This is a genomic window from Pseudonocardia sp. D17, assembly GCF_036984265.1.
Classification (GTDB): domain Bacteria; phylum Actinomycetota; class Actinomycetes; order Mycobacteriales; family Pseudonocardiaceae; genus Pseudonocardia; species Pseudonocardia benzenivorans.
Map to the genome: position 1 here is coordinate 122,111 of NZ_BPRG01000168.1, position 48,199 is coordinate 170,309.

General features: G+C 74.0%; 46 protein-coding genes and 1 pseudogene (1 of these 47 only partly in view). 29 read left to right on the forward strand and 18 right to left on the reverse strand.

Annotation, left to right across the window (positions count from 1 at the left end):
- Positions 1–809: the 5' portion of a sensor histidine kinase gene (locus PSD17_RS24270; RefSeq protein ID WP_339124655.1), read on the reverse strand. The gene continues 595 nt to the left of window position 1, outside the view; only the first 809 of its 1,404 coding nucleotides appear in the window; its start codon is at positions 807–809; its stop codon lies off the left edge, out of view.
- A gap of 489 nt (positions 810–1,298) precedes the next feature.
- Between PSD17_RS24270 and PSD17_RS24275 the strand changes: the two genes are divergently transcribed.
- Both PSD17_RS24275 and PSD17_RS24280 read left to right on the forward strand, forming a co-directional pair.
- Positions 1,299–2,195, forward strand: coding sequence for a DNA-3-methyladenine glycosylase family protein (locus PSD17_RS24275; RefSeq protein ID WP_339124656.1), 897 nt, complete (start codon positions 1,299–1,301; stop codon positions 2,193–2,195).
- 161 nt (positions 2,196–2,356) lie between these two features.
- Positions 2,357–2,980 carry a hypothetical protein gene (locus tag PSD17_RS24280; protein WP_339124657.1) on the forward strand — a complete coding sequence of 208 codons (624 nt, stop codon included), beginning with the start codon at positions 2,357–2,359 and terminating at the stop codon, positions 2,978–2,980.
- Positions 2,981–3,026: 46 nt separating this feature from the next.
- Here PSD17_RS24280 and PSD17_RS24285 read toward each other — a convergent pair whose 3' ends face one another.
- Positions 3,027–3,830, reverse strand: a complete 804-nt coding sequence (locus PSD17_RS24285) for an enoyl-CoA hydratase/isomerase family protein (protein WP_339124658.1) — start codon at positions 3,828–3,830, stop codon at positions 3,027–3,029.
- Between the two features lie 30 nt (positions 3,831–3,860).
- Between PSD17_RS24285 and PSD17_RS24290 the strand changes: the two genes are divergently transcribed.
- Positions 3,861–4,520 (forward strand): O-methyltransferase, encoded by a 660-nt coding sequence (locus tag PSD17_RS24290; protein ID WP_013676606.1) that lies wholly within the window; start codon positions 3,861–3,863, stop codon positions 4,518–4,520.
- Between the two features lie 136 nt (positions 4,521–4,656).
- Here PSD17_RS24290 and PSD17_RS24295 read toward each other — a convergent pair whose 3' ends face one another.
- Positions 4,657–5,466 carry a helix-turn-helix domain-containing protein gene (locus PSD17_RS24295; protein WP_103383625.1) on the reverse strand — a complete coding sequence of 270 codons (810 nt, stop codon included), beginning with the start codon at positions 5,464–5,466 and terminating at the stop codon, positions 4,657–4,659.
- A 49-nt stretch (positions 5,467–5,515) separates the two neighbouring features.
- Here PSD17_RS24295 and PSD17_RS24300 point away from each other — a divergent pair, with 49 nt between their 5' ends.
- The 4 genes and pseudogenes from PSD17_RS24300 (at position 5,516) to PSD17_RS24315 (ending at position 7,902) form a co-directional block, all read left to right on the forward strand.
- Entirely contained in the window at positions 5,516–5,956 is a 441-nt protein-coding gene (locus PSD17_RS24300) for a DUF2000 domain-containing protein (protein ID WP_013676608.1), read from the forward strand.
- A gap of 47 nt (positions 5,957–6,003) precedes the next feature.
- On the forward strand, positions 6,004–7,161 hold the full coding sequence (locus tag PSD17_RS24305) for an acyl-CoA dehydrogenase family protein (protein WP_013676609.1): 1,158 nt from the start codon (positions 6,004–6,006) through the stop codon (positions 7,159–7,161).
- Between the two features lie 78 nt (positions 7,162–7,239).
- Positions 7,240–7,425, forward strand: a pseudogene (locus PSD17_RS24310) (FAD-dependent monooxygenase); the annotation flags it as partial.
- A gap of 12 nt (positions 7,426–7,437) precedes the next feature.
- The gene (locus PSD17_RS24315) at positions 7,438–7,902 is read left to right on the forward strand and encodes an aromatic-ring hydroxylase C-terminal domain-containing protein (protein ID WP_339124702.1); all 465 of its coding nucleotides are present in this window, start codon (positions 7,438–7,440) and stop codon (positions 7,900–7,902) included.
- Positions 7,903–8,181: 279 nt separating this feature from the next.
- Here PSD17_RS24315 and PSD17_RS24320 read toward each other — a convergent pair whose 3' ends face one another.
- Positions 8,182–8,580 (reverse strand): cytochrome c oxidase subunit 4, encoded by a 399-nt coding sequence (locus PSD17_RS24320; RefSeq protein ID WP_013676610.1) that lies wholly within the window; start codon positions 8,578–8,580, stop codon positions 8,182–8,184.
- Between the two features lie 18 nt (positions 8,581–8,598).
- Positions 8,599–9,546: an aa3-type cytochrome oxidase subunit II gene (gene ctaC, locus PSD17_RS24325; RefSeq protein ID WP_339124659.1), complete on the reverse strand. Its 948-nt coding sequence runs from the start codon at positions 9,544–9,546 to the stop codon at positions 8,599–8,601.
- A gap of 187 nt (positions 9,547–9,733) precedes the next feature.
- On the opposite strand from ctaC, the gene asnB reads away from it, so the two are divergent.
- The 3 genes from asnB to PSD17_RS24340 all read left to right on the forward strand — a co-directional run bounded on the left by asnB (position 9,734) and on the right by PSD17_RS24340 (position 13,954).
- On the forward strand, positions 9,734–11,647 hold the full coding sequence (gene asnB / locus PSD17_RS24330) for an asparagine synthase (glutamine-hydrolyzing) (RefSeq protein WP_339124660.1): 1,914 nt from the start codon (positions 9,734–9,736) through the stop codon (positions 11,645–11,647).
- Positions 11,648–11,737: 90 nt separating this feature from the next.
- Positions 11,738–12,760 (forward strand): GNAT family N-acetyltransferase, encoded by a 1,023-nt coding sequence (locus PSD17_RS24335; protein WP_339124661.1) that lies wholly within the window; start codon positions 11,738–11,740, stop codon positions 12,758–12,760.
- Between the two features lie 168 nt (positions 12,761–12,928).
- Positions 12,929–13,954, forward strand: a complete 1,026-nt coding sequence (locus PSD17_RS24340; protein WP_013676614.1) for an acyl-CoA desaturase — start codon at positions 12,929–12,931, stop codon at positions 13,952–13,954.
- Here the strand turns inward: PSD17_RS24340 and PSD17_RS24345 are convergent.
- Positions 13,870–14,736: a diacylglycerol/lipid kinase family protein gene (locus PSD17_RS24345; protein WP_339124662.1), complete on the reverse strand. Its 867-nt coding sequence runs from the start codon at positions 14,734–14,736 to the stop codon at positions 13,870–13,872. The genes PSD17_RS24340 and PSD17_RS24345 overlap by 85 nt on opposite strands.
- A complete protein-coding gene (locus PSD17_RS24350) occupies positions 14,733–16,301 on the reverse strand; it encodes an FAD-binding oxidoreductase (RefSeq protein ID WP_379653207.1) in 1,569 nt (522 codons plus the stop codon). The genes PSD17_RS24345 and PSD17_RS24350 overlap by 4 nt, the downstream gene beginning before the upstream one ends.
- 37 nt (positions 16,302–16,338) lie before the next feature.
- Between PSD17_RS24350 and PSD17_RS24355 the strand changes: the two genes are divergently transcribed.
- Positions 16,339–16,926 (forward strand): TetR/AcrR family transcriptional regulator, encoded by a 588-nt coding sequence (locus PSD17_RS24355; protein WP_199796708.1) that lies wholly within the window; start codon positions 16,339–16,341, stop codon positions 16,924–16,926.
- Complete coding sequence (locus PSD17_RS24360) at positions 16,923–18,440, forward strand: glycerol-3-phosphate dehydrogenase/oxidase (protein WP_339124664.1); 1,518 nt, start codon at positions 16,923–16,925, stop codon at positions 18,438–18,440. Before PSD17_RS24355 ends, PSD17_RS24360 begins: the two co-directional genes overlap by 4 nt.
- A 125-nt stretch (positions 18,441–18,565) precedes the next feature.
- Here the strand turns inward: PSD17_RS24360 and PSD17_RS24365 are convergent, their stop codons facing one another.
- The 3 genes from PSD17_RS24365 to PSD17_RS24375 all read right to left on the reverse strand — a co-directional run bounded on the left by PSD17_RS24365 (position 18,566) and on the right by PSD17_RS24375 (position 21,297).
- Entirely contained in the window at positions 18,566–19,501 is a 936-nt protein-coding gene (locus PSD17_RS24365) for a carbohydrate kinase family protein (RefSeq protein WP_339124703.1), read from the reverse strand.
- A gap of 157 nt (positions 19,502–19,658) precedes the next feature.
- Complete coding sequence (locus PSD17_RS24370; protein ID WP_013676620.1) at positions 19,659–20,033, reverse strand: HesB/IscA family protein; 375 nt, start codon at positions 20,031–20,033, stop codon at positions 19,659–19,661.
- Between the two features lie 142 nt (positions 20,034–20,175).
- Complete coding sequence (locus PSD17_RS24375) at positions 20,176–21,297, reverse strand: glycerate kinase family protein (protein ID WP_233899122.1); 1,122 nt, start codon at positions 21,295–21,297, stop codon at positions 20,176–20,178.
- Between the two features lie 45 nt (positions 21,298–21,342).
- On the opposite strand from PSD17_RS24375, the gene PSD17_RS24380 reads away from it, so the two are divergent.
- Genes PSD17_RS24380 through PSD17_RS24395 form a run of 4 tightly spaced genes read left to right on the forward strand, consistent with a single transcriptional unit; the run spans position 21,343 to position 24,366 of the window.
- Positions 21,343–21,999: a DUF3043 domain-containing protein gene (locus PSD17_RS24380; RefSeq protein WP_013676622.1), complete on the forward strand. Its 657-nt coding sequence runs from the start codon at positions 21,343–21,345 to the stop codon at positions 21,997–21,999.
- 2 nt (positions 22,000–22,001) lie between these two features.
- Positions 22,002–22,523 (forward strand): bifunctional adenosylcobinamide kinase/adenosylcobinamide-phosphate guanylyltransferase, encoded by a 522-nt coding sequence (locus tag PSD17_RS24385; RefSeq protein ID WP_013676623.1) that lies wholly within the window; start codon positions 22,002–22,004, stop codon positions 22,521–22,523.
- Positions 22,524–22,543: 20 nt separating this feature from the next.
- Positions 22,544–23,599 (forward strand): nicotinate-nucleotide--dimethylbenzimidazole phosphoribosyltransferase, encoded by a 1,056-nt coding sequence (locus PSD17_RS24390; protein ID WP_013676624.1) that lies wholly within the window; start codon positions 22,544–22,546, stop codon positions 23,597–23,599.
- A complete protein-coding gene (locus tag PSD17_RS24395; protein ID WP_013676625.1) occupies positions 23,596–24,366 on the forward strand; it encodes an adenosylcobinamide-GDP ribazoletransferase in 771 nt (256 codons plus the stop codon). The genes PSD17_RS24390 and PSD17_RS24395 overlap by 4 nt, the downstream gene beginning before the upstream one ends.
- Before the next feature lie 22 nt (positions 24,367–24,388).
- Here the strand turns inward: PSD17_RS24395 and PSD17_RS24400 are convergent, their stop codons facing one another.
- Complete coding sequence (locus tag PSD17_RS24400; protein WP_339124668.1) at positions 24,389–25,495, reverse strand: branched-chain amino acid aminotransferase; 1,107 nt, start codon at positions 25,493–25,495, stop codon at positions 24,389–24,391.
- Positions 25,496–25,570: 75 nt separating this feature from the next.
- Complete coding sequence (locus tag PSD17_RS24405) at positions 25,571–26,854, reverse strand: APC family permease (RefSeq protein WP_339124669.1); 1,284 nt, start codon at positions 26,852–26,854, stop codon at positions 25,571–25,573.
- A 150-nt stretch (positions 26,855–27,004) separates the two neighbouring features.
- Here PSD17_RS24405 and PSD17_RS24410 point away from each other — a divergent pair, with 150 nt between their 5' ends.
- Complete coding sequence (locus PSD17_RS24410) at positions 27,005–28,510, forward strand: leucyl aminopeptidase (RefSeq protein WP_103383446.1); 1,506 nt, start codon at positions 27,005–27,007, stop codon at positions 28,508–28,510.
- 23 nt (positions 28,511–28,533) lie between these two features.
- Here the strand turns inward: PSD17_RS24410 and PSD17_RS24415 are convergent, their stop codons facing one another.
- Positions 28,534–28,902, reverse strand: a complete 369-nt coding sequence (locus PSD17_RS24415) for a hypothetical protein (protein WP_013676629.1) — start codon at positions 28,900–28,902, stop codon at positions 28,534–28,536.
- 201 nt (positions 28,903–29,103) lie between these two features.
- On the opposite strand from PSD17_RS24415, the gene lpdA reads away from it, so the two are divergent.
- The 4 genes from lpdA (at position 29,104) to lipB (ending at position 34,161) form a co-directional block, all read left to right on the forward strand.
- Positions 29,104–30,498 (forward strand): dihydrolipoyl dehydrogenase, encoded by a 1,395-nt coding sequence (gene lpdA / locus PSD17_RS24420; RefSeq protein ID WP_103383447.1) that lies wholly within the window; start codon positions 29,104–29,106, stop codon positions 30,496–30,498.
- Between the two features lie 55 nt (positions 30,499–30,553).
- The gene (gene sucB / locus PSD17_RS24425; RefSeq protein ID WP_339124670.1) at positions 30,554–32,398 is read left to right on the forward strand and encodes a 2-oxoglutarate dehydrogenase, E2 component, dihydrolipoamide succinyltransferase; all 1,845 of its coding nucleotides are present in this window, start codon (positions 30,554–30,556) and stop codon (positions 32,396–32,398) included.
- A gap of 81 nt (positions 32,399–32,479) precedes the next feature.
- Positions 32,480–33,364, forward strand: coding sequence for a TIGR01777 family oxidoreductase (locus PSD17_RS24430; RefSeq protein WP_339124671.1), 885 nt, complete (start codon positions 32,480–32,482; stop codon positions 33,362–33,364).
- A gap of 29 nt (positions 33,365–33,393) precedes the next feature.
- On the forward strand, positions 33,394–34,161 hold the full coding sequence (lipB, locus tag PSD17_RS24435) for a lipoyl(octanoyl) transferase LipB (RefSeq protein ID WP_106096883.1): 768 nt from the start codon (positions 33,394–33,396) through the stop codon (positions 34,159–34,161).
- A 37-nt stretch (positions 34,162–34,198) separates the two neighbouring features.
- Here lipB and PSD17_RS24440 read toward each other — a convergent pair whose 3' ends face one another.
- Both PSD17_RS24440 and PSD17_RS24445 read right to left on the reverse strand, forming a co-directional pair.
- Positions 34,199–34,882, reverse strand: a complete 684-nt coding sequence (locus PSD17_RS24440; protein WP_234027969.1) for an HdeD family acid-resistance protein — start codon at positions 34,880–34,882, stop codon at positions 34,199–34,201.
- Between the two features lie 55 nt (positions 34,883–34,937).
- Complete coding sequence (locus PSD17_RS24445) at positions 34,938–35,873, reverse strand: LLM class F420-dependent oxidoreductase (RefSeq protein ID WP_339124672.1); 936 nt, start codon at positions 35,871–35,873, stop codon at positions 34,938–34,940.
- A gap of 155 nt (positions 35,874–36,028) precedes the next feature.
- Here PSD17_RS24445 and lipA point away from each other — a divergent pair, with 155 nt between their 5' ends.
- On the forward strand, positions 36,029–37,033 hold the full coding sequence (lipA, locus tag PSD17_RS24450) for a lipoyl synthase (protein ID WP_339124673.1): 1,005 nt from the start codon (positions 36,029–36,031) through the stop codon (positions 37,031–37,033).
- Positions 37,034–37,050: 17 nt separating this feature from the next.
- Positions 37,051–37,785 carry a DUF4191 domain-containing protein gene (locus tag PSD17_RS24455; protein WP_339124674.1) on the forward strand — a complete coding sequence of 245 codons (735 nt, stop codon included), beginning with the start codon at positions 37,051–37,053 and terminating at the stop codon, positions 37,783–37,785.
- 60 nt (positions 37,786–37,845) lie between these two features.
- Here PSD17_RS24455 and PSD17_RS24460 read toward each other — a convergent pair whose 3' ends face one another.
- Positions 37,846–38,319: an RDD family protein gene (locus PSD17_RS24460; protein WP_339124675.1), complete on the reverse strand. Its 474-nt coding sequence runs from the start codon at positions 38,317–38,319 to the stop codon at positions 37,846–37,848.
- 182 nt (positions 38,320–38,501) lie between these two features.
- On the opposite strand from PSD17_RS24460, the gene glnA reads away from it, so the two are divergent.
- A complete protein-coding gene (gene glnA / locus PSD17_RS24465; protein WP_013676639.1) occupies positions 38,502–39,923 on the forward strand; it encodes a type I glutamate--ammonia ligase in 1,422 nt (473 codons plus the stop codon).
- Positions 39,924–40,156: 233 nt separating this feature from the next.
- Positions 40,157–40,861, forward strand: coding sequence for a DUF4097 family beta strand repeat-containing protein (locus PSD17_RS24470; RefSeq protein WP_339124676.1), 705 nt, complete (start codon positions 40,157–40,159; stop codon positions 40,859–40,861).
- Positions 40,862–40,884: 23 nt separating this feature from the next.
- Here the strand turns inward: PSD17_RS24470 and PSD17_RS24475 are convergent, their stop codons facing one another.
- Entirely contained in the window at positions 40,885–41,541 is a 657-nt protein-coding gene (locus PSD17_RS24475) for a TetR/AcrR family transcriptional regulator C-terminal domain-containing protein (protein ID WP_243743710.1), read from the reverse strand.
- A gap of 267 nt (positions 41,542–41,808) precedes the next feature.
- On the opposite strand from PSD17_RS24475, the gene PSD17_RS24480 reads away from it, so the two are divergent.
- Together PSD17_RS24480 and PSD17_RS24485 are read left to right on the forward strand one after the other, a co-directional pair.
- A complete protein-coding gene (locus tag PSD17_RS24480) occupies positions 41,809–42,009 on the forward strand; it encodes a cold-shock protein (RefSeq protein WP_339124677.1) in 201 nt (66 codons plus the stop codon).
- 66 nt (positions 42,010–42,075) lie between these two features.
- Positions 42,076–43,023 carry an acyl-CoA desaturase gene (locus tag PSD17_RS24485; RefSeq protein ID WP_013676643.1) on the forward strand — a complete coding sequence of 316 codons (948 nt, stop codon included), beginning with the start codon at positions 42,076–42,078 and terminating at the stop codon, positions 43,021–43,023.
- A 45-nt stretch (positions 43,024–43,068) separates the two neighbouring features.
- Here the strand turns inward: PSD17_RS24485 and PSD17_RS24490 are convergent, their stop codons facing one another.
- Positions 43,069–43,728, reverse strand: coding sequence for a TMEM175 family protein (locus PSD17_RS24490; protein ID WP_013676644.1), 660 nt, complete (start codon positions 43,726–43,728; stop codon positions 43,069–43,071).
- A gap of 81 nt (positions 43,729–43,809) precedes the next feature.
- On the opposite strand from PSD17_RS24490, the gene PSD17_RS24495 reads away from it, so the two are divergent.
- The gene (locus tag PSD17_RS24495) at positions 43,810–45,243 is read left to right on the forward strand and encodes a protein adenylyltransferase SelO (protein ID WP_339124678.1); all 1,434 of its coding nucleotides are present in this window, start codon (positions 43,810–43,812) and stop codon (positions 45,241–45,243) included.
- A 145-nt stretch (positions 45,244–45,388) separates the two neighbouring features.
- The gene (gene ppdK / locus PSD17_RS24500; RefSeq protein WP_013676646.1) at positions 45,389–48,121 is read left to right on the forward strand and encodes a pyruvate, phosphate dikinase; all 2,733 of its coding nucleotides are present in this window, start codon (positions 45,389–45,391) and stop codon (positions 48,119–48,121) included.
- The last annotated feature ends 78 nt before the right edge of the window (positions 48,122–48,199 follow it).

The following is a 48,199-nucleotide window of genomic DNA, read 5'->3' on the forward strand; positions in this document are numbered from 1 at the left end:
TGGGCCTCGGCCGCGACGGCAGCCCGCCTGCTCGCCGCCAGCTGGGTGGTCCGGGCCCGCAGGGCGGCCGACTGGTTGGTGAGCAGACCGCGCGCGACGGCGGCCCGGGCGATGACGAGCACCCGCAGCACCACCGGGAGCAGCAGCAGGAGGACGATGCCGCCCGCGGTCGTGATCGCGACGTCGATGAGGCGCGAGGCCTGCCCGGCGACGACGCCGTAGAGCCCGCTGAACTCGGCGTCGTACGGCAGCGCCCACTGCCAGGTGACGTAGAGCGTGGAGCCGAGGGCGACCGCGGTCCACACGACGGCGACGATGAAGCACGTGAGCCGCAGCGGGAAGCCGACGACCGCATGCAGCAGATCGCGCCATGACTGGGGCTCGGCCAGCGACCGCAGCATCCGCCGGAGGCCACGCCCGGTCGGCTCCCGGTAGTGGTGCGGTGGCAACGGCCTGCCCAGGACCGCCTCGGTGCTGCGCCGCTCGACGGTCGCGAGACCACGTGCCGCCCGCAGTGTGAACAACAGGATCGGCAGCCCGATCCAGACGACGATGGTGGACACACCGGCGGCGAAGCCCGCGATCGCGACCACGAACGCCACGACGCCCAGCGGCAGGCCGCCGATCAGGTACCGCAGGTCACGACCGGCCCTGGCCACGACTCCGCGGCGCTGCGCCGGTCTGCCGGTGCCGACGCGGACGGGATCGGCACGGACGGGATCGGGGACGGCGCGACCACCGCGACCCGGCGACGGGCCCGCGACGCCGTCCGCGGAGGCGTCCGGGGACGGTACGGCTGTTCCGGTCATACCTCCCACCCTCGTCGTGCGCGGCGCGGTCGCCCAGCCGGTGGACCGCAGGGACGAAGGTGGGGCCAACCCGAAGCCGGGAGGGCTCCCTCCCCGGCCTGCCGACGATCACCGTCGCGTGGGAAGCGTTCGGCCTGCCGGGGAGGAAACCTCGCAGATCATCTCGGATGCGATCCCCGACGGTCACGCAGGGTGGCCTCATCGGCAGCGCATGGCCACTCGTTCGGTCCCGAACACCGGACCCGCGGCCCCCTCGACGTCGCGCGCGGTGACGCCCCCGTCCTCGCCACCGTGCCGTCCCGGGGATCCGTGGGTCCGATGCCTCCGGACCTCCGACGGTTGCCGACCGGAGATCGGTTGTCAATGCTCGCCACCGAGTTGTCCACAAGCCGGACCGTTTCTCGGCGCGTCGGGACCGTCACCGACAGTTGTCCACAGGCGGGCGGTCGCGGCGTCGAAATGTCGGCCCACCGGCGCATCCTCTGCGGCATGACGAACTTCCGGATCACCCCGCAGGGCCCGTTCTCACTCGCCGAGGCTGCGACGTTCGGCTTCGGGCACCGCGCCGAGGCGAGTTTCGACGGCACCATGCGCATGGCGTTCTGTCTCGACGACCTGAGCGGTCAGGTCGGCGTCGCCCTCACCGTCGACGGCACGGATGTCGTGGGCACGGTCTCGGGCCTACCACCGGATGCCGACGTGGCGGCCGTCCGCGCGCAGGCTGCGCGCATCGTCTCCCTCGACGTCGACGCCCGCGAGTACGAGCGGGTCGCGGCGGCCGATCCGGTGGTCGCGCCCGTGCTGGCCGCCGCACCCGGGCTTCGCCCCGTCCTGTTCCACTCCCCCTACGAGGCCGCGGCCTGGAGCGTGCTGTCGTTGCGCTGGGCCCGTCGGCAGGCCGCCGCGGTGCGCGAACGCCTGGCTCGGGCCCACGGCCGGGTGCTGGACGTGGCCGGGGTGCCGGTGGCGGCGTTCCCCACGCCGGGGCAGCTCCTCGCCGTCGAGGCCTTCCCCGGCATACCGGAGGTGAAGATGCAGCGGCTGCACGCCGTCGCGCGCGCCGCGCAGGCCGGCACGTTCGACCTGGCGACGCTGCGGGCCGCGGATCCCGACGATGCCGACGCGGCCCTGCGCGCCGTGCCCGGGATCGGGCCGTTCTCCTCGGCGCTGATCCGCGTGCGGGCCACGGGCGTCGCCGACGTGTTGGTCGACGCGGAGCACAACCTCGCCGAGATCGTCGGCGAGCGGTACGGGCTCGACGGGCCCGCCGACGCCGCCGACCTGGCGAGGATCGCCGAGGCATGGCGCCCCTTCCGGACCTGGGTGGCCGTCCTGCTGCGGGCGGCCGCGGGGCGGGTCCCCGTGGGGAACGGACGAGCGGCCTGACGGTCCCCGGCCGCCGAGGACAGGGCCACCGCAGCGAACGGCACGGGGCGGGCTCCGCGGCCCGTCGGTGGTGGGCGGTCACCGACAGATCGCCCGCGGCGGTGAGGGATGATCCGAGGGCCGTCGGTCGCGCCACGGGCGCCCCCGGCTACGGTCCCGAGATGGGTGCCCGAAGCGTCCCGCTGTCCACCCGTGTCCGGTTCTCGGTCGCGGTCGCCCTCCTGCCACTCGTCGTGCTGACCGCCTGCGTCGGCGGGGACCCGGCCTCGACGCCTGCGGACCGGGCAGCGCCACCGACACCGGTCGCTCCGTCCGCGGCGTCCTCCAGACCCGCCTCGTCGATCGCTCCTGCCGCCGACGTGACCCGCCCGGCGGGCTCGCCCCGGGCCTGCGACCTGCTCACCGCTGCCGACGTCGCCTCGGCCACGGGAGCGCCCGTCTCGGCCGGGGAGGGCACGGAGAGCGCCCGCCGCTCGGTCTGCGCGTTCACCGCGAGCCGCCCCGGCGGACCCGGGGTGACCCTCGGGGTGGAGCCCGCCGAGCGCTTCGACGCGAAGGCCGACGCCTCACGCCGGTCGGTCGGTGTCCCGGGCGAGAGCGTCGACGGCCTGGGCGCCCGCGCCGTGTTCTTCTACAGCGACGCCGATCTGCCCGAGGGTGTCGGTGGTGTACTGGTCCGGTCGGGGACGAGCACGCTCGACGTCACCCTGCAGGGCCTCGGCGACCGCGACCGCACACGGCAGGCAGCCGTCGCCGTCGCGACGACCGCGCTCGCCGGGCTCTGACGCACGCCCGGCCGGCACGGCCCGACGCCGGACAGCCGGCGCACGTTCAGGGAGTCGGACCGGTGAACTTCGGTGCGCGCTTCTCCAGGTGCGCCGCAACACCTTCACCGACGTCGGGCAACCCGAAACCGTAGAACTCCAGAGCGAGGGAGGCGTCGAACGCGGGGCCTGCGCTGCGGTACCAGTTGTTCAGCGCGAGCTTCGTCCAGCTCACCGCGCTCGGGGCGCCGACGACCAGCTTGCGGGCGACCTCCATCGCCTTGTCCTGGACCTCCTCGTCGTCCACGCACAGCGAGACGAGCCCGATCCGCTCGGCCTCCTGCCCCGTCAACGCATCGCACGTCAGGAGGTAGTACTTGGCCTTCGCCATGCCGCACAGCAGCGGCCAGCTGATGACCGCGTGGTCCCCGGCCGCGACGCCGAGCCGGGTGTGCCCGTCGACGATCTTCGCGTTCTTCCCGGCGATCGAGATGTCGGCGAGAAGCGCGACGGCCAGCCCGGCGCCGACCGCCGGACCGTGGATCGCCGACACGATCGGCTTGGAGCAGTTGATGACGTTGTAGACCAGGTCACGGGCCTCCCGCAGGACGCGCGTCCGGACGAGCGGATCGGCGACCATCTCGCTGATCATGTCGAACGCTCCGCCCGCGGAGAACGCCCGTCCGGCGCCCCTGACGACGACGGCACGCACCGAGTCGTCCCGGTCGATCACCGGCCAGATGTCGGCGAGCTGGGCGTGCGCGTCGCGGCCGACGGCGTTGAGATTCGGGCCGTCGAGGGTGATCCGCAGGACGGAATCCTCGGGCCGGTCGACCTGCACGGCGTTGAACCGATCGTAAGCATCCGACATGGACCGAAGGGTAGGTGAGAACGTGGGGACATGACTGCCGACGACCTGTGGGCTCAGGTGGACGAGTACTACACGCAGCGACTCCTCGACGACGACGAGACATTGGCGGCGGCGTTGCGCGCCAACGCCGATGCGGGTCTGCCGCCGATCGACGTCACGCCCGCGCAGGGCAAGCTGCTGCATCTGCTGGCCCGCTCGGTCGGCGCGCGTCGGGTGCTGGAGGTCGGCACTCTCGGCGGGTACAGCACGGTCTGGCTCGCCAGGGCCGTACCGGCCGACGGCGAGGTCGTCACCTGCGAGGTGTCGCCCCGGCACGCCGAGGTCGCGCGGGCCAACCTCGACGGTGCGGGGGTCGGTGACCGGGTACGGATCGTGCTGGGCCCGGCGCTCGAGACCCTGCCGAGCGTCGAGGGCCCGTTCGACATGGTCTTCGTCGACGCCGACAAGGCCTCCAACACCGAGTACCTCGAGCACGCGATCCGGCTCGCGCGGCCGGGGGCGCTGGTGGTCGTCGACAACGTCGTGCGCGAGGGCCGCGTCGTCGATCCGGACGATCCGGACCCCGCCGTCGTCGGCACCCGTCGCTTCGCCGACGCGCTGGCCGCCGATCCCCGGATCTCGGCGACGGTGGTGCAGACGGTGGGCGCCAAGGGCTACGACGGGTTCGTGCTGGGCGTCGTCGAGGGCTAGGACCGAGGGGCAACCGGCCGCGGCGCCAGCACACGTCGGGTCGCGGCGGGCCGATCGACGGCGCCCGTGCCCAACCGCGGCCACCGTCGGACGACCGCGAGACGCGTGCGGACAGTTCAGCACGGCCCCCAGCGGGTCAGGCGCGCCGGGTCCGGTAGCGGCCCGGCGTCGTGCCGACCATCCGGCGGAAGTGCCGGGTCAGGTGCGCCTGGTCGTAGAAACCCGTCGCCGTCGCGACCTCGGCGGGCGGGAGGCCGTCGAGCAGCAGCGCGCGGGCGCGGTCGATGCGCCGCCCGGTGAGGTACCGGTGCGGCGGCAGGCCGAACCGGGAGGTGAAGCTACGCACGAGGTGGGTCGGGTCGACCCCGAGGACGGCGGCCGCGTCGTCGAGGGAGAGGCCGTCGGGGACGGCGGCGTCGAGCAGGTCGCGCAACCGGGCGGCGAGCCCCGGGTCGCGCACCGGGTGCGCAGGGCCGACCCGGCCGGTGAGATGCCCACGCAGCCGGTCGCGGACCAGCGTGAGGCGGCTCTGCGCGGCGAGCTCCTCCCCCGGCACCCCGAGCACCTCGTGGAGCTGGGAGATCCGCAGCCGCAGCAGCGCGTCGTCGAGCGCGGGCCGGTCGACCGCCGCGCCGATCCGGTCCTCGCCGAGGACGTCGGGTTCGAGGTAGAGCACGCGCTTGCGAAAGCCGTCGGCGGTGGCCGCGCGGCCGTCGTGGGGCACGTGCGGCGGCAGCAGCGTGACGTGCGAGCGCAGCGCGCCGTGGGCGTGGCGGTCGAGGTCGTAGCGGACGGCGCCGTCGTCGATGATCAGCAACGTCCAGGCGTCGTGCGTGTGCGCGGGGTAGGCGTGGTCGACGAACCGGGCATGGAAAACCTCGGCGACACCCGGCACCGCCGGACGCCACGCCGTCACCTCGGACCCCCGTGGGGCCGGACCGCCCACGTCAGGAACGTACAAGACGCGGCGGGGCAGCCGGGCGCACCGTCGGGGCATGACGAACGAGTCGCCCCCCGCCGCGCCCGCCCGCTTCCCGACGAAGGTCGTCGTCCTGCTGCGCGACGACCTCGCCGGCTGGCAGGCGCTCAACGTCACCGCGTTCCTCGCGGGAGCCGTCACGGCGGCGGTGCCCGAGCTCGTCGGCGAGCCCTACGCGGACGCCGACGGCACCGGCTACCTGCCGATGCTGGGTCAGCCGGTGCTGGTCATGGCCGGTTCGAAGGAGGTGCTCACCGCCGCCCGCGAGCGCGCGGTCGGCCGTGGCATGCCGGTCGCGGTGTTCACCTCGGACCTGTTCGCGACCGGCAACGACGTCGACAACCGGGCCGCGGTGCGGGCCGTCCGTGCCGCCGACCTGGATCTCGTCGGGCTCGCCGTGCACGGGCCGCGCAACGCCGTCGACAAGGTGCTGAAGGGGGCCCGGATGCACCCGTGAGCGGCATGCGCCCCGCCGCCGGACGCGAAAGGTGTTAGAACAACCGGGTGGACGCTTCCGACCTCGACGACGTGCTGGCATCGGTACGGGAGTTCATCCGGCAGGAGGTCGTTCCGCTCGAGGAGCAGATCGACGCCGACGACGCGATTCCCGACGAGATCGTCGCCCAGTGCAAGGCGATGGGGCTCTACGGCTTCACGATCCCCGAGCAGTACGGCGGCCTGGGGCTGGCCGTCGCCGAGGAGGTCGAGCTCGCGATGGAGCTCGGCTGGACGACGCCCGCGCTGCGCTCGCTGTTCGGCACCAACAACGGCATCGCCGGGCACGTCCTGATCGAGGGCGGGACCGAGGAGCAGAAGAAGTCGTGGCTGCCACGGCTGGCGTCGGGTGAGGTCACGGCGTCGTTCGGACTGACCGAGGCGGAGGCCGGGTCCGATCCGTCGACGCTCAGCACCGTCGCGCGCCGCGACGGCGACGACTGGGTCATCAACGGCTCGAAGCGCTACATCACGAATGCGCCCGTCGCCGACGTGATCATGGTCTTCGCGCGGACCAACCCCGACGCCCCGGGCAACCGCGGCATCTCGACGTTCCTCGTACCCGCGGGGACGCCCGGCCTCTCGACCGGCCCGAAGGACCACAAGATGGGCCAGTTCGGCGCCTGGACGTCCGACGTGCACCTCGACGACGTGCGCGTCCCCGCCGAGGCCGTGGTCGGCGGCGAGGCCGGGATCGACAACGGCTTCCGGATCGCGGCGAAATGCCTGGCCCACGGGCGGGTGCACATCGCGGCGGTGTGCGTCGGGATGGCGGCGCGGCTGGTGCACGAGACCGTGGAGTACGCCAGGGCGCGGCAGGCCGGCGGCAAGCCGATCGCCGCGTTCCAGCTGGTCCAGGGCATGGTCGCCGACTCCGTGACCGACCTGCACGCCGGCCGTGCCCTCGTCCGCCAGGCCGCGCGCGCCTTCGACGACGGCAGCGACAAGGTCGCCGGACCCGCCGCGGCGAAGTACTTCTGCTCGGAGATGGTGGGCCGCGTGGCCGACCGCGCGGTGCAGGTCCACGGCGGTGCGGGCTACATGCGCGGCGTCGCCGTCGAGCGCTTCTACCGCGACGCCCGGCTGTTCCGCATCTACGAGGGCACCAGCCAGATCCAGCAGGTGATCATCGCCCGCGACGCGCTCGGGCCGGCCGCTCGCGGATGAGCACGCTCCGGTTCCGCACCGCCACGGCCGTCGACCGGCCCGCCATCTGGCCGGTGTGGCACCGCGTCGTCGCGCCGGGGGCGGGTCCTGCTCTGCGGCGACTCGGCGCACGTGCACTCCCCCGCCGGCGGCCAGGGCATGAACCTCGGCCTCGGCGACGCGACGAACCTCGGCTGGAAGCTGGCGCTCGTCGCGGCCGGCTACGCGCCGGAGTCGCTGCTGGACACCTACACCGCCGAGCGGCATCCCATCGGCGATGGGGTGCTGCGCTGGAGCATGGCCCAGACGGCGCTGTCGTCGACGAGCGGACCGCGGGCCGACGCACTGCGGGAGGTCATGGCCGACCTGCTCGACACCCCGGACGGGGCGACGTACGTCGTCTCCACGATCGGCGGCGACCGGCAGCGCTACGACCTCGGACGCGGGCACCCACTGCTCGGCACCCGCGTCCCCGACATCCCGCTGGGCGACGGCCGCACCCTCGCCGACGCGTTCCGGACCGGCCGGGCAGTACTCGTCGACCCCACCGGCGCCTCCCGCGACATCACCACCGCGTGGGCCGACCGACTCACCCTCGTCCCCGAACCGGACACGACCCCGCCCGCACACGACCCCGCCGAGACCCCGCCCGCAACCCTGGTCCGCCCCGACGGCTACGTCGCCTGGATCGCCGCCGACCCGGACGACACCGCCGGCCTCCAGGCGGCCCTCACCCGCTGGCTCGGCCCACCCCGCACCTGACCCGCCGCAGTCCTCCCACGCTCGCCCCGCCTACCGCGATAGCGATGAGGTTGCGCCCGGCCGGCGCCGCGCAACCCTGCGGCTGCCCGAACGAGGCAGGAGAGCAGTGAGGTTGCGCCCGGTTCGTCGAGCGCAACCCCAGGGCTGCGATATCCGCGCGCAGGAGCAGTGAGGTTGCGGCCGGTCGGTGCCGTCACCGCAGGAGCCGGGCCGTCGTCCCGGAAACGCGCGACGACCCGGCACCCCTGAGGGCGCCGGGCCGTCGTGAACGCGTGCGACCTAGTGGTCGGCCGGGCGGAGGTGGTACTCGAAGACGAGTCCGCCGACCATGATCAGCAGCAGCACACCGGCGATGACCAGCAGCCAGATGAACCAGAACGCCAGCGCCACGCCGACGAGGGCGGCGGCCGCGGCGAGACCGATGGGCCAGTAGCTGCCGGGCGAGAAGAAGCCGACCTCACCGGCACCGTCGGAGACCTCGGCGTCCGGGTTGTCCTCCGGACGGGTCTCCAGCCGGCGCGACACGAACCGGAAGTACGTGCCGATGATCAGCGACAGCCCCCCCGTCAGGAACAGGCAGGCGATCCCGACGGCCTCCTTCGTGACGATCGTGTAGACGATGGCCGCGATGAAGAAGAAGGCGGTGGTGATCTCGAAGATTCGGGATTCGACCTTCACGGTGTCTCCTCGCCTCCGCTAGCTGTTCTGCGGCTCCGACGCGGACCGCTGGGTCCGGTCGGTGCTGAACGGGTAGGTCGTGGTGGCCTGCGGAGCGCACAGCTGCGGGTCGCAGCCCTGGGACTGCAGCTGCTGCAGCGCCTGCGCGACGGTCATGTCCTTGTTCGCCGTGCGCATGGACATGTACGAGTCGAACAGGTTCGGCGGGAGCGCGCGCACCTCGAAGTTCATCTGCGAGTGGTAGGAGCCGCAGAGCTCGGCGCAGCGGCCGACGAAGGTGCCCGTCTTGTCGATCTTGTCGATGACGAACACGTTGTCGGTGTCGTTCTTCTCCGGCATCGGGAAGACGTCGCGCTTGAACAGGAACTCGGGCACCCAGAAGCTGTGGATGACGTCCTTCGACGTGATCGTGAACTGGATGCTCCGGTCGGTCGGCAGCACCAGGATCGGGATGGTGCTCGACGTGCCGAGCGACTCGACCGTGCTGCCCTGGTGGTTGTCGACGTCGAACTGCCAGTTCCACTGGAAGGCCGTGACCTGGACCTTCTCCTGCGGGGCGTCGTTCTTCACGTCGACGTAGTTCTGCACGTTGACCGTGAAGCCGAACAGCACCGCCACGATGATCGTCGGGACGACCGTGAAGATGATCTCGACAGGCAGGTTGTACTGGGTCTGGCGCGGGGGCGTGCCGTCGTCGCCCTTCTTCTTGCGGTGGAAGATCACCGTCCAGAACATTGCGCCCCAGGTGATGACGCCGACGATCAGCGCCGCGATGGCGGCCCACGTCCAGAGGGTGCGCATCGACTCGGCCTGCGGGGTGACGCCCTCGGGCCACCCGAACCGCACGACCTCCTCGACGGAGCAGCCCGTCGTCAGGGGAACGATGGCGATTGCGAGAACCGCCAGCTTGGCTGCGCGCCGCCAACCGGTGCGGCGACCGTCGACCCCGCGCTGTGCTCGGCCCACTGCTCGCCGCCTCCTGCCTCTCGTCCTACCTGTTGCACCGGCCCTGACCAGGCCGGATGCGCCGTCCAACGCACTCGACGCACGCGCGTTCTTCGACCAGGCGTAGAGACTAACCGAGCACCCCACCGGCACGCCCCCCGGGTGTTGCCGACGGCACCGTCGGAGGGGGTCGCCATACTGGCTCGCCATGTGCGGACTGCTGGGACTGCTGACCGCCGGAGCCGACGCGTCCGGCCGGACCGGACCGATCTCGGATGCGCTGCGCTGCATGCGCCACCGCGGCCCGGACGAGAGCGGGACCTGGAACGACGCCGACGCGGTCTTCGGCTTCAACCGGCTGTCGATCATCGACGTCGAGAACTCGCACCAGCCGCTGCACTACGCCGACGGCCGCTACACGATCGTCTTCAACGGCGAGATCTACAACTATCTGGAGCTGCGCGCCGAGCTCGCGGAGTCCCACGGTGCGACGTTCGCCACGGAGGGCGACACCGAGGCGATCGTCGCGGCCTACCACCACTGGGGCCCCGCGGCGGTGTCGCGGCTGCGCGGCATGTTCACGTTCCTGATCTGGGACGCCCGGGAGCGTGTGCTCTTCGTCGCACGCGACCCGTTCGGCATCAAGCCGCTCTACGTGGCCACGGGCCCGACGGGCACGGCGTTCGCGAGCGAGAAGAAGAGCCTGGTCCGACTGCTGGGCGAGCTCGGGCTGACCGACGACCTCGACCCCGTCGCCCTGCAGCACTACCTGACGTTGCAGTACGCCCCCGAGCCCGGCTCGCTGCACCGGGCGATCCGCCGCGTCGAGTCCGGCACGCACATGACGGTGCGCCCCGGCGCGGAACCGGAGTCCGAGCGGTACTTCACCCCGTCGTTCCACTCCGGAGCGGGCACCGGCCCGGCCCTGCACGCCCGGATCGCGGCCACGCTGCGCGACTCCGTCGCCAAGCACATGCGTGCCGACGTGACGGTGGGCGCGTTCCTGTCCGGCGGGATCGACTCGACGGCCATCGCGGCGCTGGCCAAGGAGCACAACCCCGACCTGATCACCTTCACCACGGGGTTCGAGCGCGAGGGCTACTCGGAGATCGACGTCGCCGCCGAGTCGGCGGCGGCGATCGGGGTGCGCCACGTCGTCCGGACGGTCAAGCCCGACGAGATGATGGACGCCCTGCCGCTGATCGTCTGGTATCTCGACGACCCGGTGGCCGACCCGGCGCTGGTCCCGTTGTGGTTCATCGCCCGCGAGGCGCGCCAGCACGTCAAGGTGGTCCTCTCGGGCGAGGGCGCCGACGAGCTGTTCGGCGGTTACACGATCTACCGTGAGCCGCTGTCGCTCGCGCCGTTCGAGCGGGTCCCGGGCGCGCTGCGCACCCTGCTGGGCAGGGCGTCGGCCCGGCTGCCCGAGGGCATGCGCGGCAAGGACCTGCTGCGCCGGGGTGCGCTGCCGATGGAGCGCCGCTACTACGGCAACGCCAGGATCTTCCGCGACGAGCAGCTCGCCGGGGTGCTGCGCCAGTACGACCCGCGGCGCAGCCACACCGACGTCACCGCCACGCACTACGCGGAGTCGGCGGGCTGGGACCCGGTGGCACGCATGCAGCACGTCGACCTGTTCACGTGGCTGCGCGGCGACATCCTGGTCAAGGCCGACAAGATGACCATGGCGAACTCGCTGGAGCTGCGGGTGCCGTTCCTCGATCCCGAGGTGTTCGCCCTGGCCTCGGGGCTGCCTCGCTCGGAGAAGGTCACGGGCACCGACCGCTCGGGGACGACGAAGTACGCGCTGCGCCGGGCCCTGGAGGGCATCGTGCCCGCGCACGTGCTCAACCGCCGCAAGCTGGGGTTCCCGGTGCCGATCCGGCACTGGCTGCGCGACGAGATGTACGGCTGGGCACGCGACATCGTCCGCGACTCGCAGGCCGACCACCTCGTCGACCTCGCCGCGGTCTCGGCCATGATCGACGCCCACCGCGACGGCCCGATCGACCACAGCCGTCGTATCTGGACGCTGCTGGTGTTCCTGATCTGGCACGGGATCTTCGTCGAGGACCGCATCCACCCCGAGGTCCCGGAGCCGGCCTACCCCGTGCGGCTCTGAGCAGGAGCCCGTCAGCGGGAGACCCTGAGACACCGGCCGGGGCCGGAAATCCGGTGGACGGATCGCGCGTGCCGGCAGGATCGTGACGGCATGATGACGGCCGTCACGGACGTGGAGATCACTCGCGTCGCCGACGAGCCGGGCCTGCGGACCTGGTTCGACGTCGGCGCGGCCGCCGCCGCCCACGACCGGCCCGCCGACCCGCCCCCCTCGTGGGTGGAAACCCGGGCCGAGCTGACCCGGCCGTGGCCGCGCCGGGTCGTCGAACACTGGGTCGCCCGCCGCGACGGCGAGGCGGTCGGCGCGCTCTCGCTCGCGATGCCGACCCACGACAACGTGGGGTCCGCGCTCATCGACGGGGACGTCCTGCCCGCGCACCGGCGCAGGGGCATCGGCCGGGCACTGCTCGCGCGCGCCGCCGAACGCGCCCGCGCGCACAACCGGACCCGGCTGATCCTCGAGGTCCGCCGAGGTGGCGAGGGCGAGGCGCTGATGCGCGACGTCGGTGCCCGCGCGGCGCTGCACGACCGACGTCGCAGGCTGCCGCTGCCGCCCGCCGACCCGGCCGCGCTCGCCCGGCTCGAGGCCGAGGCCGTCGCCGCCGCACCCGGCTACACCGTGGTCGGGTGGGACGGTCCGACGCCGGCCGAGCACCTCGACGACATCGCTCGGCTGAGCGGCCGGATGTCGACCGACGCCCCGTTCGACGACCTGCACTGGGAGCCCGAGGCCTACGACGCCGCCCGCATCCGCGAGATCGACGCGGCACTCGCGGCGCGCGGCGTCACCGCCCTCGTCACCGCCGCGCGGGTGGGCGCCACCGGTCCGCTCGTGGCCTTCACCGTGCTCCTCCACCGGACCGAGGTCCCGTGGCACGCGGGGCAGGGCGACACGCTCGTCGAGCCCGCCCACCGCGGCCACCGCCTGGGCGCGCGGGTCAAGCTCGCCAACCTCGCCCGGCTCGCCGCGGCCGCACCCGGGGTGCGGGCCGTCGACACGTGGAACGCCGACTCCAACCCGTGGATGGTCGCGATCAACGAGGCGATGGGCTTCCGGCCGTACGACGCGTGGACGGAATGGGAGCTCGACGTGGAACCCGCCACAGATCCGTGACCGGTCCCGGATCTCGCGGGCGACGGGCGCGCGGGCGTCCGGCAGCAGGTCGGGGCGGCGACCGGACGTTCCGGGCGCCGTGGCGGAGCGGTGACTCCGGTTATCCGGAGGCTGTGAAGTCGGGCTCCCCGGCCTGTGCGGGCGGCCCGGACAGGGTGCACTGGGCACATGACGCCTTCCGCGACGTCCACCGTCCCGCCTCCGGCACGCTCCCCGCAGCCGCTGACCGACGGCCGCAAGAGCGGCCCGGAACACGCCCTCGTCATCACGTTCGTCGTGCTCCCGCTGCTGGCCGTCGCCGCAGCCGTCCCGCTCGCGTGGGGCTGGGGGCTCTCGGTCACCGACATCGCGATCGCGCTGGCGTTCTACGTCGTCAGCGGGCTGGGGATCACCGTCGGGTTCCACCGGCACTTCACCCACGGGTCCTTCCGCGCCAACCGGGGGCTGCGGATCGCGCTCGCCGTCGCGGGGAGCCTCGCGTTCCAGGGCACCGTGACCGGGTGGGTCGCCGACCACCGCCGCCACCACGCGTTCTCCGACAAGGCCGGTGACCCGCACTCGCCCTGGCTGTTCGGCACCGGCCCGCGTGCGCTGGCCCGCGGCATGTGGCACGCGCACGTCGGCTGGCTGTTCGGCCGCGACCGCACGAACGCCGCGCGCTTCGCCCCCGACCTGCTGGCCGACCGCGACGTCGTGCGTGTCGACCGGGCGTTCCTGCCGATCGCGGTCGCCTCGCTGCTGCTGCCCGGCGTGATCGGCGGCCTGGTGACGTGGTCGCTCACCGGGGCGCTGACGGCGATCTTCTGGGCGGGGCTCGTCCGGATCGCGCTGCTGCACCACGTCACGTGGTCGATCAACTCGATCTGTCACATGTGGGGCGACCGGCCCTTCGCCGCGCGCGACCGCTCGGTCAACGTCGCGTGGCTGGCGCTGGCGTCGTTCGGCGAGTCGTGGCACAACCTGCACCACGCCGACCCGACGTGCGCACGTCACGGGGTGAAGCGCGGCCAGATCGACATCTCCGCCCGGCTGATCCGGATCTTCGAGAAGCTGGGGTGGGCGACGGCGGTGCGCTGGCCCACCGAGCGCCGGCTGAGCCGCATGCGCGCTCAGGACGGCGCGAGCACCCGCAGCGCCGCCGGCCGGACCGTCACCGTGACCGACCCGGACGTGAGCGGCTCGCCGTCGGCGTGAACCGGCAGCGGGCGGTCGGCGTCGAGCTCGACCGTCCGCGCCCGTCGCACCTCGACGTCGGGCCGGCCGACGTGCGAGCCGTCGTAGACCTGGCGCATCGACGAGATCAGCGCCCAACGTGACGAGTCGCGGATCATCAGCACGTCGAGCAGCCCGTCGTCGACGACGGCCGACGGCACGATGTGCATTCCCGCGCCGTACCAGCCCGAGTTGGCGACGACGACCGACCAGCCCCGCTCGGCCCACTCGACGCCGTCGAGGACCAGCCGGAACCCCGCCGGACGCGTCGTGAGCAGCGCGCGGACCGCCGCGTAGGGATAGACGACGCGGCCCGGCACCCGCGGCCGCGCCGCGACGATCTCCGACGCGACCGAGTCGACCCCGGCGTAGACGCTCCCGAGCACGAGCCGGCCCGCGGCGTCGATGACGTCGACGGCGCGCTCGTGCCCGTCGCGCAGTACCGCGGCCGCGCCTGCGGGGTCGGTCGGGAGCCCGAGCTGGCGGGCGAAGTCGTTGCCCCGCCCGGCGGGGACGATGCCGAGCACTCCGCCCGCGGCGGCCACCGCACCGGCCACGGCGCCCGTGTGGCCGTCGCCGCCGACGGCGACCACGACGCGTCCGTCGCCGACCGCCCGCGTCGCGACCTCACGCGCGTGGGCGCCGTCGCGGGAGCCGACGACCTCGAGCGTGCCGCGCGGCAGCAACGTGACGAGCTCCGCGGCGACCTGCGCGCCGGCGCCGTGCCCCGCGGCCGGGTTGACGACCGCGGTGTACGCGGTCACGGCACGAGGACGCCGGGGTTGAGGATGCCGGCGGGGTCGAGCCGCGCCTTGACCGCGCGCAGCATCTCCACGCCCAGGGGCCCGATCTCGCGCTCCAGCCACGGCCGGTGCTCGACGCCGACGCCGTGGTGGTGGGTGAGCGTCCCGCCGCCGTCGACGATCGCGTCGGTCGCGGCCTTCTTCGCCGCTCCCCACGCGGCGACGGCGTTCTCCCGGGCCGCGGCCACGACGGTGAAGTACAGCGACGCACCCGTCGGGTAGACGTGCGAGACGTGGCACATCACCAGCGGCGGGGTGCCCTGCGCCGACAGCGACGCCGTCAGTGCCGCGGTCACGGCCTCCTTGAGCGCCACCAGCGTCGACCAGCTCGTCGCGGTCTCCAGGGTCTCGGCGATCGCGCCGGCGTCGAGCAGCGCGTCGCGCAGGTAGGGCGCGTCGAACCGGCCGGCGGCCCACCCCTCGCCGATCGCGTCGTCGAGCCGGGTGCCACCGGCGGCCGCGAGCGCCGCGGCCCCGGCGGCGGCGAACGGCTCGACACCGGCGCTGGTGCCGTCGTAGCCCGCGACGACGAGGCAGCCCCCGGCGGCCGGGTGGCCGTGCAGGCCGGCGTCGACTCCCGTCTCGGCCTCGTCGGACAGCCGCAGGACGGTCGGCAGGGGGCCGCGCTGGGCCAGCTCGCGCACGGCGGCCACGCCCTCGGCGAACGACCCGAACCGCCACGCCTGGTAGAGCGTGCGCTCCGGTGCCGGGTGCACCCGCACCGTGAGCTCGGTGATGACGCCGAAGGCGCCCTCCGACCCGAGGATCAGCTGCCGCAGGTCGGGTCCGGCGGCCGACGAGGGCCCCCGCCCCAGCTCGATCGTTCCCTCGGGGGTGGCGACCTTCAGCGCGAGGACCATCTCGTCGAACCGCCCGTAGCCGGCCGACGCCTGGCCGGCCGAGCGCGTCGCCGCGAACCCGCCGAGGCGCGCCCACTGGAACGACTGCGGGAAGTGACCGAGGGTGAACCCCTTGGCCGCCAGCAACTCCTCCGCCTCGACCGCGGGAGTGCCGGCCTGGAACGTCGCCGTCAGGGACTCGGCGTCGAGCGAGACGAGCCCCGTCATCCTGCGGACGTCGACGGCGACCAGCCCGCTGTAGCCCGCCCGGTCGGCGGCCAGCCCCCCGACGACGGAGGTCCCGCCACCGAACGGCACGACCGCGACCCGGCGGCGCGCGCAGGCACCCAGGACGCCGAGGGTCTCGTTGTGCGTCGCGGGCAGGACGACGGCGTCGGGGGCGCCGCTCGCGTCCCCCGCGCGCAGCCGGAGCAGGTCGGTGGTCGACCGGCCGGCGGCGTGCCGGATACGAGCGTCGCGGTGGCTGTGCAGGTTCGGCGGCCCGACGAACATCGCGAGCTCGCTCGACACCGCCATGTCGAGCTTCGGCGGCGGCAGCGTCACCTCGGAGAGCGCGACCGGCGGCCGTTCGGCGGGTTGCACACCGAGGGCCTGTTCGAGCAGGGTGACCACGCCCGGGGGGAGCGTGACGGCCTTCTCCGGGTCGCCCCACCCGGACCACAGCATGTCGCGGCGTCGCGGCTTCACCGTTACACTGTGACATGTGACGTCCAGTCGTAACAAGCCGGGGGTGTCCACCGTCCGGCTGGACGACGGCGCCGTGCTCGACGCGGCCCGCGCCTGCGTGCTCGACGTCGGCGTCCGGCGCACCACTCTCGCCGACGTCGCGCGCCGCGCAGGAGTCTCCCGGATGTCGCTGTACCGCCGGTGGAGCGGGATCGACGAGCTGGTCGGCGACGTGCTCACCCGCGAGCTGCACACCCTGACCGGCGATGCCCTCGACGGCGACCGCGCGGCGCTCGTGGCCCGCGTCGTCGAGGTCTGCGAGGCGCTGCGCCGGCACGGCCTCGTCCGCAAGATCGTCGACGTCGATCCCGAGCTGCTGCTGCCCTACGTCCTGCGCCGCCGCGGCCGCAGCACCGAGGCGATCGTCGACCGGCTGACCGTCGCGATCCTCGCCGCGCAGGCCGGCGGCACCGTCCGGCAGGGCGACGCCGGGCTGCTGGCCCGGTTCGTGCTGCTCACCGCCCAGTCCTACGTGCTCTCGGCCGGCGCCGTCGCCGCCGACGCACCCGCCGCCGGACTCCCCGGCGAGCTGGCCACGCTCCTCGACGGGTACCTGCGCCCGTGAGCGACGCCGCCGCGCCACCGACGGGCCCCGCGCCCGCCGGGACGTCGCTCAACCGGGCGCGCCGCGAGCGGGAGCTCGCCGCGCTCGCGGGCGGCGAGGTCGTCGACCTGCTCGTCGTCGGGCTCGGGGTGACAGGCGCGGGCGTCGCGCTCGACGCTGCGAGCCGCGGGCTCACCGTCGCCGCGATCGACGCGCACGATCTCGCCTTCGGGACGTCGCGGTGGAGCTCGAAGCTCGTCCACGGCGGGCTGCGCTACCTCGCGTCGGGCCGGGTCGGCGTCGCGTTCGCCAGCATGCGGGAACGCCGGGTGCTGCTGGAGACCGTCGCGCCGCACCTGGTCCGGCCGCTGCCGATGCTGCTGCCGGGCGACGGCAGGCGCGCGCTGCTCACCGGCGCCGGGCTGCGCGGCGCGGAGGTGCTCTCGCGGGCGGCCGGGACCCGGCGCGCCACGCTGCCCGCGCCGCGGCGCATCGGCCCGGCGGAGGCCCGCCTGCTCGTGCCCGCGCTGCGCGACACCGGCGAGGGCGCCTGGCTGTCCTGGGACGGCCAGCTCGTCGACGACGCGCGGCTGGTCGTCGCCCTCGCCCGGACCGCAGCGGGCCTGGGCGCCCGGATCCTCACCCGGTGCCGGGCCGTCACCGTCGCGGCCGACGGTGCGCTGGTGCACGACACCGTCGCCGACGCGCCCGTCCGGCTGCGCGCCCGCGCCGTCGTCAACGCCGCCGGGGTGTGGGCGGGTGGTCTCGTCGACGGGATCACGCTGCGCCCCTCGCGCGGCAGCCACGTCGTGCTGCCCGCCTCCGCCCTCGGCGACCCGCGGGGCGCGCTGACGGTGCCGATCGGCGGCTCGATGTCGCGCTACGCCTTCGCGCTCCCCCAGCCCGGCGGGCTCGTGTACCTGGGGATCACCGACGAGCCCGTCGAGGGCTCGGTCCCCGACGTGCCCGAGCCCACCGAGACCGAGATCGGGTTCCTGCTCGACGTGCTCAACTCCGCGCTCGACACGCCCGTGCGGCGCGACCAGGTGCTCGGCGCCTACGCCGGGCTGCGCCCGCTGCTCGACGACGGGCGCCACAGCGGTGCCGACCTCTCCCGCCGGCACGCCGTGCTGACCTCGCCGTCGGGGGTGGTGACGATCGTCGGCGGCAAGCTGACGACCTACCGCGCCATGGCCGCCGACGCCGTCGACACCGCGGTGAAGGTCCGCACGCTGGCCGCCGGGCCGAGCCGGACCGCGTCGTTGCCGCTGGTCGGTGCGGGTCCGGTCCCGCCGGGTGCGCCGCCGCGGCTCGTCGCGCGGTACGGCTCGGAGGCGGCCGAGGTCCTCGCCTGCGGCGATCCCGAGCCCGTCGCCGACGGGGTGCCGGTCAGCCCGGCCGAGCTGCGGTGGGGTGTGCTGCACGAGGGCGCGCTCGACGTCGACGACCTGCTCGACCGCCGCACCCGCGTCGGCCTCGTCCCGTCCCGCCGCGCCATGGCCGAACCGGCCGCCCGCGCCGCCCTGCGCCACTGAGGCTCGTCCCGCTGGCCCCTCCGAACGCAGGAACGGCACTTTCCCGCAACTGGGTTGCGGGAAAGTGCCGTTCCTGCAGAGTGAGAGGCGACCGGCGCACACGGCCTGCGGTCGCTCCTGAGGGTCTACGCGGGGAGGACCGCGGACAGCTCGCCCGCCGCGTCGGGGCCGTAGGCGTCGCGCAGGCGCTCCAGCCCGGCGGTGCGGTCGTAGGTCCACTCCTGCGGGCCGTCGGTCTCGAGCACCCAGACGGCGACGAGCGAGCCCAGCTGGGCGGCCCGCTCCAGCGACAGCCCGGCCGCGGTCGCGGCGAGGAAACCGGCGCGGAAGGCGTCGCCGACGCCGGTCGGGTCGACCTTGCCCGTCTCGGGCACGACGCCGACCTTCAGCTCGGTCCCGTCGCGCCGGACGATCTGCACGCCGTTCTCGCCGAGCGTCGTCACCCGGATGTCGACCTGCTCGCGCACCTGCTCGGCGGTCCAGCCGGTCTTGCGCAGCAGCAGCTCGAACTCGTAGTCGTTGGTCAGCAGGTAGCGGGCACCCTCGACGAGGCGGCGGATCTCCGGGCCGTCCATGCGGGCGAGCTGCTGGGACGGGTCGGCGGCGAAGGCGTAGCCGCGCTGGCGGCACTCGTCGGTGTGGCGCAGCATCGCCGCGGGGTCGTTGGCCCCGACGAGAACGAGGTCGATCCCCGCGTTGCGCGCGACGACGGGCGCGAGCTCGATGTCACGGGCCCGCGACATGGCGCCGGCGTAGAACGACGCGATCTGGCACATGTCGTCGTCGGTGGTGCAGACGAAGCGGGCGGTGTGCAGGTCGTCGTGGACGTGGACGCCGGCGGTGTCGACACCGTGGCGCTCCAGCCACGAACGGTAGTCGCCGAAGTCGGACCCGACGGCACCGACCAGCACCGGGGACTGCCCGAGCACGCCGAGCGCGAAGGCGATGTTGCCGGCGACGCCGCCGCGGCGGACCATCAGGTCGTCGACGAGGAAGCTCAGCGAGATGCGCTGGAGCTGTTCGGCGACGAGCTGGTCGGCGAACCTCCCCGGGAAGTGCATGAGGTGGTCGGTGGCGATGGAACCGGTCACGGCGACAGTCACGACGGGTCAGCCTACCCGCTGCACCCGCCGCCGACCGGGCCCACGACGCACGACGGCCCCCGTTCCGCCGAGGCGGAGCGGGGGCCGTCGAGACCGGTCCGTGAACCCGTGCGGCTCAGTTGAACGAGTCGCCGCAGGCGCACGAGCCGCCCGCGTTGGGGTTGTCGATCGTGAAGCCCTGCTTCTCGATGGTGTCGACGAAGTCGATCACCGCGCCCTGCAGGTACGGCGCGCTCATCCGGTCGACGCCCACCTTGAGACCGTGGAAGTCGCGGAACAGGTCGCCGTCGAGGCTGCGGTCGTCGAAGAAGAGCTGGTAGCGCAGGCCCGCACAGCCACCGGGCTGGACGGCGATGCGCAGGTGCATGTCGTCGCGGCCCTCCTGCTCGAGCAGGAGGCGCGCCTTGGTGGCGGCCGCATCGGTCAGCTCGACGCCGTGCGTCTCGGTGGACGCGGGAGCGTCGGTCTGGACGGTGTTCTCGACGGTCATGTCTCTCCCAACACACGCACGGGTCCCACTCATTCCCACCGGATCGCTCCGGTCGCAACCCAGTGTAGGCCCGCACGGGTGCTGGGGCGCGATCCCGGCGCCGCAGGGTGACACGACCCACGCCCGCCCCCGTCGTCGCAGGTCAGCGACTCCACTGGGCGGCGACCCTGGCCGCCAGGGCGGCGAGCGTGCCCTCCGGGTCGGCCATCGAGGCCTCGACGCCACCCGCGTCGTCGGCCACGGAGTACGCGGCGTCGACGCCCGCGGCGGCGGCCTCGCGCCGCCCGACCGACACCTGTCCGGCCAGCACCAGGCACGGCACGCCGCGGTCGGCGGCGGCCTGCGCGACGGTCGTCACGAGCTTGCCGCGCAGCGACTGCCAGTCGAAGCTGCCCTCCCCCGTCACCGCGAGACCCGCACCGTCGCCGGCCAGGCCGTCGAGCGCGGCGTCGAGCCCGACGAGCTCACGCACCAGCCCGGCCCCCGACACCCGCCGGGCGCCCAGCGCGAGCAGCGCGGCACCCATCCCGCCGGCGGCGCCCGCGCCCTGCTCGTCGCGGACGTCGGCGCCCAGTGCGGCGGCCAGCGCCCCCGCGAAGACCGCCAGCGCGGCGTCGAGCTCGGCGACCGTCGCGTCGTCGGCCCCCTTCTGCGGCCCGAACACCGCTGCCGCGCCATGGCGGCCGAGCAGCGGGTTGTCGACGTCCGCGGCCGCGACGAGGACCGCCGCGCCGAGGTCCGGGCGGCCCTCCAGACGCGCGCACCGGGCCAGCGCCGCGCCCCCGTCGGGCAGCGGTGTGCCGTCGGCGTCGACGGCCGTGGCGCCGAGCGCCGCGAGCATGCCCGCGCCGCCGTCGGTCGTCGCCGAACCACCGAGTCCGACGACGATCTCGCGCGCGCCGGCGTCGCGGGCCGCGGCGATCAGCTCGCCCACGCCGCGCGTGGTGGCGCGCCGGGCGACGTCGGGGGTGCGGTCGGGCCGCGGCACGTGCTGCAGTCCGCAGGCCGACGCGGACTCGACGTAGGCGACGTCGTCGACCTGCAGCCACGCGCCCTCGACCGGCTCGCCGAGCGGCCCGGTCACCGTCAGCGTGTGCAGCGTCCCGCCGAGCGCGGTGTGCAGCACGTCGAGGAAGCCGGTACCGCCGTCGGCCAGCGGTAACGACAGCACCTCGTCGCCGGGGACGGCCTCGCGCCACCCCCGCGCGATCGCCGCCGCCGCGCCGGACGCGCTCAACGTCCCGCCGAATGAGTCTGGAGCCACCACCACCCGCACGTCACGCAGGCTATCGGCCGTACCCTGTGGGCCGTGAGGTTCCTGCGCCGCTCCGACGAGACCACGGGCAACGACGCCGCCGGTACGGCCGTCGACGCCGCCGACACCGCGCAGGACGTTCCGGACGATCCGCCGGCCAAGGGCCACACCCCCGGCAAGGGCCGGCCGACCCCGAAGCGCCGCGACTCCCAGTCGGCGGCCCGCCGTCCCGCGACGCCGGCGCCCCGCACCCGCAAGGAGGCGTCGGAGTACGCGAAGGCCAACCGGCCCAGCAAGGACGCGCGCCGCGCCGCCGCGGCCGAGCGCCGGGCCCGGATGGACGCGGGCGACGACCGCTACCTGCTGCCGCGCGACCGCGGCCCGGTGCGGGCCTACATCCGCGACGTCATCGACTCGCGGCCGCACCTGATCGGCATGTTCATGCCGCTCGCGGTGCTGGTGCTGGTCGCCGTCGTGCTGCCGATCCCGGCGATCCAGCAGTACCTCAGCCTGTTCTGCCTGCTCGCGCTGATCGTGATGATCGGCGAGGGGGTACTGCTGGGGATGTCGGTCACGCGCAAGGCGCGCGCGAAGTTCCCCTCCGAGGACATCCGTGCGCTGAGCACGTCCTGGTACTGCTTCACGCGCGCGAGCCAGGTGCGCAAGCTGCGGACGCCGAAGCCGCGGGTGCAGCGCGGCGCCACCGTCTGACGGTGTCCGCCACGCTGGTCCTCGGAGGCACCCGGTCGGGCAAGTCGGCGCACGCCGAGGCGCTGCTGCCCGCGGGCGTGCCCGTCCGCTACTGCGCGACGGCCCGGCGCATCCCGGGCGACGCCGACTGGGACGCGCGCATCGCCGCGCACCGCGACCGGCGGCCCGCGCACTGGACGACGGTCGAGGACCCCGACCTCGTCGCCGAGCTCTCCCGGCCCGCGACGCTGCTCGTCGACGACATGGCGACCTGGCTGACCGGTGTCCTCGACGACGCGGGGGCCTGGACCGCTCCCGCGACCCCGGGGCAGGTCGGGGCCGCGGTCGAGGCGCTGGTCGGCGCCGTCGCCACGAGCCCGGGCCGCGCGGTGCTGGTCTCGGCGGAGGTCGGGCTCGGGGTCGTCCCGGAGACCCGCGCCGGCCGACTCTTCCGCGACGAGCTCGGTGCGCTGAACTCGGCGCTCGCCGCGGTGTGCGACGACGTCGTGCTGCTCGTGGCCGGGCTGCCGCTCCGGCTGAAATGACGGCCCGGTAGGAAGACGGCGTGGTCAACTCTGCCGTCGAGGACCTGCCGACCGTGCCCGAGCCGAGCGTCGAGGCGCGCCGCGAGGCCGTCGCGCGCCACGACGCGCTCGCCGTCGCCGTCGGGGGGCTGGGCCGGCTCGCCGAGCTGGGGTGCTGGCTCGCGTCGGTGCAGGGCACCTGCCCGCCGCACGCGCCGCTGCGCCCGCGGGTCGTCGTCGTCGCCGCCGACCACGGGATCGCGGCCGCCGCCGTGTCCGCCTACCCGGCCGGGACGACGGCACTGCAGGTCACGGCCGCACGCGACCGGACGATGCCGGCGGCGGTCGTCGCGCCGGTGGCGTCGGCGTCGGTGCGGATCGTCGACGCCGGGCTCGACGACCCGGGCGCCCCGGACGCCGCCGAGCCGCGCTATCGGGTGCGCCGCGGCAGCGGGCGCATCGACGTCGAGGACGCGCTGACCGAGGACGAAACCGACGCCGCGCTGCGCATCGGCCGGGCGCTCGCCGACGAGGAGGTCGACGCGGGCGCGGACCTGCTGGTCCCGGGCTCGCTCGGGGTCGGCGCGACGACCGCCGCGTCGACGCTCGTCGCGGCCGTCACCGGGATCGAGCCGGTCGCCGTCGTCGGGCGCGGGAGCGGGATCGACGACAACACGTGGATGCGCAAGGCGGCCGCGGTGCGCGACGCGCTGCGCCGGACCCGGCCCGTGCGCCGCGACCCGGTCGGGCTGCTGCGCACCGCCGGCGGCGCGGACATCGCCGTGCTCACGGGGTTCCTGCTGCAGGCCTCGCTGCGGCGGACGCCGGTCCTGCTCGACGGGCTCGTCGTCACCACCGCCGCGCTGCTCGCCGAGCAGCTCGCGCCGGGTGCGCGCCGGTGGTGGCTGGCCGGGCAGCGCTCCCCCGAGCCCGCCGTCGGCCCGCTGCTCGAACGGCTGGCCCTCGAGCCCGTGCTCGACCTCGGGATCCGGCTGGGCGACGGCACGGGTGCGCTGGCCGTCGTCCCGATGCTGCAGATGGCCGCCAGGCTGCTGGCCGACACCGCGCCCCGGGCCTCGGCGGCGACCGGCACGTGACCGCCTGGCGCGGGCTCGCGCTCGCCCTGTCGTGGCTGACGGTGCTGCCGGTCCGCGCCGGCACCGGGAGCGCTCCCGCCGCCGGGGTCGCCGCGGCGGCGATCCGGTGGGCGCCGGTCGTCGGCGCACTGGTCGGCGCGGTGTCGGGGGCGCTCGCCTGGGGCCTGGTCGCCGCCGGGGTGCCGACGCTCGTCGCCGGCCTGCTCGGCGTGGCCGCGGGGGTGCTGGCGACGCGGGGCATGCACGTCGACGGGCTCGCCGACACCGCCGACGGACTCGGCTGCTACGGCCCGCCGGAGCGGGCGCTGGCCGTCATGCGCGACGGCGGCGCCGGCCCGTTCGCGGTGGTGACGCTGCTCGTCGCGCTCGGGGCGCAGGCCGCCGCGCTGGCCGCGGTGGCGCCGCTGGGCCCGGCCGTCGCGACGGCGGCCGGTGCGCTCGCCGCGGCGACGGGCCGGGCGGGTTTCGCCTGGTGCGCGCGCCGCGGGGTGCCGGCGGCCCGACCGGGCGGGCTGGGCGCGTCCGTCGCGGGCTCCCAGCCGTGGTGGGTGGCCGCCGCCTGGTGGGTGCTGCTCGCGGCGGCCGCGGCGCTGCTCGTCCCGGCCCGGTGGCCGGGGGTGCTGGGCGTCGCGGCGGCGGCGGTGCTCGTCGTGGGGCTCTCGGCGCACACCCGCCGGCGGTTCGGCGGCATGACCGGCGACGTGCTCGGCGCCGCGTCCGAGCTCGGCGTCACCGCCGTGCTCGTCGTGCTCTCCGCCGCGCTCTGATCGGGCTGATCGGACGGGCGTGTCAGGCGCGGTACAGCGTCGTCATCCAGGAGTGGGTGTCCGGCGCGACGCCGCGCTGGATGTCGGTGAGCAGCTTGCGCAGCTGCAGCGTGACCGGGCCCGGCTCGCCGTTGCCGACGACGACCTCGCCACCGGGGTGCTTGACCTTGCCGATCGGCGTGATCACCGCGGCGGTCCCGCAGCCGAACACCTCGGTGATCGTCCCGTCGGCGGACCCCTGCAGCCACTCGTCGCCGGAGATCCGGCGCTCGGTGACCTCGCAGCCGATCTCCTTGGCCAGCACCAGCAGCGAGTCGCGGGTGATGCCGGCGAGGATGCTCCCGGTCAGCGAGGGCGTGACGATCTCGGCGTGGTCGCCCGAGCCGATGACGAAGAACAGGTTGTTCGAGCCCATCTCGTCGACCCAGCGACGCTCCTCGGCGTCGAGGTAGGCGACCTGCGCACAGCCGTGGGCCGCGCCCTGGGCCTGCGGCAGCAGCGACGCCGCGTAGTTGCCGCCGCACTTCGCGCCACCCGTGCCGCCGAGGGCCGCGCGCGTGTAGTCGGTCGAGAGCCAGACGTCGACGGGCTTCACCCCGCCGGTGAAGTACGGGCCTGCGGGGGCGGCGATCAGCGCGTAGAGGTACTCCGCGGACGGCCGCACCCCCAGCCCGACCTCGGTGGCGAGCATGAACGGCCGCAGGTAGAGCGAGTCCTCGGTGCCGGCCTCGGGCACCCACGCGTGGTCGACGGCCATCAGCTCGCGCAACGACGCGAGGAACAGCTCGTCGGGCAGCTCGGCCATCGCCATCCGGGCCGCCGACGCGCGGAACCGGGCGGCGTTGGCCTCGGGCCGAAACGACGCGACGGACCCGTCGGGCTGGCGGTAGGCCTTGAGCCCCTCGAAGATCTCCTGGCCGTAGTGCAGCACCATCGAGGCGGGGTCGAACGAGAGCGGGCCGTAGGGGACGACGGCCGGGTCGTGCCAGCCACGGGTCTCGGTCCACCGCACGGTGACCATGTGGTCGGTGAAGAACCGGCCGAACCCGGGGTCGGCCAGGATCTCCGCCCGGCGCTCGTCGGACACCGGGGCGGGGTTCATGGTGCGGGTGAAGGCCGTCGCGCTCATGGCAGAACGGTAACCCGCCGGGCAAGCCTGCCCATCGCGTGTCCGAACACCCGGTCGCCGGACGGCGGCGCCCGGTCAGTCGCCGGACGGCCGGGGCCGCGCCGACCACTGCGCGACCATCGTGCACAGCACCCAGCCACCGGCGAGCGCCGCGGCGGTGACCAGCACCGTCGGCAGCGGCAGCAGCACCGCCAGCCCGACGCAGAGCACGAGGCCGAGCGCGGAGAGCCAGGCCGGCCAGTGCCGGCGGGCCCGCGGCAGCCGCAGCGCCGCGACGTCGATCAGCGCGTAGTGCACGAGCGTCGCGCACGCGGACAGCGTGATCGCCGCGACCGGTCCCGCGAACAGCGCCACGACGAGGGCCAGCACCGCGCCCGCGAGGTCGGCGACCCACGGCGTCGACCGGCTGCCGACCTTGGTGAACACCCGCGGCAGCTCGCCCTGCGAGGCCATCTCCCGCATCGTCCGGCCGGTCACGACCAGCACCGACAGCAGCGCGGCGCCCGACGCCACGGCCGCCCCGATCCGGACCAGCACACCGAGTGCCGGCGCCTGCCCGGTGTCGACCAGCGCGACCAGCGGCGCGTGCTCGGCCGCGACCCGGTCGGCGCCCAGCCCGACGAGCAGCGCGCCCGCCACCGCCACGTAGGTGAGCGTGAGGATCGTGAAGACGATGACCATGGAGCGGCGCAGGGAACGCTCGGGATCGCGCAGCTCCTCGCCGATCGTCGCGACGCGCGAGTACCCGGCGAACGCGAAGAAGACGAGCCCGGCGGCCGTCACGACGCCGACGGGCCCCGTGATCACCTGCACCGGGACCGGGGTGTCGCCGACCGGGGACGCGGACACGCCCGTCGACCCACCGGGGCCCAGCAGCCCGACGACGACCACCACCGCGAGCACCGCCAGGGTGCCGCCGACGAGCAGCCACGCGGTGCCCGGCGACCAGCGCACGCCCGACACCGTGAGCGCACCCACCACCGCGATCACCACGACCGCGCAGATCAACGGCTGCGCGGGCAGCACGTACGTGCCGAACACCCCCGCCGCCGCGGCGGCCGAGGACACCTTGCCGACGAGTGACGCCACCCCGGCGAGCCGGCCGACCCCCGGCGAGAGCTGCTCGCGCGTGTAGACGTGCCCGCCGCCGCTCTCCGGGTGCGCGACCGCGAGATCGGCCGCGGACGCCGCGTTGCACAGTGCGGTGACCGCTGCGAGGGCCACCGCGAGCAGCAGCCACCGCCCCGCCGCAGCCGCGGCCGGGGAGAACACCGCGAAGACACCGGCGCCCAGCATCGCCGCCAGACCGAGGGCGACCGCGTCGGCGGTTCCGAGGCGCCGGGTCAGAGACGACAACACGCCCACAGCCTTGCATCCGGGCCCGTCCGGCCGGGCCCCGTCGAGGTGTCATTAGCATTTCGAAGCGGTCTCACGTCGCCCCACGTGCGGGCCGCGGCACCGTCGCCGGCCCGGCACCCGGTCGGCCCCTCTCTCGCGACAAGGAGCCCCGTGACCACCGAACTGCGCACCAGCACCGCCTCCGCCGCCGAGGTCGAGGCCGACGCCGTCGTCGTCGGGCTGCTGCCCGGGTCCGGCGACGCCGGACCGTCGCTCGCCGCGGGTGCCGAGGCCGTCGCGGCCGCGTTCGGCGACGGCGACGAGCTCGTCACCGAGCTGGCGCTCGTCGGGGCGACGGGCAAGGCCGAGGAGGTCGTGCGGCTGGCCGCGCGCGGGGCCGTCGCCGCACCCGTCGTCGTCGGGGTCGGGCTGGGCAGGCCCGGCGCGGACGGGGCGCCCGACGCCGAGCAGGTGCGCCGGGCTGCGGGGGCGGTGAGCCGCACGCTGGCGGGCACCGGGCACGTCGCGAGCACCCTGGGCGCGATCGACCTCGCGGCCGCCGCGGAGGGCGCGCTGCTCGGGGCGTACACGTTCCAGGAGTACCGCGGCGGCGACGGCGGTACGCGTCCCGTCGGGAAGATCACGTTGCTGGCCGGTCCCGACACCGACGGCGCCGAGGAGACGGCGACGACCGCCGCGGCCGTCGCGGGCGCCGTCGCCACCGCGCGCGACCTCGTCAACACCCCGCCCAACGACCTGTTCCCCGACTCGTTCGCGCGCCGGGCCCGCGAGCTGGGCGAGGCGGCCGGGCTCGAGGTCGAGGTGCTCGACGACGCCGCGCTCGCCGAAGGCGGCTACGGCGGCATCCTCGGTGTCGGGCAGGGCTCGTCGCGCAAGCCGCGGCTGGTGCGGCTGTCCTGGGCGGGCGGCGACTCGCCCCGGGCGAAGGTCGCCCTCGTCGGCAAGGGGATCACGTTCGACACCGGCGGCATCTCGATCAAGCCCGCTGCGGGCATGGACCACATGACCTCGGACATGTCCGGCGCCGCGGCCGTCGTCGCGACGACGGTGCTCGCCGCCCGGCTCGACCTGCCCGTCGCGGTCACCGCGACCGTGCCGATGGCCGAGAACATGCCCAGCGACACCGCCTACCGCCCCGGCGACGTGCTGCGGATGTACGGCGGCAAGACCGTCGAGGTGCTCAACACCGACGCCGAGGGCCGGCTGATCCTGGCCGACGCGATCGTCCGCGCCGCCGAGGACGACCCCGACTACCTCGTCGAGACCTCGACGCTGACCGGCGCGCAGATGGTCGCGCTCGGCACCCGCACCGCCGGGATCATGGGCTCCGACGCGTTCCGCGACCGCGTCGCCGCGCACGCCCGGACCACCGGCGAGGGCGGCTGGGCGATGCCGCTGCCCGAGCACCTGCGCCCGGAACTCGACTCGCGGATCGCCGACCTCGCCAACGTCACCGGCGCCCGGTGGGGCGGCATGCTCGCGGCCGGGATCTTCCTGGGCGAGTTCGTGCCCGAAGGGCTCCAGTGGGCGCACGTCGACATCGCGGGCCCGGCGTTCAACACCGGCGGCGCGTGGGGCTACACCGGCAAGGGCGGCACCGGCGTGCCCGTCCGCACGCTGTGGGCGCTGCTCACCGACATCGCCGAGAACGGCTGAGAACGGCTGAGAACGCCCGGCGGTCACCGCTGCGGGTCGTCGCGATCCTGCAGGTCGGCACGGCGGCGACGCTCGCGCAGCACCCGCTCGCGGGCGTCGTGGTCGCGCATCCGCTGCGGGTAGCCGACGAGCTGCACGTCGTAGACCGGGATCCGCAGCGACCGCCCCAGCTTGCGGGCGGCCTGCGGGCCGGCGACCCGCCGCCGCGTCCAGGAACCGTCGGAGGCGACCATCACCACGGTCGTGTCGGTCACAGTGGTCCTCGGCTCGACGAACGCCTCGACGCCGTGGTGGGCCGCCGCCCACGCCCGCAGATGTGCTTCCTCCGCCTCCGGGATGTGCCGGCCCCCGCGCACGCGCCGCGCCCCCCGCAGCCTGTTGACCAGGCCCATCGCGTCACCTCCGCCCGACGGCCCCGGCGCCCGCCCTCGCGGGCCCGGATCACGCCGCCGCTGTGCTGCCTCACGCGTCCAACGGAGCGGGGCGGTGATTTTCTCCCGGCGGCCCTGCCCCCACCGCGGCGTCGCCGAATGACAAGATGAGCGCGCCTGTGGCGCGAGACCCGCGCCCAGCACCTCGAGGAGGAGCCGAACGTGTCCGAGCGCAACGCCGACCTGGTCGTTCTCGGAGGAGGGTCCGGCGGCTACGCCGCCGCGCTGCGCGCCGCCGAGCTGGGCATGTCCGTCGTGCTGGTCGAGAAGGACAAGCTGGGCGGCACGTGCCTGCACCGCGGCTGCATCCCGACCAAGGCCCTGCTGCACGCCGCCGAGGTCGCCGACGCCGCGGCCGAGGGCTCCAAGATCGGTGTCCGGTCCACGTTCGACGGTGTCGACATGGCCGGCGTCAACTCCTACAAGGACGGTGTCGTCGGCAGGCTCTACAAGGGACTGCAGGGGCTGGTGAAGTCCCGCAGGATCGAGCTGGTGCAGGGCACGGGCACGTTCGTCGCGCCCAACGCGGTCGACGTGGCCGTCGACGGCGCGGTGGACCGCTACGTGGGCCGCAACGTCGTGCTCGCGACGGGGTCCTACGCACGCAGCCTCCCCGACCTCGAGATCGGCGGCCGGATCATCACCTCCGACCAGGCGCTGACCCTCGAGGAGGCCCCGAAACGGGTCGTCGTGCTCGGCGGCGGCGTGATCGGGGTCGAGTTCGCCAGCGTGTGGCGGTCGTTCGGGGCGGAGGTCACCGTCGTCGAGGCGCTGCCGCGGCTGGTCCCCAACGAGGACGAGTTCTCCTCGAAGCTCCTCGAGCGCGCGTTCCGCAAGCGCAAGATCGCCTTCAAGACCGGGGTCCGGTTCACCGGCGCCAAGCAGGACGACAACGGGGTGACCGTCAGCCTCGAGTCCGGCGAGGAGATCGAGGCCGACCTGCTGCTCGTCGCCGTCGGCCGCGGCCCCAACACCACCGGCCACGGATACGAGGAGGCCGGGGTCCGGATGGAGCGCGGCTTCGTCCTCACTGACGACCGCCTGCGCACCAACCTGGACGGCGTCTACGCCGTCGGCGACATCGTCCCCGGCCTGCAGCTGGCCCACCGCGGGTTCGCGCAGGGCATCTTCGTCGCCGAGGACATCGCCGGCCTCGCTCCCGCCCCGATCGACGAGGCCGGCATCCCGCGGGTCACCTACTGCGAGCCGGAGGTCGCCTCGGTCGGGCTGACCGAGGAGCAGGCCCGCGAGCGCCACGGCGAGGTGCAGACGCTGACCTACGACCTCGGCGGCAACGGCAAGTCCCAGATCCTGCAGACGTCGGGCGCGATCAAGCTGGTCAAGGCCGGCCCCGCCGGCACCCCGGGCCCGGTCGTCGGGCTGCACATGGTCGGCGCCCGGGTGGGTGAGCTGATCGGGGAGGCGCAGCTGATCTACAACTGGGATGCTCAGGCCGAGGACGTCGCCGCGCTGATCCACGCCCACCCGACCCAGAACGAAGCACTCGGCGAGGCCCACCTCGCCCTCGCCGGCAAGCCGCTGCACACCCACGGCTGACGGCTGCCGACACCCGCACACGACGCGACACGCACAAGAGGAGCTCCGACCCGCCATGGCCTTCTCCGTCCAGATGCCCGCCCTCGGTGAGAGCGTCACCGAGGGCACGGTCACCCGCTGGCTCAAGCAGGAGGGCGACCGGGTCGAGGTCGACGAGCCACTGCTGGAGGTCTCGACCGACAAGGTCGACACCGAGATCCCGTCGCCCGCGGCCGGCGTCCTGCAGCGCATCGTCGCCGCCGAGGACGAGACCGTCGAGGTCGGCGCCGAGCTGGCTGTGATCGGTGACGCCGACGAGGCGGCCGGTGGCGGGTCCGACTCCGGCGGCGGCGCGGGCACCGCGCAGGCCGAGCCCGAGCCCGCCGCCGAGCCCGAGCCCGAGCCGGCCGCGCAGGCCGAGCCCGCCGCGACGGCCGAGCCGGAGCCGGCGGCCGCGTCGTCCGGGTCGGGCTCGGGCGGCTCCGGCGGCGGGTCCCCCGTCTCGATGCCGGAGCTGGGCGAGAGCGTCACCGAGGGCACGGTCACCCGCTGGCTCAAGCAGGTCGGCGACACCGTCGAGGTCGACGAGCCGCTCGTGGAGATCTCGACCGACAAGGTCGACACCGAGATCCCCTCGCCGCTCGCGGGAACCCTGCTGGAGATCACCGTCGGCGAGGACGAGACGGTCGAGGTGGGTGCGCAGCTCGCCCTGATCGGCGACGGCTCGGCCGCCGCTGCCGCCCCGTCCGCTCCCGCCGAGAAGCCGCAGGGGGCCCCCGCACAGGAGACGAAGGCGGAGGAGCCCGCGCAGCAGGCCCCGGCGCAGCAGGCCGCCCCGGCGGAGCCCGAGCCGGCCGCGACGCAGGACGCGCCCCGGCAGAGCGAACCGGCCGCGAGCAGCAGCAACGGGAGCGACAACGGCGATGCGGCCGGTGGCGACCGCATCCCCTACGTGACCCCACTCGTGCGCAAGCTCGCCGCGGAGAACGACGTCGACCTGGCGACGCTGCAGGGCAGCGGCGTCGGCGGCCGCATCCGCAAGCAGGACGTGCTGGCCGCCGCCGAGAAGGCCGCGGAGAAGGCCGCCCCGGCGGCTCCCGCGCCGGTCCCGGCCGCCCCCGCCGCTCCCGCACAGCCGGCCGCGAGCGGCGCGCCGCGCACCCCGACGGCGGTCCCGCAGCGTGCCGACGGCGCGCCCCAGCCGGGCACCACCGTCAAGATGCCGCGGCTGCGCCAGGTCATCGCGCAGCGGATGCGCGAGTCGCTCGCCGTCTCGGCCCAGCTGACGACGGTGCAGGAGGTCGACGTCACCCGCGTCGCCAGGCTGCGCGCCGCGGCGAAGGCCGAGTTCGAGGCCCGCGAGGGCGTCAAGCTCACGTACCTGCCGTTCTTCGCCAAGGCCACCATCGAGGCGCTGCGGGCGTTCCCGCAGGTCAACGCGTCGATCAACGAGGAGACCAAGGAGGTGACCTACCACGGCGCCGTGCACCTGGCGATCGCGGTCGACACCCCCCGCGGCCTGCTCGTCCCGGTGATCAAGAACGCCGAGGAGCTCAACATCGCGGGCCTGGCCCGGCACATCGCCGACGTGGCCGCCCGCACCCGGGCCAACAAGATCGGTCCCGACGAGCTGTCCGGCGGCACGTTCACGATCACCAACATCGGCAGCGCGGGCGCCCTGTTCGACACCCCGATCATCAACCAGCCGCAGGTCGCGATCCTGGGCACCGGGGCGATCGTCAAGGAGCCCAAGGTCGTCGCGGGCGCGGACGGCGAGGACGTCATCGCCATCCGCTCGGTCTGCTACCTGCCGCTGACCTACGACCACCGCCTCGTCGACGGTGCCGACGCCGGCCGCTTCGTCAGCGCCGTCAAGGCCCGCCTCGAGGAGGGCGCGTTCGAGTCCGACCTGGGCCTGTAGGCATCGACGGTCCGGCGGCCCCCGGCGGGCGCCGGGCCGCTCCGGTCGCGGGCCGCGGTGGGCTCGGGAAGGATCACGGGCGTGCGCGTGGTCGTCGCCGGTTCGTCCGGTCTCATCGGTACCAGCCTGGTGTCCGCGTTGCGCGCGGCCGGGCACGACGTCGTACGGCTCGTGCGGCGGGCTCCGTCGGCCCCCGACGAGCGCGGCTGGGACCCACCCGCCGGCCGCATCGACGACGGCACGTTCGACGGTGCCGACGCCGTGGTCAACCTGGGCGGGGTCGGGATCGGCGACCGCCCCTGGAGCGGTTCGCGCAAGCAGGCGATCCGCGACAGCCGCAACGTCCCGACCGAGGTGCTCGCCCGCGCCGTCGCCGAGCACGGCGTCCCGACGCTGGTCAGCGGGTCGGCCGTCGGCTACTACGGCGACGCGGGCGACCGCGCCGTCACCGAGTCCGCGCCGTCGGGTGGCGGCTTCCTCGCCGACGTCTGCCGTGACTGGGAGGCGGCCACCGCGCCCGCGTCCGAGGCGGGCGCACGCGTGGTGCTGCTGCGCACCGGGCTGGTGCTGTCGCGGTCGGGTGGGCTGCTCGCTCCGATGAAGGTGGTGTGGCGGCTCTGTCTCGGCGCCCGGCTGGGCACCGGGCGGCAGTACATGTCGTGGGTCTCCCTCGACGACGAGGTCGGCGCGATCGTGTTCGCGATCGAGCACCCGGAGCTGTCCGGGCCCGTCAACGTCACCGGGCCGACGCCCGTCACCAACCGGGAGCTGACGCGCACGCTCGCCAAGGCCCTCGGGCGCCCGGCGCCGTTCGCCGTGCCGGCCGTCGTGATCCGCTCCGTGCTCGGCGAGATGGGCGAGGAGATGCTGCTGTTCGGGCAGCGGGCCGTGCCGAAGGCACTGCTCGACGCGGGCTTCCGGCACCGCCACGAGACAGTGACCGAGGCCCTCGCCGCGGCGGTCTGACGGACCGTCCGCTGACGTACTGTGGGGCCATGTCCGACACGCTGATCTCGGTCCCCACCACCACCCGCAGCTGCCGCGCCGGCACGGGTCCCGTGCAGACCGAGGTCATCGAGCGGATCGGCTACCTCGAGGCGTGGGACCGCCAGCGCGAGCACGCCGCGGCCCGCCGCGAGGGCACCGGCCCCGACGTGCTGATGCTGCTGGAGCACGACTCGGTGTACACCGCGGGCAAGCGGACGCGCCCGTCCGACCGGCCCACCGACGGCACCCCGGTCATCGACGTCGACCGCGGCGGCCTGATCACCTGGCACGGCCCGGGCCAGCTCGTCGGCTACCCGATCATCGCGCTGACCGAGCCGCTCGACGTCGTCGACTACGTGCGCCGGCTGGAGGAGGCCCTGATCCGGGTCTGCCACCAGCTCGGTCTGACCTCCGCCGGCCGCGTCGCCGGCCGCAGCGGGGTGTGGCTGCCCGCCGAGGGCGGCCGTCCTGAGCGCAAGGTGGCCGCGATCGGCGTCCGCGTCCAGGGCGGGGTCACCCTGCACGGGTTCTCCGTCAACTGCGACGCCGACCTCTCCGCCTTCGACAAGATCGTCCCGTGCGGGATCAGCGACGCGGGCGTCACGTCGCTGTCGCTGGAGCTGGGCCGGCGGGTGTCGGTCGCGGAGGTCCGCGGCCTCGCCCACGACGCCGTCCTCGCCGCGCTGGAGGGCACCCTCCCGGTCGTCGAGCACGTCGTCGAACGACCGGCGGCGCCCGCCGGCATCGACCTGCGGCTGGACCCCCGGCTGCGCTGACCGTCCCCGGTCGACCCCGCCCGAGCGGTGCGGCGGTTTACCGCTCGGGGTTCCCGCTCCCGGCCGGGGGCGGTGTGTCGGGCGACGCGCCGCCGGCGGCCGCCGGGCCCGTGTCCCCGGCTGCCGGCGCCGTCCCGCTCCCGGCGACCGCGCTGATCGCCGACCGGAGCCGGAACGCCCAGACCACGACGACGATGCCGAACACGAGTGCGTAGATCCCGGCGATCCACAGCAGGCTGACGAGACCGATCTTCGGCCACACCAGCAGCAGGATGCCGAACACGATGCTCAGGATCCCGGCCGCGAGCATCCAGCCCCAGGTCGTGGACCCGTTGCGGCGCATCGCCAGCGACTCGGAGATCTGGGCGATGCCGTTGACGATGCTCCAGAACGCGATCACGAACAGGATCGCCAGCACCGTCACGCCGGGCCACACGAACGCGACGATGCCCGCCGCGACCGAGATCACGCCCTGCACGACGTGCCAGCCCCAGTGGTTGTCCTGGGACCGGTGCCGGATGCCGGCGACGACGGCGGTGACGCCGTCGAGCACCGCGTAGATGCCGAACACGAACACGAGCGCGAGCAGCGCCGTGCCGGGCGTGAACAACAGGATGAGTCCGAAGAGGATCCCCAGGATCCCCCTGAGCAGCACGAGCCACCACACGCCGCGCGCGATCGACTCCACACCGGACACAGCGCTGGATCCAGGGACCGTCATGCGAGCAGAACGTACCCGACCGCGCCCGCCGGGCCAGCCCCCGAAAGGGGACCGCTCACCCCAGCTGGGGCACGACCTCCGTCGCGACGAGCTCGATCTGGTCGAGGTCGTTCAGGTCGAGCAGCTGTAGGTAGACACGGGAGATCCCGGTCTGCTCGCGCCACCGCCCGAGCCGGTCGACCGCCTCGGCGGGCGAGCCCGCGAGCCCCTCGGCACGCACCTGCGCCTCGTCGCGCCCGATCGTCAGCGCCCGCGCGGCGACCTCGGCGTCGGTCCGCCCGACGCAGACGGTCAGCGCGATGGACCGCACGATCTCACCGGGATCCCGGTCGATCTCGGCGCAGGCCGCCGCCACCCGCTCGAACTGCGTCGAGACGAGGTCCGGGGCCGCGAAGGGCACGTTGAACTCGTCGGCGTAGCGGGCCGCGAGAGCGGGCGTCCGGGTGGCGCCGCGGCCACCGATGACGACCGGCGGGCGGGGCTGCTGCACCGGCTTGGGCAGCGCGGGCGAGTCGACGACGGTGTAGTGCTTGCCGGAGAAGGAGAACCGGTCTCCGGGCAACGTCTCCCACAGCCCGGTGACGACCGCGAGCTGCTCGGCGAAGCGGTCGAAGCGCTCCCCGAGCGACGGGAACTCCAGCCCGTAGGCGAGGTGCTCGGCCTCGAACCAGCCGGTGCCCAGGCCCAGCTCGACGCGCCCGCCGGACATCCGGTCGACCTGCGACACCGAGATCGCCAGCGGGCCGGGGTGGCGGAACGTCGCGGCGGTGACCAGCGTCCCGAGCCGGATGCGCGAGGTCTCCCTCGCGAGGCCGGCGAGCGTGATCCAGGCGTCGGTCGGGCCGGGCTCACCGCTGACGTCGCCCATGGCGAGGTAGTGGTCGGAGCGGAAGAAGGCGTCGTAGCCGGCGTCCTCGGCGGCCCGCGCGACGCGCAGCAGGTCGTCGTAGTCGGCACCCTGCTGCGGCTCGGTGAAGATCCGGAAGTCCACGGCGTCAACGCTAGCCCCGCGCGGCGCGGGCCGCCGAGGCCGTCCGCGCGACGGTCCGTGGTCGTCCGTGCAGCTCCGGGCAGCACTCAGGGCAGCACTCAGGGCAGCACTCACGGCAGCGCCGTGCCGAGATCGCGCGGCGTAACCTTGCGGGCGTGACGATCGCACCCGAAGGTCGCAAGCTGCTCCGTCTCGAGGTCCGCAACAGCGAGACCCCGATCGAGCGCAAGCCGTCGTGGATCCGCACCCGTACCCGCACCGGCCCGCAGTACACCGAGCTCAAGGGTCTGGTCCGCACCGGCGGCCTGCACACCGTCTGCGAGGAAGCCGGCTGTCCCAACATCTACGAGTGCTGGGAGGACCGCGAGGCCACGTTCCTCATCGGCGGCGAGCAGTGCACGCGACGCTGCGACTTCTGCCAGATCGACACCGGCAAGCCCGCCGAGCTCGACCGCGACGAGCCCCGCCGGGTCGCCGAGTCCGTCGCCCAGATGGGCCTGCGCTACTCGACCGTCACCGGCGTCGCGCGCGACGACCTGCCCGACGGCGGCGCCTGGCTCTACGCCGAGACGGTCCGCCAGATCCACGCGCTCAACCCCGGCACCGGCGTCGAGCTGCTGATCCCCGACTTCACCAACACCGACGCCCAGCTCACCGAGGTCTTCGACGCCCGCCCCGAGGTGCTGGCGCACAACCTCGAGACCGTCCCGCGGATCTTCAAGCGCATCCGCCCGGCGTTCCGCTACGACCGCTCGCTGCAGGTCATCACCAAGGCCCGGACGGCCGGCCTGGTCACCAAGTCCAACCTCATCCTGGGCATGGGCGAGACCCCCGACGAGGTCACCGCCGCGCTGGCCGACCTGCACGAGGCCGGCTGCGAGATCATCACGATCACCCAGTACCTGCGTCCCTCGGCCCGGCACCACCCCGTCGAGCGCTGGGTCAAGCCCGAGGAGTTCGTGGAGCACGCCGAGACCGCCGAGCGGATCGGCTTCGCCGGGGTGATGGCCGGGCCGCTGGTGCGCTCGTCCTACCGCGCCGGGCGGCTCTACGCCCAGACAGTCGCGGCCCGCGGTGAGGAGCTCTCCCCGAACCTCGCCCACCTCGCGAGCGAGGGCGCTGCCGCGCAGGAGGCTCGGTCCCTGCTCGCCGGGAGTTAAGACGTATCCTGGCCCCCATGGCCGGTAAGCCCGACAAGGCGGCGAGGAGCGCGGCGAAGCGCGAGCGTCGCGCCGCATCCAAGCAGCGACGTTCCCAGATCTTCGAGGCGTTCAAGATGCAGCGCCGCGAGGACAAGCTGCTCATCCCGCTCATGGTGGGCGCGGTCGTGCTCGGTGGCGCGCTCGGGTTCGTCATCGGGCTGTTCTGGCACCTGCAGTGGTTCACGCTGCCGCTGGGCATCGCGGTGGGCGCGCTCGGGGCCGTCAGCATCTTCGGCCGCCGGGTGCAGCGCACCGTCTACGGCAAGGCAGAGGGCCAGCCCGGGGCCGCGGGCTGGGCGCTGGACAATCTGCGCGGCCAGTGGCGGGTCACCAGCAGCGTCAGCGGCAACACCCACCTCGACGCGGTGCACCGGGTCATCGGCCTGCCCGGCGTCATCCTCGTCGGCGAGGGCAGCCCGCACCGGGTTCGCCCGCTGCTCGCGCAGGAGAAGAAGCGCACCGCCCGCGTCGTGGGCAACACGCCGATCTACGACATCGTCGTCGGCAACGGCGACAACGAGGTGCCGCTGTCGAAGCTGCACACCCACCTGCGCAAGCTGCCGCGCAACATCGACCGCAAGCAGATGGACTCGCTCGAGACGCGGCTGGCCGCCCTCGGCACGCGCACCGGCACCGCCGCGATGCCCAAGGGCCCGCTGCCGCAGGGCGCCAAGATGCGCAGCGTGCAGCGCACGGTCCGGCGGCGCTGACCGGCGTCCGCCTCGCTCTCCGGCCCGTCCCGGGTCAGGTTGTCCCCGTCGGGACGCGTGTCACCGGGTACGGATGACGATCGTCTTCGCCGCCCGGTCGTGCAGGCCGCGGCCGTCCTCGTCGCGGATCAACGGCGGGATGACGACGCCGAGCAGCAGCGTGCGGACCACGGCACGCGGAATGCCGACGAGCACCTTGCCGTCGACGGGAGCCGCCCGCATGCCCAGCGCGCCCATGCCCGGCGTCGAGCCGAACACCGCCACCGACAGCGCCGTGATGGCGAACCAGACCAGCCAGATCGTCCAGCCGAACGTCGAGCCGCGGTCGAACGAGCTCGCGCCGACGAACAGCAGCGAGACGAGGTAGCCCAGCAGCCAGTCGATCGTGACACCCCCGGCACGGCGCCAGAAACCGGCCACCGACCCCACCCCCGTCGCAGGCAGGCCGAACTTCTCGCCGGGCGGCGTACGCGGGGCGGCGTCGTCGGATCCGGCGGGTGATCCCGGCATCCAGGAGTCGATCCAGCGGCTCATGCCCCTTAGCGTAGGCGGGCGTTGTGAGGTCAGTCCCAGGTCCGGCCGTTAACCTCGGTGAAACGCGAGGGTGACGGCCGGGCAACACCGCCGCCATAGCGTCAACGACGATTTCAGCCGATCCATGCGGGTCATCGCGGACTCCGCCGATCAACCCGGCCCCATCGAAGGAGCGAGTGAGCGTGTTCAGCAACTCCGAAGAGGTACTCAAGTACATCTCGGACGAGAAGGTCGAGTACGTCGACATCAGGTTCTGCGACCTGCCCGGCGTCATGCAGCACCTCACCGTCCCCGCCACCACCGCCGCCGACCTGCTCCAGGACGGTGCCGCGTTCGACGGCTCGTCCGTCCGCGGCTTCCAGGCGATCAACGAGTCGGACATGGCGCTGTTCGCCGACACGGCGACCGCCCGGCTGGACCCGTTCCGCAAGCACAAGACGCTGAACATCAACTTCTTCGTGCACGACCCGATCACCGGCGAGCCCTACAGCCGCGACCCGCGCAACATCGCCCGCAAGGCGCAGGAGTACCTCAACGCCTCGGGCATCGCGGACACCGCGTACATGGCCCCGGAGGCCGAGTTCTACATCTTCGACTCGATCCGCTTCGCGTCGAGCCCGCACGAGACGTTCCACCACATCGACTCCTCCGAGGGCTGGTGGAACACCGGCCGCGAGGAGGAGGGCGGCAACCTCGGCTACAAGGTCAACTACAAGGGCGGCTACTTCCCCGTCCCGCCGGTCGACCACTACGCGGACCTGCGCGCCGACATCGTCTCGACGATGACCGCGATGGGCTTCGACGTGGAGCGCGAGCATCACGAGGTGGGCACCGCGGGTCAGGCGGAGATCAACTACAAGTTCAACACCCTGCTCCACGCCGCCGACGACATCATGCTGTTCAAGTACATCGTCAAGAACACGGCGTGGCAGCACGGCAAGACGGCCACCTTCATGCCCAAGCCGCTGTTCGGTGACAACGGCTCCGGCATGCACGTGCACCAGTCGCTGTGGAAGGACGGCCAGCCGCTCTTCCACGACGAGTCCGGCTACGGCGGCCTGTCCGACACCGCGCGTTACTACATCGGCGGCCTGCTCCACCACGCGCCGTCGCTGCTGGCCTTCACCAACCCGACGGTGAACTCCTACCACCGCCTGGTCCCGGGCTTCGAGGCGCCGGTCAACCTGGTGTACTCCGCGCGCAACCGCTCGGCCTGCATCCGCATCCCGCTCTCGGGCAACAACCCGAAGGCCAAGCGCATCGAGTTCCGCTGCCCCGACTCGTCGGGCAACCCGTACCTGGCCTTCTCGGCGATGCTGATGGCAGGCCTCGACGGCATCAAGAACAAGATCGAGCCGCCGGCGCCCATCGACAAGGACCTCTACGAGCTCCCGCCCGAGGAGGCCAAGGACATCCCGCAGGTCCCGGGCAGCCTGGGCGCGGTCATCGACCGGCTCGAGGCCGACCACGAGTACCTGCTCGAGGGTGGCGTCTTCACGTCCGACCTGATCGAGACGTGGATCTCCTACAAGCGCGAGACGGAGATCGACCCGCTCCGCCTGCGCCCGCACCCGTACGAGTTCGCCCTGTACTACGACGTCTGATCCACTGAGCGGTCCGGGCTGCGCCTGACGCGCCCGGGTCGTGGGATCGACGCCCGCGTCGGCCCGGCACCTCACCTCGCGTGGGTGCCGGGCCCCCGTCGTTCCAGGGGTCCGTCGTCGGGGTGGCCCGTCCGTACGGGCCTCCGGGACCCGGCTCCGACGAGGGAAAACCCTGCCCCTGTCGCGGGGCCCGCCCGGTGCCGCGGCGGCACGTGCCGGCGGACCCTCGCCGCATGCCACCGACACGCACACCCGTCCCCGCCGCCCCGCCACCCCGCTCCGGTCGGCGCGGCGCCCGGCTCGCCCTCGTCATCGGCGCCGTCGTCGTCCTCGTCGTCGGCGTGACCGTCGCGGCCGTCGCGCTGGGCGTCTCCACCGCCCGGTCGCTGCAGCAGGACACCGTCAGCCGCACGTTCGCCGGCGTCCGCGAGATCGTCGTCGAGGTCGACTCGGGCACCGTCGGGCTCCGCCCGGCGGAGGGCCCGGACGTCGTCGCCACGACGGTCCGCCACTTCTCCCCCGGCGACGAGCCGGTCCTCACCACGGCGGTCGCCGACGGCGTGCTGACGCTGCGGTCGGACTGCCCGTCCTTCCACCTCGGCTGCGAGACCGAACAGCAGGTCGCCGTGCCCGCCGGGACCGCGGTGAGCGTCCGGACGGTCGACGGCGCGATCGACGCCAGGGGGCTGTGGACGCCGCGCTTCGCGGCGACGACCGTCGACGGGCCGATCCGGGCCGGGTTCGCCGTCGTGCCCGACGACGTGCACGCCCGCACCGTCTCCGGTGACGTGCACCTTGCCGTGCCGCCCGCCGGCTACCGCGTGAGCACGCGCAGCGTGTCCGGCGACGTCGGCGTCCGTGTCGTCGACGACCCGGCCGCTCCCCGGACGCTCACCGCGACGACGGTGAGCGGAGCGATCGAGCTCGCCTCCGCCTGACCCGTGCGCCGCCGCGCCGCGGCTCAGGAGGCGCCGGCCCCGCCCGCCCGGTGGGCGGGGCCGGACCGCAGCCCGGCGGAGAGCTGGTGGCGCAGGCCGGTGACGAGGATGTCGAGGCCCTCGTCGAGCTCGGCGGCCCCGTCGTAGGCGGCGAGCTCGTGCGCGAGCGCCCGCAGCCGTGGGAAGTCACGCGCCGGTAGCCGGTGCAGGCCGAGCCGGAGCAGGTCGTCGGTCTCGTCGGGGTCGGCCACCTGCTCCTGGACCTCGTTGAGCACGTGACCGTGCAGGAACCCCGTGAACAGCCGGTAGCCGTGCAGCGCACCCTTGGGGTCGAACCCGGCGCCCACGAGCAGGTCGACGATCGCCTCGAGCGGGCGCAGCGTGGCGATCGGGCGCAGCCCCAGGGGCGTGGCCAGCGGGCGGGTGACCAGGAGCGGCACGACGTGCGGGTGGGCGAGCGCGATGGCGCGGAAGCTGTGGGCGCAGCGGCGCAGGACGACGTCCCAGTCCGCCCCGTCGACCGCTCTCGGCACCTGCAGATCCGCCAGCACGAGCTCGACGACACCGTCGAGCAGCTCGTCCTTGCTGGCGGCGAACCGGTAGAGCCGCATCGGGTCGCGGCCGAGAGCGCGGCCGAGGCGGCGCATCGACAGTGCCTCGACGCCATCCGCGTCGATCATGCGGAGGGCCTCCACGAGCACCGTCCGACGGTCGAGGGCGGCCCGCCGCAGCGTCCGCCCGCCCCCGGCCCCGGACGAGGCGGCCTCGTCCCCCTCCGCCGTTCCCCTGGCCTCCATCGTCCCCCCATGCCCCGTGACTCTGCCCCGTGACTCTCCGCGTCGAGCCCCCCGTGCTCCAACTTGACAGCTCGCCGCTACAGCGTAGCGTCTACGACGTAGATCTACACCGTAGCGCTACGCCAGGCACATTTCGAGCGCGGAGGCGGCATGGTCGACGGAACCGTGACGTGGTTCGATCCGCGCCGTCGCATCGGTGTCATCACCCTCGACGACGGCACCGAGGTCTCCGTCTCCGGAGCGCAGATCGACGGGGGCGGGCAGCAGAGCCTGCGCCCGGGCGACCGCGTGACGTTCACCGTCGTCGAGGGCCCCGACGGGCCGCATGCCACCGGCGTGTGGCAATCCTGACCAGCCGGCCCCCGGCCCCGCTCCCGACACCGCCCCATGCCCCCATACCGAGGAGGACCCTCCGCTGTGACGACTCTGACCGCGCCCGCCCCCACGGGCAGCGGCCCGAAACCTGTGCTCGACGGGCGCCGCCACCGCGGCGAGGTCGGCCTCGTGTACGTCGCGGTCATCGTGCCGATGCTCGCGCTCGTCGCCGCCGTCCCCCTGGCCTGGGGGCGGGGCCTCACCTGGACCGACGTCGGCCTGGCCGTGGGGTTCTACCTCGTGTCGGCGCTGGGCGTCACCGTCGGCTTCCACCGTCTGTTCACCCATCGCTCGTTCAGCGCCAAGCGTCCGCTGCGGATCGCGCTCGCCGTCGCCGGCAGTCTCGCGCTGCAGGGTGACGTACTCACCTGGGTGGCCGACCACCGCCGCCACCACGCGTTCTCCGACAAGGAGGGCGACCCGCACTCGCCGTGGCGCTTCGGCACCACGCCCGCGGCGCTCGTCCGGGGCCTGTGGTGGTCGCACGTCGGCTGGCTGTTCGAGCCGGCCCGCACCAACGCCGACCGGTTCGCCCCCGACCTCGTCGCCGACCGCGACATCTCCCGGATCAGCCGCAGCTTCGGCCTGCTCACCCTGGCCAGCCTGCTCGCGCCCGCCCTGCTCGGCGGTCTCATCAGCATGTCCTGGTGGGGCGCCGCCACGGCGTTCGTCTGGGCGAGCCTCGTCCGGGTCGCCGTCCTGCACCACGTGACCTGGTCGATCAACTCGATCTGCCACGTCATGGGCGACCGCCCCTTCACCAGCCGCGACCGGTCGACGAACGTGTGGCCGCTGGCCGTCCTGTCCATGGGTGAGTCCTGGCACAACCTCCACCACGCGGACCCGACCTGTGCGCGCCACGGGGTACGCCGCGGACAGATCGACATCTCCGCCCGGGTCATCTGGGTGTTCGAGAAGCTGGGCTGGGCCGACTCGGTCCGCTGGCCGACCCCGGTCCGCCTGCAGCGCCTCGCCCGCACCCCGGCCTGAGCCGCCGACGCGCCGTCCCGCCCGTCGCCGGTGGTCGCCCGCGGATCAGCCGTCCGTGCGCGACCACCGCCGCATGATCGGTCCCACCGGGACGAACGCGAGCAGCCAGCACAGCTCGCCGGCCGTCGGCGAGGCGAAGGCGACGGGGATCGCGACGACGAACGCCAGCACCGCGCCCGTGAGCCCACCCACGGTGTCGACGAGCTCGTTGCGCGACGTCCGCGGCTCCAGCAGGCGTCGCCGCACCGCCCACCACAGCAGCACCAGCTGCAGTCCGGCGGTGGCCGCGACCGTCGCCGAGTACACGACCACCGCGACGGTCTCGTCGCCGTACTCGGCCAGCAGCGACGTCGTGTAGGGGATCATCGCGATCGTCGCGAGCAGCGCGGTGTTCAGGACGAGCACACCGGCGTCGGGCCTGCGCACGAGGCCGAGCATGTGGTGGTGGGAGATCCAGAACCGGCCGATCACCGCGAAGCTCAGGACGGCCGACCAGATCGACGGCAGCTGCTCCACCAGCGCCGCCTTCAACGCCTGCGCGCTCAACCCCTCCGGGACGACGATGTCGAGCACCAGGATCGTGAACGCGATCGCGAACACGCCGTCGCTGAAGGCCAGCAGCCGGCCCATCCCGACGCCACCCTCCCGCTCGAGGTCGTCCTCCTGCCCGGTGTCGTCCCCGCCCCCGGACACCTCAGTGGCCATGCCGTCCTCCCTCGGTCCCCTCTCCCGGCATCCTGGCCGATCACCGCAGGCCATGGACACCGGATACGTAGTCTCGGGGACATGACGGCAGCCCGGACCCTGTTCACGTTCGACGACTCCTACGCGCGGGACGTACCGGGGATGTCGCTGCCGTGGCAGGCGGTGGAGGTCGCGACGCCCGAGCTGCTCGTGCTCAACGACGCGCTCGCGGCCGAGCTGGGCGTCGACGCCGCCGGTCTGCGCGAGCCGGCCGGGGTGGCGCTGCTCGTCGGGAACGGGCTGCCCGACGGGGTGACCACCCGCGCGCTGGTCTACTCGGGCCATCAGTGGGGGGTGTACCGGCCCCGGCTGGGCGACGGCCGCGCGCTGCTGCTCGGCGAGGTCGTCGACACCCGCGGCCGGCGCCGGGACCTGCACCTGAAGGGCACGGGCGCGACACCGTTCTCCCGCGGGTTCGACGGCATGGCAGCCGTCGGGCCGATGCTGCGCGAGTACCTGATGGGCGAGGCCATGCAGGCCATGGGTGTCCCGACGACGCGGGCGCTGGCCGTCGTCGCCACCGGGACCCGGGTCCGGCGCGAGCGGTCGCTTCCCGGCGCGGTGCTCTGCCGGGTGGCGGCGAGCCACCTGCGGATCGGGACGTTCGAGTACGCGGCGGCGTCGGGCGACCGCGAGATGCTGCGCGCGCTCGCCGACCACGTGATCGCCCGGCACCATCCGGCGGCCGCCGACGCGTCGCAGCCCTACCTGGAGCTGTTCCGCCGCGTCGTCGACGCGCAGGCGGCGCTGGTCGCGCGCTGGATGCTCGTCGGGTTCGTCCACGGCGTGATGAGCACCGACAACACGACGGTCTCCGGCGAGACGATCGACTACGGCCCGTGCGCGTTCATGGACGCCGTCGACCCCGCCACCGTGTTCAGCTCGCTCGACGACACCGGCCGCTACGCCTACGGCAGGCAACCGTCGATCCTGCGGTGGAACCTCGCCCGGTTCGGCGAGACGCTCGCGCCGCTGCTCGGCCCCGACGCGGCCGACGCCCTCGACGGCGTGCTGGCCGGCTACCCCGCCGCCTACGAGCGGTACTGGGCGACGGGGATGGCCGCCAAGCTCGGCATCGCGGCGCCGGACGTGGCGCTGGGCACCGACCTGATGGACCTGCTGCACGCCGAGCACGTCGACTTCACCACGTTCTTCCGGGCCCTCGCAGCGGGGACGGCGCGCGACCTCGTCCTCGACCGCGCCCGGTTCGACGCGTGGGCCGCCCGGCGCGAGGCGCTGCTCCCGGCCGACCGCGCGGGGGTGGCCGCCGCCATGGACCGCGTCAACCCGCTCTACATCCCGCGCAACGACCGCGTCGACGCCGCGCTCGCCGCCGCCGAGGCCGGTGACCAGGCGCCGTTCGAGCGGCTGCTCGACGCCGTCTCACGGCCCTTCGAGCAGCGGCCGGGCCTCGACGATCTCGTCGGGCCGGCCCCCACGGGATCGATTCCGCACGTCACGTACTGCGGGACCTGAGATCGTCTCGTTTCGAGACGATCTCGCTGCGGACGGCCACCGGGGTGTCAACATTCACGACCCGGTGCGTTGTGGTGGTCGTCGTTCGTCCGTTGTACTGCACCGGACCCGATGTCGACGACGCAGGACCTCCGGGGGTTTTTCCATGACGACGGCCATGCGCGAGCGCGCCCAGCTGGTCTACGACTTCGCCGACGGTGACCGCAGCCAGACCGACCTCCTGGGCGGCAAGGGCGCCAACCTCGCGGAGATGACGCGGCTGGGCCTGCCGGTCCCGCCCGGCTTCACCATCACGACCGAGGCGTGCCGGCACTACCTCGACCGCGGCGAGGAACCGCAGTCGCTGCGCGTCCAGGTCACGATGGCGCTGCGCCGCCTCGAGGACGGCCTGGGCAGGCGCCTCGGCGACATCCAGGACCCGCTGCTCGTCTCCGTCCGCTCCGGGGCCAAGGTGTCGATGCCCGGGATGATGGAGACGGTCCTCAACGTCGGGCTCAACGACTACTCCGTGAAGGGCCTCGCGGAGGCGGCCAAGGACGAGCGCTTCGCCTGGGACTCCTACCGGCGGCTCATCCAGATGTTCGGCCGCACGGTGCTGGACATCCCGTCGGAACGGTTCGAGGACCGGCTCGACGCCGTGAAGACCCGCGAGGGCGCGACGACCGACGTCGAGCTCAGCCCGGCCGCGCTGCAGGGCCTCGTCGAGGACTTCAAGGACATCGTCTCCGACGCGACCGGCCGCGACTTCCCGCAGGACCCGCGCGAGCAGCTCGACATGGCGATGCGCGCCGTCTTCGACTCCTGGAACACCGACCGCGCCCGCATCTACCGGCGCCGCGAGCGCATCCCGCACGACCTCGGGACGGCCGTCAACATCTGCGCGATGGTCTTCGGCAACATGGGCGAGGACTCGGGCACCGGTGTCTGCTTCACCCGCGACCCCGCGACGGGCAAGCAAGGCGTCTACGGCGACTACCTGGTCAACGCCCAGGGCGAGGACGTCGTCGCCGGCATCCGCAACACGCTCTCCCTCGAGGACTTCGCCCGGCTCGATCCGGCGTCGCACGCCGAGCTCACGCGCATCATGCGGCGCCTCGAGACCCACTACCGCGACCTGTGCGACATCGAGTTCACCGTCGAGCGCGGCAAGCTGTGGATGCTGCAGACGCGCGTCGGGAAGCGGACCGCGGGCGCGGCGTTCCGGATCGCGACGCAGCTCGTCGACGAGCAGGTCATCACCCGCGACGAGGCGCTCACCCGGGTCACCGGGCATCAGCTGGCCCAGCTGATGTTCCCGCAGTTCGACGCGGACGCCCCCCGCACGCTGCTCACGAAGGCGATGGCCGCGTCGCCGGGCGCGGCCGTCGGTGAGGTCGTGTTCGACTCCGCCACCGCCGTCGCCCGCGCCGCGGAGGGCCGCCGGGTGCTGCTGGTCCGTCGTGAGACCAACCCCGACGACCTCGAGGGCATGATCGCCGCGACCGGTGTGCTCACCAGCCGCGGCGGCAAGACCTCGCACGCGGCCGTCGTCGCCCGCGGCATGGGCCGCACCTGCGTCTGCGGCGCGGAGGAGATCGACGTCGACGCCGAGGCGAAGGTGCTGCGCGTCAACGGCACGACGATCGCCGAGGGAGAGCTGCTCTCCATCGACGGCTCCACCGGCGAGGTATTCGCGGGCGAGCTGCCGGTGGTGCCCTCACCCGTCGTCACCTACCTGGAGCGCGGGCTCGACGCCGCCCTCGAGGGCGTCGACGAGGAGGCCGCGGACCTGGTCCGCGCCGTCGACCGGCTGCTGCGCCACGCCGACCGCACCCGCCGGCTGGCCGTGCGCGCCAACGCCGACAACGCCGAGGACGCGACGCGCGCCCGGTCGCTGGGCGCGCAGGGGATCGGGCTGTGCCGCACCGAGCACATGTTCCTCGGCGACCGCCGGGTGCTGATCGAGCGGCTGATCCTGGCCGAGGACCCCCCGGCGCGCGACGCCGCGCTCGCCGAGCTCCTGCCGTTGCAGCGCGCCGACTTCGTCGAGCTGCTCACGGCCATGGACGGCCTGCCGACGACGATCCGGCTGCTCGACCCGCCGCTGCACGAGTTCCTCCCCGACCGCACCGAGCTCGCGGTCAAGGTCGCCGTCGCGAAGGCGACCGGCGACGGCGTCTCCGCCGACGACGAGCGACTGCTCGCCGCCGTCGAGCGGCTGCACGAGGCCAACCCGATGCTCGGCCGCCGCGGTGTCCGGCTCGGGCTGCTGGTCCCGGGGCTCTACGGCATGCAGGTCCGGGCGATCACCGAGGCCGCGGCCGAGCGCGCGCTCGCCGGCGGCGACCCGCGGGTGGAGATCATGGTCCCGCTCGTCGGATCGGTGATGGAGCTGCACCTGATCCGCGACGAGATCGACGGCATCGTCGCCGACGTGCAGGCTGCCGCGGGGGTCGATCTCGACATCCCGATCGGGACGATGATCGAGCTGCCCCGGGCCGCGCTCACCGCGCGCCGGATCGCGGAGTCGGCCGAGTTCTTCTCCTTCGGCACCAACGACCTCACCCAGACGACCTGGGGCTTCTCCCGCGACGACGTCGAGGCCGCCATCTTCGCCGCCTACCTGGAGAAGGGCGTGTTCACGGTGTCGCCGTTCGAGTCGCTCGACCGCGACGGCGTCGGCGCCCTGATCCGCACCGCGGTGGAGAAGGGCCGCGAGACCCGGCCGGGGATCAAGCTCGGCGTCTGCGGGGAGCACGGCGGCGACCCCGACTCGGTGCACTTCTTCCACTACGCCGGGGTCGACTACGTGTCCTGCTCGCCCTTCCGGGTGCCGGTGGCGCGGCTGGAGGCCGGCCGCGCGGCGCTGGTCGACGACACCGTGGGCGGCGAGCTCTAGCCCGTCCCGCGTCGGCCGCGGCCCTGGGGGGCACCCTCGGCGTCGCCCGGCGCCCGCGCAACGACGCTCAGGTTGCGC

Excerpts from the sequence above, each read along its gene's own strand:
- PSD17_RS24275 (WP_339124656.1), top strand. The coding sequence starts at position 1,299 with ATGACGAACTTCCGGATCACCCCGCAGGGCCCGTTCTCACTCGCCGAG.
- PSD17_RS24280 (WP_339124657.1), top strand. The coding sequence starts at position 2,357 with ATGGGTGCCCGAAGCGTCCCGCTGTCCACCCGTGTCCGGTTCTCGGTC.
- PSD17_RS24285 (WP_339124658.1), bottom strand. The coding sequence starts at position 3,830 with ATGTCGGATGCTTACGATCGGTTCAACGCCGTGCAGGTCGACCGGCCC.
- PSD17_RS24290 (WP_013676606.1), top strand. The coding sequence starts at position 3,861 with ATGACTGCCGACGACCTGTGGGCTCAGGTGGACGAGTACTACACGCAG.
- PSD17_RS24300 (WP_013676608.1), top strand. The coding sequence starts at position 5,516 with ATGACGAACGAGTCGCCCCCCGCCGCGCCCGCCCGCTTCCCGACGAAG.
- PSD17_RS24315 (WP_339124702.1), top strand. The coding sequence starts at position 7,438 with ATGGCCCAGACGGCGCTGTCGTCGACGAGCGGACCGCGGGCCGACGCA.
- asnB (WP_339124660.1), top strand. The coding sequence starts at position 9,734 with ATGTGCGGACTGCTGGGACTGCTGACCGCCGGAGCCGACGCGTCCGGC.
- PSD17_RS24335 (WP_339124661.1), top strand. The coding sequence starts at position 11,738 with ATGATGACGGCCGTCACGGACGTGGAGATCACTCGCGTCGCCGACGAG.
- PSD17_RS24340 (WP_013676614.1), top strand. The coding sequence starts at position 12,929 with ATGACGCCTTCCGCGACGTCCACCGTCCCGCCTCCGGCACGCTCCCCG.
- PSD17_RS24350 (WP_379653207.1), bottom strand. The coding sequence starts at position 16,301 with ATGCTGTGGTCCGGGTGGGGCGACCCGGAGAAGGCCGTCACGCTCCCC.
- PSD17_RS24365 (WP_339124703.1), bottom strand. The coding sequence starts at position 19,501 with ATGCACTTCCCGGGGAGGTTCGCCGACCAGCTCGTCGCCGAACAGCTC.
- PSD17_RS24370 (WP_013676620.1), bottom strand. The coding sequence starts at position 20,033 with ATGACCGTCGAGAACACCGTCCAGACCGACGCTCCCGCGTCCACCGAG.
- PSD17_RS24400 (WP_339124668.1), bottom strand. The coding sequence starts at position 25,495 with ATGAGCGCGACGGCCTTCACCCGCACCATGAACCCCGCCCCGGTGTCC.
- PSD17_RS24415 (WP_013676629.1), bottom strand. The coding sequence starts at position 28,902 with ATGGGCCTGGTCAACAGGCTGCGGGGGGCGCGGCGCGTGCGCGGGGGC.
- sucB (WP_339124670.1), top strand. The coding sequence starts at position 30,554 with ATGGCCTTCTCCGTCCAGATGCCCGCCCTCGGTGAGAGCGTCACCGAG.
- lipB (WP_106096883.1), top strand. The coding sequence starts at position 33,394 with ATGTCCGACACGCTGATCTCGGTCCCCACCACCACCCGCAGCTGCCGC.
- PSD17_RS24440 (WP_234027969.1), bottom strand. The coding sequence starts at position 34,882 with ATGACGGTCCCTGGATCCAGCGCTGTGTCCGGTGTGGAGTCGATCGCG.
- PSD17_RS24455 (WP_339124674.1), top strand. The coding sequence starts at position 37,051 with ATGGCCGGTAAGCCCGACAAGGCGGCGAGGAGCGCGGCGAAGCGCGAG.
- PSD17_RS24460 (WP_339124675.1), bottom strand. The coding sequence starts at position 38,319 with ATGAGCCGCTGGATCGACTCCTGGATGCCGGGATCACCCGCCGGATCC.
- PSD17_RS24470 (WP_339124676.1), top strand. The coding sequence starts at position 40,157 with ATGCCACCGACACGCACACCCGTCCCCGCCGCCCCGCCACCCCGCTCC.
- PSD17_RS24475 (WP_243743710.1), bottom strand. The coding sequence starts at position 41,541 with ATGATCGACGCGGATGGCGTCGAGGCACTGTCGATGCGCCGCCTCGGC.
- PSD17_RS24480 (WP_339124677.1), top strand. The coding sequence starts at position 41,809 with ATGGTCGACGGAACCGTGACGTGGTTCGATCCGCGCCGTCGCATCGGT.
- PSD17_RS24490 (WP_013676644.1), bottom strand. The coding sequence starts at position 43,728 with ATGGCCACTGAGGTGTCCGGGGGCGGGGACGACACCGGGCAGGAGGAC.
- PSD17_RS24495 (WP_339124678.1), top strand. The coding sequence starts at position 43,810 with ATGACGGCAGCCCGGACCCTGTTCACGTTCGACGACTCCTACGCGCGG.
- ppdK (WP_013676646.1), top strand. The coding sequence starts at position 45,389 with ATGACGACGGCCATGCGCGAGCGCGCCCAGCTGGTCTACGACTTCGCC.